Annotated in this window: 50 protein-coding genes and 3 pseudogenes (2 of these 53 only partly in view); 25 read left to right on the top strand and 28 right to left on the bottom strand. The window is 62.3% G+C overall.

The genetic code is table 11. The features are described 5' to 3' along the window. The 3 genes from AC3WLF_RS07060 to tssB all read right to left on the bottom strand — a co-directional run. Positions 1–77: the 5' end (the start) of an Hcp family type VI secretion system effector gene (locus AC3WLF_RS07060; RefSeq protein ID WP_010810734.1), read on the bottom strand. Its footprint begins 448 nt before the window's first position; only the first 77 of its 525 coding nucleotides appear in the window; the start codon lies at positions 75–77; the stop codon falls past the left edge of the window. Positions 78–136: 59 nt separating this feature from the next. Further along, positions 137–1,648, bottom strand: coding sequence for a type VI secretion system contractile sheath large subunit (gene tssC / locus AC3WLF_RS07055; RefSeq protein ID WP_492318274.1), 1,512 nt, complete (start codon positions 1,646–1,648; stop codon positions 137–139). Positions 1,649–1,712: 64 nt separating this feature from the next. Further along, positions 1,713–2,249: a type VI secretion system contractile sheath small subunit gene (tssB, locus tag AC3WLF_RS07050; protein WP_492318273.1), complete on the bottom strand. Its 537-nt coding sequence runs from the start codon at positions 2,247–2,249 to the stop codon at positions 1,713–1,715. A gap of 797 nt (positions 2,250–3,046) precedes the next feature. On the opposite strand from tssB, the gene AC3WLF_RS07045 reads away from it, so the two are divergent. After that, a complete protein-coding gene (locus AC3WLF_RS07045) occupies positions 3,047–3,766 on the top strand; it encodes a LuxR C-terminal-related transcriptional regulator (RefSeq protein WP_492357994.1) in 720 nt (239 codons plus the stop codon). Between the two features lie 84 nt (positions 3,767–3,850). On the opposite strand, the gene AC3WLF_RS07040 is transcribed toward AC3WLF_RS07045, so the two are convergent. Beyond that, entirely contained in the window at positions 3,851–4,060 is a 210-nt protein-coding gene (locus tag AC3WLF_RS07040) for a hypothetical protein (RefSeq protein ID WP_492318271.1), read from the bottom strand. A 142-nt stretch (positions 4,061–4,202) separates the two neighbouring features. Here AC3WLF_RS07040 and AC3WLF_RS07035 point away from each other — a divergent pair, with 142 nt between their 5' ends. The 7 genes from AC3WLF_RS07035 (at position 4,203) to AC3WLF_RS07005 (ending at position 12,344) form a co-directional block, all read left to right on the top strand. Beyond that, positions 4,203–5,282 (top strand): AraC family transcriptional regulator, encoded by a 1,080-nt coding sequence (locus AC3WLF_RS07035; protein ID WP_492355938.1) that lies wholly within the window; start codon positions 4,203–4,205, stop codon positions 5,280–5,282. Between the two features lie 303 nt (positions 5,283–5,585). Then, positions 5,586–6,374 (top strand): SDR family oxidoreductase, encoded by a 789-nt coding sequence (locus AC3WLF_RS07030; protein WP_492318269.1) that lies wholly within the window; start codon positions 5,586–5,588, stop codon positions 6,372–6,374. 80 nt (positions 6,375–6,454) lie between these two features. After that, a complete protein-coding gene (locus AC3WLF_RS07025; RefSeq protein ID WP_492355937.1) occupies positions 6,455–7,744 on the top strand; it encodes a styrene monooxygenase/indole monooxygenase family protein in 1,290 nt (429 codons plus the stop codon). 76 nt (positions 7,745–7,820) lie between these two features. Further along, the gene (locus AC3WLF_RS07020) at positions 7,821–8,345 is read left to right on the top strand and encodes a flavin reductase family protein (protein WP_492318267.1); all 525 of its coding nucleotides are present in this window, start codon (positions 7,821–7,823) and stop codon (positions 8,343–8,345) included. A gap of 99 nt (positions 8,346–8,444) precedes the next feature. Next, complete coding sequence (locus tag AC3WLF_RS07015; RefSeq protein WP_492357993.1) at positions 8,445–10,043, top strand: phytoene desaturase family protein; 1,599 nt, start codon at positions 8,445–8,447, stop codon at positions 10,041–10,043. Between the two features lie 27 nt (positions 10,044–10,070). Then, positions 10,071–10,850, top strand: coding sequence for a cyclase family protein (locus AC3WLF_RS07010; protein WP_492350828.1), 780 nt, complete (start codon positions 10,071–10,073; stop codon positions 10,848–10,850). Positions 10,851–11,108: 258 nt separating this feature from the next. Continuing rightward, entirely contained in the window at positions 11,109–12,344 is a 1,236-nt protein-coding gene (locus AC3WLF_RS07005; protein ID WP_492318264.1) for an adenylate/guanylate cyclase domain-containing protein, read from the top strand. A gap of 52 nt (positions 12,345–12,396) precedes the next feature. Here the strand turns inward: AC3WLF_RS07005 and AC3WLF_RS07000 are convergent. Continuing rightward, positions 12,397–13,423 (bottom strand): annotated as a pseudogene (locus tag AC3WLF_RS07000) (IS30 family transposase). Positions 13,424–13,589: 166 nt separating this feature from the next. Further along, on the bottom strand, positions 13,590–15,653 hold the full coding sequence (prpR, locus tag AC3WLF_RS06995; protein ID WP_492355934.1) for a propionate catabolism operon regulatory protein PrpR: 2,064 nt from the start codon (positions 15,651–15,653) through the stop codon (positions 13,590–13,592). Between the two features lie 227 nt (positions 15,654–15,880). Between prpR and AC3WLF_RS06990 the strand changes: the two genes are divergently transcribed. The 5 genes from AC3WLF_RS06990 to AC3WLF_RS06970 all read left to right on the top strand — a co-directional run bounded on the left by AC3WLF_RS06990 (position 15,881) and on the right by AC3WLF_RS06970 (position 21,071). Continuing rightward, positions 15,881–17,092, top strand: coding sequence for a CaiB/BaiF CoA transferase family protein (locus AC3WLF_RS06990; RefSeq protein ID WP_492357992.1), 1,212 nt, complete (start codon positions 15,881–15,883; stop codon positions 17,090–17,092). Beyond that, on the top strand, positions 17,089–18,045 hold the full coding sequence (locus AC3WLF_RS06985; protein ID WP_492357991.1) for a hydroxymethylglutaryl-CoA lyase: 957 nt from the start codon (positions 17,089–17,091) through the stop codon (positions 18,043–18,045). The genes AC3WLF_RS06990 and AC3WLF_RS06985 overlap by 4 nt, the downstream gene beginning before the upstream one ends. A gap of 144 nt (positions 18,046–18,189) precedes the next feature. Next, complete coding sequence (locus tag AC3WLF_RS06980; protein ID WP_492357990.1) at positions 18,190–19,137, top strand: tripartite tricarboxylate transporter substrate binding protein; 948 nt, start codon at positions 18,190–18,192, stop codon at positions 19,135–19,137. Positions 19,138–19,205: 68 nt separating this feature from the next. After that, on the top strand, positions 19,206–20,000 hold the full coding sequence (locus AC3WLF_RS06975; RefSeq protein ID WP_492350832.1) for an SDR family oxidoreductase: 795 nt from the start codon (positions 19,206–19,208) through the stop codon (positions 19,998–20,000). Between the two features lie 123 nt (positions 20,001–20,123). Beyond that, positions 20,124–21,071: a Bug family tripartite tricarboxylate transporter substrate binding protein gene (locus tag AC3WLF_RS06970; RefSeq protein WP_492357989.1), complete on the top strand. Its 948-nt coding sequence runs from the start codon at positions 20,124–20,126 to the stop codon at positions 21,069–21,071. 427 nt (positions 21,072–21,498) lie between these two features. Here the strand turns inward: AC3WLF_RS06970 and AC3WLF_RS06965 are convergent, their stop codons facing one another. Genes AC3WLF_RS06965 through bufA1 form a run of 5 tightly spaced genes read right to left on the bottom strand, consistent with a single transcriptional unit; the run spans position 21,499 to position 24,246 of the window. Continuing rightward, positions 21,499–21,708, bottom strand: a complete 210-nt coding sequence (locus AC3WLF_RS06965; protein ID WP_492350834.1) for a GDCCVxC domain-containing (seleno)protein — start codon at positions 21,706–21,708, stop codon at positions 21,499–21,501. A 55-nt stretch (positions 21,709–21,763) separates the two neighbouring features. Next, positions 21,764–22,240, bottom strand: coding sequence for a DoxX family protein (locus AC3WLF_RS06960; RefSeq protein WP_492318256.1), 477 nt, complete (start codon positions 22,238–22,240; stop codon positions 21,764–21,766). Continuing rightward, entirely contained in the window at positions 22,237–23,049 is an 813-nt protein-coding gene (locus AC3WLF_RS06955) for an HvfC/BufC N-terminal domain-containing protein (RefSeq protein WP_492357988.1), read from the bottom strand. Before AC3WLF_RS06955 ends, AC3WLF_RS06960 begins: the two co-directional genes overlap by 4 nt. Beyond that, positions 23,021–23,911, bottom strand: a complete 891-nt coding sequence (gene bufB / locus AC3WLF_RS06950; RefSeq protein ID WP_492350835.1) for an MNIO family bufferin maturase — start codon at positions 23,909–23,911, stop codon at positions 23,021–23,023. The genes AC3WLF_RS06955 and bufB overlap by 29 nt, the downstream gene beginning before the upstream one ends. A gap of 14 nt (positions 23,912–23,925) precedes the next feature. Next, positions 23,926–24,246, bottom strand: a complete 321-nt coding sequence (gene bufA1, locus AC3WLF_RS06945; protein WP_492318253.1) for a BufA1 family periplasmic bufferin-type metallophore — start codon at positions 24,244–24,246, stop codon at positions 23,926–23,928. 116 nt (positions 24,247–24,362) lie between these two features. On the opposite strand from bufA1, the gene AC3WLF_RS06940 reads away from it, so the two are divergent. Next, a complete protein-coding gene (locus tag AC3WLF_RS06940; protein ID WP_492318252.1) occupies positions 24,363–25,058 on the top strand; it encodes a sigma-70 family RNA polymerase sigma factor in 696 nt (231 codons plus the stop codon). Next, positions 25,055–25,708, top strand: coding sequence for an NrsF family protein (locus tag AC3WLF_RS06935; RefSeq protein ID WP_492350836.1), 654 nt, complete (start codon positions 25,055–25,057; stop codon positions 25,706–25,708). Before AC3WLF_RS06940 ends, AC3WLF_RS06935 begins: the two co-directional genes overlap by 4 nt. 438 nt (positions 25,709–26,146) lie before the next feature. On the opposite strand, the gene AC3WLF_RS06930 is transcribed toward AC3WLF_RS06935, so the two are convergent. Both AC3WLF_RS06930 and AC3WLF_RS06925 read right to left on the bottom strand, forming a co-directional pair. Beyond that, on the bottom strand, positions 26,147–27,010 hold the full coding sequence (locus AC3WLF_RS06930; protein WP_492318250.1) for a class I SAM-dependent methyltransferase: 864 nt from the start codon (positions 27,008–27,010) through the stop codon (positions 26,147–26,149). A 96-nt stretch (positions 27,011–27,106) separates the two neighbouring features. Continuing rightward, on the bottom strand, positions 27,107–28,000 hold the full coding sequence (locus AC3WLF_RS06925; protein WP_013958644.1) for an NAD(P)/FAD-dependent oxidoreductase: 894 nt from the start codon (positions 27,998–28,000) through the stop codon (positions 27,107–27,109). A 281-nt stretch (positions 28,001–28,281) separates the two neighbouring features. Here AC3WLF_RS06925 and AC3WLF_RS06920 point away from each other — a divergent pair, with 281 nt between their 5' ends. The 3 genes and pseudogenes from AC3WLF_RS06920 to AC3WLF_RS06910 all read left to right on the top strand — a co-directional run bounded on the left by AC3WLF_RS06920 (position 28,282) and on the right by AC3WLF_RS06910 (position 29,845). After that, a complete protein-coding gene (locus AC3WLF_RS06920) occupies positions 28,282–28,914 on the top strand; it encodes a TetR/AcrR family transcriptional regulator (protein WP_013958643.1) in 633 nt (210 codons plus the stop codon). Then, positions 28,902–29,020 (top strand): annotated as a pseudogene (locus AC3WLF_RS06915) (IS5/IS1182 family transposase); the annotation flags it as partial. The gene AC3WLF_RS06920 and the pseudogene AC3WLF_RS06915, both read left to right, overlap by 13 nt. A 396-nt stretch (positions 29,021–29,416) precedes the next feature. Next, positions 29,417–29,845, top strand: coding sequence for a hypothetical protein (locus tag AC3WLF_RS06910; RefSeq protein ID WP_492318247.1), 429 nt, complete (start codon positions 29,417–29,419; stop codon positions 29,843–29,845). A 1,481-nt stretch (positions 29,846–31,326) separates the two neighbouring features. Here AC3WLF_RS06910 and AC3WLF_RS06905 read toward each other — a convergent pair. Both AC3WLF_RS06905 and AC3WLF_RS06900 read right to left on the bottom strand, forming a co-directional pair. Then, positions 31,327–32,403 carry a porin gene (locus AC3WLF_RS06905; protein ID WP_492350837.1) on the bottom strand — a complete coding sequence of 359 codons (1,077 nt, stop codon included), beginning with the start codon at positions 32,401–32,403 and terminating at the stop codon, positions 31,327–31,329. Between the two features lie 556 nt (positions 32,404–32,959). Next, entirely contained in the window at positions 32,960–33,382 is a 423-nt protein-coding gene (locus AC3WLF_RS06900; RefSeq protein WP_492318245.1) for an HU family DNA-binding protein, read from the bottom strand. 184 nt (positions 33,383–33,566) lie between these two features. Between AC3WLF_RS06900 and AC3WLF_RS06895 the strand changes: the two genes are divergently transcribed. The 3 genes from AC3WLF_RS06895 (at position 33,567) to AC3WLF_RS06885 (ending at position 40,989) form a co-directional block, all read left to right on the top strand. Continuing rightward, a complete protein-coding gene (locus AC3WLF_RS06895) occupies positions 33,567–34,628 on the top strand; it encodes a PIN domain-containing protein (RefSeq protein WP_492357987.1) in 1,062 nt (353 codons plus the stop codon). 1,461 nt (positions 34,629–36,089) lie between these two features. Next, positions 36,090–37,442 (top strand): MFS transporter, encoded by a 1,353-nt coding sequence (locus AC3WLF_RS06890; RefSeq protein WP_492357986.1) that lies wholly within the window; start codon positions 36,090–36,092, stop codon positions 37,440–37,442. A gap of 109 nt (positions 37,443–37,551) precedes the next feature. After that, positions 37,552–40,989, top strand: coding sequence for an adenylate/guanylate cyclase domain-containing protein (locus tag AC3WLF_RS06885; protein WP_492357985.1), 3,438 nt, complete (start codon positions 37,552–37,554; stop codon positions 40,987–40,989). A 140-nt stretch (positions 40,990–41,129) separates the two neighbouring features. On the opposite strand, the gene AC3WLF_RS06880 is transcribed toward AC3WLF_RS06885, so the two are convergent. Genes AC3WLF_RS06880 through AC3WLF_RS06850 form a run of 7 tightly spaced genes read right to left on the bottom strand, consistent with a single transcriptional unit; the run spans position 41,130 to position 47,533 of the window. Next, positions 41,130–42,287: an FAD-dependent monooxygenase gene (locus AC3WLF_RS06880; protein ID WP_492355924.1), complete on the bottom strand. Its 1,158-nt coding sequence runs from the start codon at positions 42,285–42,287 to the stop codon at positions 41,130–41,132. Between the two features lie 20 nt (positions 42,288–42,307). Next, the gene (locus AC3WLF_RS06875; RefSeq protein WP_492355923.1) at positions 42,308–43,087 is read right to left on the bottom strand and encodes a maleate cis-trans isomerase family protein; all 780 of its coding nucleotides are present in this window, start codon (positions 43,085–43,087) and stop codon (positions 42,308–42,310) included. Positions 43,088–43,092: 5 nt separating this feature from the next. Beyond that, the gene (locus AC3WLF_RS06870) at positions 43,093–43,578 is read right to left on the bottom strand and encodes an acyl-CoA thioesterase (RefSeq protein WP_492355922.1); all 486 of its coding nucleotides are present in this window, start codon (positions 43,576–43,578) and stop codon (positions 43,093–43,095) included. After that, positions 43,575–45,296 carry an AMP-binding protein gene (locus tag AC3WLF_RS06865; protein WP_492357984.1) on the bottom strand — a complete coding sequence of 574 codons (1,722 nt, stop codon included), beginning with the start codon at positions 45,294–45,296 and terminating at the stop codon, positions 43,575–43,577. Before AC3WLF_RS06865 ends, AC3WLF_RS06870 begins: the two co-directional genes overlap by 4 nt. 15 nt (positions 45,297–45,311) lie before the next feature. Beyond that, the gene (locus AC3WLF_RS06860) at positions 45,312–45,584 is read right to left on the bottom strand and encodes a hypothetical protein (protein ID WP_492355920.1); all 273 of its coding nucleotides are present in this window, start codon (positions 45,582–45,584) and stop codon (positions 45,312–45,314) included. Continuing rightward, on the bottom strand, positions 45,581–46,234 hold the full coding sequence (locus tag AC3WLF_RS06855) for a VOC family protein (protein ID WP_492355919.1): 654 nt from the start codon (positions 46,232–46,234) through the stop codon (positions 45,581–45,583). The genes AC3WLF_RS06860 and AC3WLF_RS06855 overlap by 4 nt, the downstream gene beginning before the upstream one ends. 33 nt (positions 46,235–46,267) lie before the next feature. Further along, positions 46,268–47,533, bottom strand: a complete 1,266-nt coding sequence (locus tag AC3WLF_RS06850) for an alpha/beta fold hydrolase (protein WP_492355918.1) — start codon at positions 47,531–47,533, stop codon at positions 46,268–46,270. Positions 47,534–47,735: 202 nt separating this feature from the next. On the opposite strand from AC3WLF_RS06850, the gene AC3WLF_RS06845 reads away from it, so the two are divergent. Then, entirely contained in the window at positions 47,736–48,434 is a 699-nt protein-coding gene (locus tag AC3WLF_RS06845; protein ID WP_492355917.1) for a TetR/AcrR family transcriptional regulator, read from the top strand. Positions 48,435–48,558: 124 nt separating this feature from the next. Here AC3WLF_RS06845 and AC3WLF_RS06840 read toward each other — a convergent pair whose 3' ends face one another. Both AC3WLF_RS06840 and AC3WLF_RS06835 read right to left on the bottom strand, forming a co-directional pair. Next, positions 48,559–49,506, bottom strand: a complete 948-nt coding sequence (locus AC3WLF_RS06840) for a PDR/VanB family oxidoreductase (RefSeq protein ID WP_492357983.1) — start codon at positions 49,504–49,506, stop codon at positions 48,559–48,561. 270 nt (positions 49,507–49,776) lie between these two features. Then, positions 49,777–50,817 (bottom strand): Rieske 2Fe-2S domain-containing protein, encoded by a 1,041-nt coding sequence (locus AC3WLF_RS06835; protein WP_492355915.1) that lies wholly within the window; start codon positions 50,815–50,817, stop codon positions 49,777–49,779. 537 nt (positions 50,818–51,354) lie between these two features. Between AC3WLF_RS06835 and AC3WLF_RS06830 the strand changes: the two genes are divergently transcribed. Next, on the top strand, positions 51,355–52,515 hold the full coding sequence (locus AC3WLF_RS06830; protein WP_492357982.1) for a porin: 1,161 nt from the start codon (positions 51,355–51,357) through the stop codon (positions 52,513–52,515). A 19-nt stretch (positions 52,516–52,534) separates the two neighbouring features. Here the strand turns inward: AC3WLF_RS06830 and AC3WLF_RS06825 are convergent. After that, a pseudogene (locus AC3WLF_RS06825) lies at positions 52,535–52,719 on the bottom strand (transposase); the annotation flags it as partial. Between the two features lie 16 nt (positions 52,720–52,735). Next, positions 52,736–53,116: an amidohydrolase family protein gene (locus AC3WLF_RS06820; RefSeq protein WP_492357981.1), complete on the bottom strand. Its 381-nt coding sequence runs from the start codon at positions 53,114–53,116 to the stop codon at positions 52,736–52,738. Positions 53,117–53,668: 552 nt separating this feature from the next. Here AC3WLF_RS06820 and AC3WLF_RS06815 point away from each other — a divergent pair. Continuing rightward, the gene (locus AC3WLF_RS06815) at positions 53,669–54,358 is read left to right on the top strand and encodes an ArsR/SmtB family transcription factor (protein ID WP_492318243.1); all 690 of its coding nucleotides are present in this window, start codon (positions 53,669–53,671) and stop codon (positions 54,356–54,358) included. 26 nt (positions 54,359–54,384) lie between these two features. After that, positions 54,385–54,891: a DUF6630 family protein gene (locus AC3WLF_RS06810; RefSeq protein ID WP_010810742.1), complete on the top strand. Its 507-nt coding sequence runs from the start codon at positions 54,385–54,387 to the stop codon at positions 54,889–54,891. A gap of 29 nt (positions 54,892–54,920) precedes the next feature. On the opposite strand, the gene AC3WLF_RS06805 is transcribed toward AC3WLF_RS06810, so the two are convergent. Both AC3WLF_RS06805 and AC3WLF_RS06800 read right to left on the bottom strand, forming a co-directional pair. Further along, positions 54,921–55,853 carry a LysR family transcriptional regulator gene (locus AC3WLF_RS06805; protein ID WP_492355888.1) on the bottom strand — a complete coding sequence of 311 codons (933 nt, stop codon included), beginning with the start codon at positions 55,851–55,853 and terminating at the stop codon, positions 54,921–54,923. A gap of 71 nt (positions 55,854–55,924) precedes the next feature. Next, positions 55,925–56,905 carry the 3' portion of a Zn-dependent alcohol dehydrogenase gene (locus tag AC3WLF_RS06800; protein ID WP_492318241.1) on the bottom strand. 105 nt of this gene lie beyond the right edge of the window, so the window shows 981 of its 1,086 coding nt (coding positions 106–1,086); the start codon falls outside the window, past its right edge; the stop codon is at positions 55,925–55,927.

Raw genomic sequence — 56,905 nt, 5'->3', positions numbered from 1 at the left:
ATGCGCTCGGCGGCACGGCCAGTCTGCTGCTTGTTGCTGCCCTTGATCTCGGGGATGTCGAGAATGATGGTGTCCATGGTGTCTGTGCTCTCTCAGTTCCGTTATGTCCGGGGATGCCGGATGCGAGCCTGCCGGTCTACGCTGCCGCTGCCGGCAGGTCTGCAACCAGGCGGATCGATGCGGTCAGTTCTTCCATCTGGAAGTGCGGCTTCAGGAAACACGTGGCACGGTAGGCGCCGGGCTTGCCCGGCACCTCGGTCACGTCGACGCGCGCGGCGCTCAGCGGAAAGCGCGACTTGGCCTCCGGCGTCGCGGAGGGATTGAGCAGCACGTAGTCGGCGATCCAGTTGTTCAGGTAGCGCTCCACGTCCCCGCGCGTCTGGAAGCTGCCCACCTTGTCGCGCATGATCACCTTCAGGTAGTGCGCAAAGCGCGAAGCCGCCAGCACATACGGCAGACGGGCAGACAACTGCGCGTTGGCGTTGGCCTGGTCCTTGTTGTAGACCTTGGGCTTGTTTGCCGTCTGGCTGCCAAAGAAGGTGGCGCTGTTCGAGCCCTTGGCGTTGACGATGGCGATAAAGCCCAGGTCGTTGAGCTCCTTCTCGCGGCGATCGGTGATGGTGACTTCGGTCGGGCACTTGAGCGCGACGTCGCCTTCATCCGTCTTGTAGGTATGCGCAACCAGGCCGTCAACCTTGCCGCCGCCTTCAACGCCGCGGATGGCGGTCGACCAGCTGTACTTGGCATGCGCGTCGGTGATGCGCAGGCCCAGCTGGTAGGCCGAGTTGGCCCACAGGTACTTGCTGTGGTCGGTGCCGTCGACGTCTTCTTCGAAATTGAAGCTCTCGACCGGATTGGTCCTGGCGCCGTAAGGCAGGCGCGCCGCGTAGGACGGCAGCACCAGCGACACATAGCGCGAATCCTCGGTTTCGCGGAAGCCGCGCCACTGCGCCAGCTCCGCGCTCTCGAAGATCTTGGCCAGGTCGCGCGTCACGCCCAGCTCGGTGAAAGCGCGCAGGTCGAACAGGCTCGGCGCCGCGCTGGTGATGAACGGTGCATGGGCGGCAGCTGCCACCTTCGAGATCCGCTCAAGCAGCGCCACGTCCTGCGGATGGCGGCCGAAGCTGTAGTCGCCGATCAGCAGCGTATAGGGATGGCCGCCGAAGGTGCCGTACTCTTCTTCGTAGATCTTCTTGAACAGCACGCTCATGTCGTGGTCGACTGCGGTTTCAAGATCCTTCAGCAGCTCGGCCTTGGTCACGTTGAGCAGGCGCAGCTTCAGGCTGGTGCCGGTCTCGGTGCCGTAGACCATGTCGTGCAGGCCGGTCCACGCGCCTTCCAGCGCCTGGAACGCGGGGTCGTGCATGATGGCGTTGAGCTGGTCGCTCAGCAGGCGGTCGATCTCGGCCACGCGCTCGTTGATGGTTGCCACCAGGCTCTTGTCCGGGCTGGTGCGCATGCCCTCGTCAAGGATCTGCGAGGCCAGCTGGCCGATCAGCTTCCTGGCATAGCCGCTCTGCGACGGCTCCACCGCCATATTGCCTTCCTGCACGATACGGTCGAGCAGCGTCAGTTCACGCTCGGCTGCGGCGGTGGTGCTCCCCTTTGATTCGGCGCTCGCGTTGTCCGCTGCGGAGTTCTTTGCCATCTGGTTCACCCTTTGTGAATTCGTTGCGTCCTGCGGGCCTCGATGCCCGCGCCCCGCCGCCGCGTCATGCCGGCGTGGCGTCTCCGGTTTCCGGCTGTGCCGCCGCGGCGCCGGCGTCGGCTTCGCTGCGCAGCAGCTTGAGCTCATCGGCGTTGTTGACGATGCGCTCAAGCAGCACGTCGAGTTCGTCGTTGCCATCGAGCTTGCCGAGCAGGTCGCGCAGTTGCTGGCGTGCTTCCAGCAGCTTGGCCAGGCGCGGCACCTGTGCCACCAGGCTTTCCGGGTGGAAGTCGCTGAACTTGCCGAAGCGCAGTTCGACCTTGAGATTGGCGTCGCCCTTCATGGTGTCGGGCACGGACAGCTCCAGGCGCGGTGCGATCTTGCCCATGATCTCGTCGAAGTTGTCGCGGTCGATCTCGATGAAGCGCCGTTCCTTGAGCTTGGGCGGCGGCACCGCCGGTTGCCCGGACAGGTCCGCCAGCAGGCCGACCACCATGGGCAGCTCGCGCTTCTCGACCGCGTCACCGACCTCTACGTCATATGAAATCTGGACCCGAGGCGGGCGATTTCGCCCTACCCACTTCTGCAGACTATTGGACATGGAACTCTCCGGAAGGACTCGAATGTGTCCGGTCAAATCATCGGTTTCGCACGGCAGCCCGTGCTGAAGGCAAAACCAGTCCCCCGGGCCGGCGCAACCGGTCCGAAAAAGGTCGAAGCGCATCGCGCCGCAGGGCCGGCATGGCGGCTGCGGAAGGCGGATACCCTCGCTGGCAAACCCACTTTTTGTTACCCGTTCCTACCTGGCGCAGAGCGCAGGCAGCAGGCTGCACGCGCTCGACCCCGCCGGTGGCTCCGCGCCAGCCGGCTCGCGCATGGCGTGCTGCGGCACGACGAAGGCACCTTGTCTTTGCGCGCCGTTCCATCGTTGACCCTTGCTGTGTTTCTAGTTGCGGCGCGCAAATTCAAGCGGAATTTAAGGTGACGGTGAGGTCGGGCACAATCCCTGAGAATTGGTATTTTGATGAGCAGGGCTGCCGCCCGAGGTTGCGCCGCGCGGTATTGCAAACCTGCCTGGCTGGCCCCCAGCCTCATTCGGGGGAGATGGCTTGCCCCCACGCGCGGCAGCCGCCTCTGCCTGATTTCAGGTATAGGAAAAACCGCCTGATTGGGCTTTACTTCTACCCAAGGCCCAGCTGCATGCCACGTCAATGCCGTGGCATGCGCCGCTACCAAGGGTCAAACCAGAACGAGAAAGGGGTCAGCCATGTCAATCGCATACGACAGTTGCCGTATTGCACCACCGCGGGTCCGATGGTGAAATCAGCGCCGCTGATCATCTGAACTGCACCCGACCGACCGGGCATGCAGCTCGCATCCCTGGTCGCACCAGCCCCCATGCCTTTCTCCATGCCAACGAACGCGACGCTCTCCGATAGCCGCCGAAACGTCATGCGTGGCCAACTGCTGCTGGTCGGGCACGAGAGCCCGATGCTGACGCGCCTTTGCGGGATCCTCACCGTGCTCGACTACGCGGCCGGCGCGCTCTCGTTCGCGGGCACCATCGCGCAGGCCTGCGCGATGGTGGAGCAGGGTCCGTTCGACATGGCGCTGGTCGACACCAGCCTGCCCGATGGCGGTGGCATCGAGCTGATCCGATGCCTGCGCGAGCGTGCCCCGGATCTGCCCATCGTCGTGATTGCATCACCGGGCACGGACACGGAAATCGTCGGCGCGCTGATCGCCGGCGCCACCGGCTACCTGCTCAAGGAGCGCGACGACATCGAGCTGACGGTGTGCCTGCGGGGCGCGCTGCGCGGTGGCACGCCGATCGATCCGTCCATTGCCAAGCGGCTACTCACGGCATTGGTACCCAAGGCCGCACCCGCCGAGACCAGGCTTTCACCGACGGGAAGCGCAAAGCCGCTGCTCAGCGCACGCGAGACCGAGATCCTCGTCTTCATCAACAAGGGGTCGACCAACCGCGAGATCGCCGACGCACTGTCACTGTCGCGGCTGACGATCGAGTCGCACGTCAAGAACATCTATAAGAAGCTGGCGGTCAAGACGCGCACGCAGGCTATCTTTGAGGCGCGTGCGTACGGCGTGCTGAACTGAGGCGCGCCCCCTTGCGCCAGCGGCGCTTGCAGCCCATCCGGCGCACCGTTTTCCGTCAAGCGGCGCCCCACGGCCGGTCTGGCTTCACGAGCTGACCTCATGCGCCGGTGCCCCGATGCTGATTGGCTTGCCGCCGGACAGCGTGGACAGGACGCCCCAGTCTGCGACGGTGAAACCGTTGGCCTGCACGATCACATGGAATTCCCCCGAAGTCAGCTGGCTGGCCTGGGCCAGCAGGGCGGGGTTGTAGTTGTCGACGAAATCGTAGTCGGCGGTATCCATGGATTGGTCCATGCGGTCCGGTGGGCGGGAACAGGGCTGGCCCGGCAGCCTTCTTGGCGTGCGCAGGAAGTTTAGGTATAAAGTAATTGATTGCGCGCCTTCCCTCGCTGCGCAGGCGAGCCAGGACACGCTGCAATCCGCCAGGAGTGAGACGATGCAGACCACCCCCCAGTCACCCGCCGAACAGCCCTCTTCGCCAGCGGGTGATGACAACTGCGCGCCACGAGGCATGCTGGCGAACTACCCCTCCTTTCGCTCCGAGGATGTGAAGGAGGCCCAGGGCAAGATCGCTTCGGTATTTTGCCCGCATGAACTGCGAGTGGTCGGCGCATTGCAGCAATTGCACGTCCAGCACAATCTGGTACGACTGCATGAGACCGCAATCAACTTCCTTGCCTATGGCGCCCATGTAGAGATCGACCCTGGCTGCCTAAAGCACTTCTATCTCGCCCAGATCCCGGTTGCGGGCCATGCCGAAATCAAGTGTGGCTCGCAGGAGATACTTTCCGACGTCCGCACCGCCAGCCTGCTGAGTCCAGACACCCCAACCCGAATGCACTGGCACGAGGATTGTGCGCAAGTCCTGCTCTGGATTCAGAAGGAAGCCATCGAGCAACGTTTCGCATTGCTGACCGGGCGCGATCCCAGCGGGCCCCTTTCATTCGATCCGGCGTTGCCCCAGCACGCTGGGCTCTCGAGTCCATGGAGCCAGTCCGTACTCGACCTTACCAGGAATATCGACCAGCACGGCACCAACTGGCTCCAGTTTCCGGCCGCGGTGGCGTCGATGGAGGACTACCTGCTGCGGATGCTGCTGCTGCTTCAACCGCACACCCACACCTATCTCCTTGCGCGCAACGCCGAACCCGCCAGGCCACGTCATATGCAGCGGGTGATAGATTATGTCCACGCGAATGCCGACACACCGCTGACCGTCGCCGACCTGGCGCAAGTCGCCTGCGTGAGCATCCGGGCGCTGGAAGAAGGCTTTCGCCGCCATCTCGATACGACGCCGTTGGCCTATCTGCGGGATGCCAGACTGGACTGCGTCCGACAAGCGTTGATTGCTGCCGCCGGAGCGGAGCAGGCCTCCATCACGGATATTGCATATCGCTTTGGCTTTACACATCTCGGCCGGTTTGCGGCCTACTACAAGAAGCGCTTCGGCGTTTCTCCGTCGGCGACCCTGCGCAGGGGCGCAGCGGAGCGCCACGTCCGCGATGCCGGGCGTTGAAACTCAGCAGGCTCTCTAGCCTCTCAATACCCCTGCGGCCTCGCCCCGTTTCACTGCCTTGCAGTTGTTGATACAACAACGCCAGCCCGCGCTCGCGGGTGAACGGTTACCTGCACGCCCGGCCATCCGGCAAGGCCATCGCGCCACCCTTTCCTGACTCCCCGCCTCCTTTTCCCGGTCCGCCAGCAACGGCTCGTTATCTGGATATTTGCCGGCGGATTGTGGATAGCAGCGTCATCACCGCTACACCAAACTAGGTTGCACATGGCTACATGCGAGGCAATACAACAAGTGGAGACGGACATGCAAGGAATCGAAGGCAAGACGGCGATTGTCACCGGTGGCGCAACGATGATTGGCGAGGCAGTGGTATCGGCCCTGGTCTCGGCTGGCGCCAACGTCGTGGTCGTCGACATCGACCAGCAAGGGGGCCGCAATGTTGCCGAGCGGCATCCGGAGCGCTGCCGCTATGTGGCCGTGGACGTGACCAGCGATGCCGACATCGCTGCCTGCATCGCCGACACCATGGAGACCTTCCGCGGCATCGACCTGCTCGTCAACTGTGCCTGCACCTACGTGGATAACGGTGCCGATTCCACACGCGAGCAGTGGCTGGAATCCTACAACGTCAATGTCGTCGGCGCGGCGATGATGCTGAAGGCGTGCGTGCCGGAGATGAAAAAGCGCGGCGGCGGTGCGGTCGTCAACTTTGCCTCGATCTCCGCGGGCGTGGCGCAGACGGGGCGCTGGCTGTACCCGATTACCAAGGCAGCGATGCAGCAATTCACACGTAGCGCCGCATTGGATCTAGCCCCGGACAACATTCGAGTCAACTCGGTCTCGCCGGGCTGGACGTGGTCCTCCGTCATCAGCGCGCTGAGCGGCGGCGACAAGGCGAAAGCCGACGGTATCGCCGCAGATTTCCACCCGCTCGGCCGGCTCGGCAAGCCAGAAGAAGTCGCGCAAGTGGTTCTCTTCCTCCTGTCAGATGCTTCCGCCTTTGTTACCGGCGCCGACTATGCATGTGACGGCGGATACGGCGCCCTCGGCCCCGAGGGTCGGCAAGCAGCCATCAACCGGCTGACGGCATAAGCCGGCCGGTGATTCCGGGCGACCCCGGTTCGGCCGGAACGAAGTGAATTGCACACAAGACAATGCCACAGGAGAGACACATGATCCCCCATTCCATCGACAAGATCACGCCGCGCAAGATTGCGATTGTTGGCGCGGGTCAGGCAGGACTATTGCTCGGCTGCGGCCTGCTGGATCAAGGCTATGAGGTCACGCTGGTGACAAACCGCACCGCTGACGAGGTATGGAGCGGCAAAGTGATGTCGTCCCAGTGCATCTTCGACCAAGCACTCCAGATCGAGCGCGATTTCCGCATGAATCAATGGGAAAGGCAGTGCCCCACGGTGGACGGCATCGGCCTGACCATCCCTACCGACGACGGCAAGGGCGAAGTTGCCATCCACTGGCGCGCCCGCCTGAATGCCTACGCCCAGTCTGTCGATCAACGTGTAAAGATGCCAGGCTGGATGGCGGAGTTCGAAAGCCGTGGCGGCATTCTGCGTATCGAAAATGTCGAGATTCCCCAGCTTGAAGCCTTGGCCGAATCTCATGATCTTGTTCTCCTGGCCGGTGGCAAGGGGGAGATCGTCAATCTGTTGACACGCAATGATGCACGCTCGCCTGTTCGTCATCCCCAACGTCAGTTGGCACTGGCTTACGTGACGGGCATGCAGCGCAGTGGTCCGTTTGAGTGCGTCAACTTTAATCTGATTCCCGGCATCGGCGAGTACTTTGTCTTCCCGGCGCTCACCACCCAGGGCAGTAGCGAAACCCAAGCCTGCGACATCATGGTCTTCGAAGCCATTCCCGGCGGCCCGATGGACCGCTGGGCAGACGTCAAGTCCGCCGACCAGCATCTGGATACCTGCCTGGGCATCCTGCGCGACTACCTGCCGTGGGAAAGCGAGCGCTGTGCCAATGTACGACTCACCGATGCCAATGGGATCCTGAGCGGACGCGTCACCCCGACCGTGCGCAACCCTACCCTTCCCCTGCCTTCCGGCCGGCTTGTAATGGGGCTCGGCGACGCGGTCATGGTCAACGACCCGATCACCGGCCAGGGCTCGAACAACGCCACCAAGGGCGCCCTGCACTATTTCGAGGCCATCCTGCGCCATGGGGACAAGCCCTTCGATAAGGCATGGATGCAGCAGACCTTCGACGGCCTTTACGAAGGCTATGCCGAACCGGTCATCCGTTGGACCAATTCCCTGCTTTTCCCGCCGCCATACCACATCGTCAAACTGCTGGCCACAGCGCAGCACGCGCCGCGCATCGCCCAGCGCATCGCCAACGGATTCAACGATCCGCGCGACTATGGCAGCTACTGGTTCAACGAGGAAGCCACCGAGGCCTGGATCGCTGAAGCGTCGCAGTCCAAGGCCGCCTGAGGCAAAAAAAGCCACCCATACGAAAGCAAGCAGCCTGCTCACCGTGAGACGGTTGAGCAGGCGACAGGAGACAGCCATGACCGACGCTCGCGAATTTCGGAATGCCCTCGGCCGCTTTGCCACCGGCGTAACCATCGTCACAACGCGCACCCCCGACGGAGAACCCTGGGGCGTGACCGTGAATAGTTTCAGCTCGGTATCGCTGGAGCCTCGCCTGGTGCTGTGGAGCCTCGCCAAGAGGTCCTACAGCCTCGAGGCATTCCAGAAGACCGGGAGTTTCGTGATCCACGTCCTGGCAGCCGACCAGGAACATGTCTCCAACCGCTTCGCACGCGGCGCGGAAGGCAAGTTTTCGGGAGTCCCCTGCACGGATGGCATCGATGGCTCGCCTGTCCTGTCAGGTTGCGCGGCGGTATTCCAATGCCGCAACACGCATCAGTATGACGGCGGCGATCACATCATCTTCCTGGGCGAGGTCCGGCACTTTGACACATCGGATCGGGAATCCCTGCTCTTCTACAAGGGCAACTACGCGCGTACCGCCAACGCTCTTACGGAGCTTTCAGAGCTGATCCGCACCGAATACGTCGCCGCGACCTGATTCCGGTACCGCACACGGCAATCCGTCTAAAGGAAGCTGGCCAACACCGCGACCGAACGCATTTGCCCGTCTCTCTATCCTTGCCCCCGGGATCATCCAATGAGTACGTATGACGCCGTCATTGTCGGCAGTGGTATCAATTCGCTCGTCTGCGCTGCCGTCCTGGCCAGACGCGGCAAGCGTGTCTGCGTGCTGGAACGCAATCGCACGCTGGGCGGATGCATTCGCACAGAGGCCCTGAATGCACCGGGCTATCTCCACGACACGTTGTCCACGGCACATCCGCTCTTTGTCACGTCGCCAGGCTACGCGGAGCTGAAGGATGAACTTCATCAGGCAGGGCTCAGCTACCGCAATAACGGTACGCCCACTGGCGTACTGTTGCCTGATAACCGTTCGCTGATTCTGAGCACGTCCCGTGAGCGCAATGTCAGCACATTCAATACGCTGGCAAGCGGCGACGGTGATGCCTTTCAGTCCGCCATGCAAGAGGTCGAGCAAAACGCCGGCCTGGTGTTCTCGCTGCTTGGCAACGAACTGTGGAGTGCCGGTGTTGCAAAGACCGTGGCCGGCCGCCTGTGGAAACAAGGCGTGCATGACACCGTCGCCTTCTTTTCCCCTGCCCTGATGAGTTGCCGCAGTTGGCTGGAGACCCGGGTCAAATCCGACCTGGTCCAGGCGCTGCTCGCGCCTTGGGTACTACATACAGGCCTTGGCCCGGAAAGCGCCATGTCTGCATTGATGGGAAAAGTCGTCGCCTTCACGCTAGAGGCGGTTGGCCTGCCTATCGTCCAAGGCGGCAATGCCCGTACTGTCGACGCCTTCCGCAGAGTCATCGAGAGCCGGGGTGGTGCTTTCCACGTCAATGCCGACGTCGAGGACATCCTGGTCGAGGGCGGCTCGGCGCGCGGCGTAAGGACGCGGGACAACCGCGTTTTCATGGGCAAGGAGATCATCTGCAACGTCACGCCCGGCCAGCTTTACGGAAAGCTGCTGGGCGCTGAGCACGTTCCCCCTGGCCTACGTCGGCAGGCAGCCGAGTACCGCTACGGCAAGGGGAACATGCAGATCCATTTGGCGCTGTCCGCCCCTCCGGACTGGCCCCAAGAACATCTGCGCGATGTCATCTACCTGCACCTTACCTCGGGTCTGGACGGTGTCTCCAGGGCAGTCAGCGAAGCAGAGCGAGGCCTGCTTCCAGCCGAAGGCACGATTTGCGTTGCCCAGCCTTGCGCTGTTGACCCTTCCAGAAGCCCGGCCGGAGGCTGGGTGCTCTGGATTCAGGTTCCGGAGTGTCCGCGTCAAGTCAAAGGCGATGCGCTTGGAGAGATCGCCGTTCCCGCGGATGGTCGCTGGACCGCCGAGCTCCGTGAGCGCTACGCCGACCGGATTATCGACCGCATTGCTCGCCAGGTTCCGAATCTCAAGGCGAGCGTCGTCGGGCGTACGGTCCTGTCCCCGGCGGATCTTGAGTCGATGAACGTCAACCTCGTCGGCGGCGATCCCTATTCCGGCGAATGCAGCATCGACCAGTTCATGTTCTGGCGTCCGGTCCCTGGCGTCAAGGATCACGCTACCCCGGTTAAACATCTGCACCACATCGGCGCCTCGACCCATCCAGGACCCGGTCTTGGCGGTACCTCCGGTTACCACGTCGCCAATGCGCTCGCAAAGAAACGGGCGAAATCCAACTCATAAGTGAAGCAACCACAGGGGACAACAACCATGAGCAACAGCCTCGCCCACTTTGCAGCGGATCTGCTGTCCGGCCGCATCCGCGTGGTGGACCTGACGCAGACCTTGAGTTCTGAATTTCCGACCATCTCGCTGCCTCCGGAGCTGGGCCAGACCTGGCCCTTCCGGCAAGAGACTATCTCGCGCTACGACGATCGCGGACCGAACTGGTACTGGAATAACTTCTCCTGCGGCGAACATACCGGGACCCACTTCGACGCACCAGTCCATTGGATCTCTGGCAAGGACTTGCCGGACAATACGACCGACACCATCCCTGCCGAAAAATTCTTCGCCACCGCCTGCGTCATCGACTGCTCGAGCGAGGCCGAGGAAGACCCGGACTACTTGCTCACTGTCGACGCCGTCAAAGCCTGGGAAGCACGGCATGGCCGCATCCCTCCGCGCTCCTGGGTCCTGATGCGCACCGACTGGTCCAAGCGCAATAGTCCCGAGGCGTACCTGAATGCGCGTGACGACGGCATGCACACACCTGGCCCTGACCTGGGCGTGGTCCAGTGGATGATTGCAGAGCGAGATGTCCATGGATTTGGCGTCGAAGCGATTGGCACCGACGCGGGCCAGTCCTATGGCTGGGAGTTGCCGTTCCCGTGCCATTACCTCATGCATGGCAACAACCGCTACGGTCTGCAATGCCTGACCAATCTCGACCAACTCCCGCCGCAGGGTGCATTGATTGTCGCCGCCCCGCTGAAGATCAAGGACGGTTCCGGCAGCCCGCTTCGCGTCCTGGCTCTTATTCCCGGTTGATATTCGCGGCGACAAATTCCGGGTTAAGTGGTCACCGCTTTCTGACGGAATAGGCCCGCGAGGCCCTGTGCTGTGCTTCTGTAGCCCTGCGAGGAGGCGGCGCTGATATTCGCCTCGGTGCGAACGGCAACGTGGCCTGCCGGTCAGGGCGTGCCGCGCCGTTGCAGATATGCTCCAATAGCAAAAGCCCTGCCGTCGAATGCCAGCCCGTCAGGCTGACTCCTGTATGAATTTGCGGCGGAGCGGAAGAGGTGAAGCATGGCCCTTATTAGCCGCCAGCTGTTCTTGGCCAGCCCGCAGATTCGGGTGCGAGATGTAACGCTTTCCGCACAAGACGACTTCCAAACCCAGCGAGCCAAGCTTGCCGGCATCATGCTGGACGCAATGTACCAGTTCGTCGGCCTGCTGGACGTCGATGGCAAGATGCTCGAGATCAATCGCGCAGCGCTCGAGGGAATCGGCATTCAAATGGATGACATTCGCGGAATGCCATTCTGGGAGGCCAGATGGTGGGTCATCTCTCCGGAGACCCAGCGCGCCTTGCAACAGCTGATCCGGCGCGCAAGCCAAGGCGAGTTTGTCCGCGGTGACTTCGAAGTATACGGCCAAAAGATGGGCGAGGAGACGATCATTGTCGACTTCTCGCTATTACCGATTAGAGATTCGGATGGCAAGGTGGTGTTCCTGCTGCCTGAAGGGCGCAACATCACGGAAAAGAAGCGCGCCGAAGCAGCGCTTGCGCGAAAAAACGAGGAGCTTCAAGCCAGTTGGGATCTCATCTGCCGTCAGCGCGATGAACTTCAGAGTCTTTACGATCGACTCATGGTCGAGCAGACGCTTTCGGAGCGGCTGCTTTTGAACCTGCTGCCCTCTCCGATCGCTGAACGACTAAAAGCACGTCCGGAAATCGTAGCCAACAGCATTCCTGAAGTCATAGCCGACAGCTTCCCGGAAGTGACGGTCTTGTTTGCGGACATCGTGTCATTCACCCGTTTCTCGGTGGGCATGAGCGCCGAGCGCCTGGTCGCAGTGCTCAATGAGATCTTCACCGAATTCGACACCATCGCGGATCGCCGCGGACTTGAGAAGATCAAGACAATCGGGGACGCTTACATGGCAGCCGCCGGGCTACCGGAACCGGTTTCTGACCATGCTGTCCGAGCTGCCGACATGGCACTGGACATGATAGACGCGCTCAGACTGTTCAATCGACGCACCGGCTATAACCTCCGAATGCGAATTGGCATCAATAGTGGATCGGTCGTGGCCGGCGTTATCGGCAAGCGCAAATTCATTTACGACTTATGGGGCGATGCCGTCAACACTGCAAGTCGGATGGAGTCCCATAGTCTGGCTGGACGGATTCAGGTTACCGACGCAACTCGCAATCGACTGGGAGAATCCTTTCAGTTCGAAGAACGCGGCATCATCGTGGCAAAGGGGGTCGGTGCAGTGCATACCTGGTTCCTGACTGGCCGCCGCGAGGCGCTATAGCGAGGCATGTCGCCAAGCCTGACTCAGCGAATGTCCGAGGTCGACTGCGGATTCAACCGGTCGATGCAACGTTTTGATGGAATCGTTCGGCCGGGGTATCAAAGTTGAGTGTCTTGCGCGGACGTTCATTGAGCCGCCTCGCGACGGCTTTGAGTTTGGCTTGCGAGTAGACGGAGAGATCCGTGCCTTTCGGGAAGTATTGTCTCAATAGGCCGTTCGTGTTCTCGTATGAGCCCCCCGTTGCCAGGGATTCTGAGGGTCGCAGAAGTAGACCTGGATGTCGGTCGCCACGGTAAAGCGCTTGTGATCGGCCATCTCTTTTCCACGATCCCACGTCAGCGATTTGTACAGCTCCTGGGGTAATTTGCCTGCATGTTTGATCAAGGCGTTGACCACAGTCTCTGTGTCCTTGCTGGCAACCTTCACCAGCATCACAAACCTCGTCCGACGCTCGACCAAGGTGACGATCTGGCTGTTGCCGCTGCCGAAGAGCAGGTCGCCTTCCCAGTGGTCGGGAATCGCGCGATCTTCGACGGTTGCAGGCCGCTCACTGATCGAAACGGTGTCACAGATTCTTCCGCGCTCGTCAGTCTTCGCGGAATAGAGACGAGAGTGACGCATGACCCGGCAGCGCCTCAGGTGCTCAAGCAACTCCTTCTTCAGCGCACCGCGGGCCTGTACATAAGGGCTACGATAGATCGTCTCGTGCGGCGGCGCGCTCGCGCCCAGGCAAGCTCGTCCGCCTGGTTTGCACGATAGCCTTGGCTTCCCCCGTTTCGCCTGAGCTCACGACTAATGGTAGACGGGGCGCGTCCTAGCCTGGATGCAATCGACCGGACAGAGAGCCCGGCCGCCACGGACCGAGAGATCTCCTCTCGTTCGGCAAGCGTCAACGCCAATCGGGAGCGGTTTCGCTGTACTGGCTGGATACCACCGGTCTCTGCCAAGACCCTCTGAATCGAAGAGTGACCCCGATCGAACAATCGTGCGATCTGATGAAGCGTGTCACCTTTGCGCCACCGTTCCCACATCAGTGCCTTTTGGGTCTCGGTGTAGTAGATCCGCCGTCTTTGCTTCATTTGCAGCACCCCTCAGGCTCGCAAAGCCTTTAGTGTGTTGCATCGACCGGTTGAATCCGCACCTGACTTCGGCCACTAGAGCTAAGCTAGGCTGTGGCAGTAATGGGCGGGAGCTGCCGTCGGACACCGTCCCGTTCAGCAACCGCTATGACGGTATGCAGCCAAGCTAGCACTCCTGGCCTGGAGTACCAGATGCGTGTGGCGAGGACTCGGTGCGTACCGGCTGCGCGCCGATTGCTAAAGCATGCACCGACGAAATCGCGGAAGCCGCCGTGGCCGCCTTCTCCCATCGCCACAACGTCGCGCGACTGACGCCCAGCCGTTGCGCTGCTTGCTGGCGATTGCCACCACATTCCGCCAGCACCTCCAGTACACGTTCGCGCGGTGCGATCAACGGTGGCGAAGCATCCGCAGCAGCCTGTTGCCGCGCCCCGAGGCTGCCGGCCCTGACGCCTTCAGCCATCCCCCCAAACAACTCCGGGCAATCGTGACGCAGTTCGTCGAATGCGATGTGATGCAGGACCTCCCATTGCGAGAAGAACACCGCCATTCGCTCGCAGATGTTCTCCAGCTCGCGAATGTTGCCGGGCCATGCATAGGCCTGGAGCCGCGGCAGCAAACGCGCGACAAGGGCCTGTGCGTCCAGGCGCGAGTCCAGTCGATCGAGCGAACGTCGCAACAGGAACGTGGCAAGCAGTTCGATGTCCTCGGAGCGCTCGCGCAGCGTCGGCAACGCCAGTTGCAGCGTGTTGATGCGGTAATAGAGATCCTGACGGAACTGCCGCGCGGCAATCAGTTGCGGCAGCGGCTGGTGCGTCGCCGCGATGATCCGTACGTCGACCGGAATCGGAATTGCGCCGCCCAGACGCAGGATCTCGCGCTCCTGCAACACGCGCAGCAGGCGGGTCTGCAGCGAGACCGGCATGTCACCAATCTCGTCGAGAAACAGCGTGCCGGTATGGGCCGATTCGAATAGCCCGCGCTTGCCGCCCCGGCGCGAGCCGGTGAAGGCCCCTTCGTCATAGCCGAACAGCTCGCTCTCCAGCAGCGCCTCCGGAAATGCGGCGCAGTTGATCGCCACGAAGGGCTTGGCGGCGCGCTTGCTTTCATTGTGGATGGCCTGCGCGAACTGCTCCTTGCCCACCCCGCTCTCGCCGGCCAGCAGCACCGTGAGGTCCGTCCTGGCAAAGCGCCGCGCCGTTGCGCAGGCGCGGGTAAAGGCTGGGCTGGCGCCGATCAGGTTGTCGAAGCGGTTGCGTGCGTTGCGCGGATGCCGGCGCTGCTGGCTGCGCAGGCTGGCGTCCGCATCCTGGATGTTTCGCGAGTCGTACAGCGTGATGGCCGCGCCGACCGTATCGCCATGCTCGCGGATCGGGGTGCGATTGACGATCCAGTCGCGCTGCGCGAAGCGGAACACGCTGCCCCGCTCCTGCACGCCGCTGGCCAGCGTGGATTGCAGGGACAGCGCCGGCTCGATGTCTTCCAGATGCTGGCCGATCATCCGATTCTTGGCGCGGCCAAGCAGCACTTCCATGGGTGGATTGACGGCAATCACGCGATTGTCCCGATCCACTGCCAGCACGGCTTCCTGCAGGTTATGCAGCACGCCATTGAGCTGGTCATAGCGGCCGGCTTCCAGCCGGGCCACGCGCGCCAGCTCGATGGCGTCTTCAATCCCCTGCCGGACCGCATTGATCGAATAGGCCAGGCGCCCATGGATGCCGTACTGCTCGGCCAGTTCCACGACGATGCTGGAACCCACCACTACTTCATAGCCGTCGCGCGCCAGCAGCTCGAAGCACTGACGCGCCTCGTCCGGCGTGCGGTATGCGTACTGGGCAATCTCGATATTGAGCAGTTCGCGGATGGCGTCCAGTTCTGGGATGCATTCGCCATACATGACCACACCAACCCGGCTGGAGATGCGCCGCGCGTTGTAGAGCGCCAGCAGGATGTCGAAGCCGCTGAGCTTGATGGTGGCAACCGGCGCGTCGAGCGCGTTGCGCAGGATCGTGGCGTTCGCGCCGGCGCTGACGAAGACGTCGGTCGCCCCATCGCGCAGGCGGTCATGGGCGGCGTCCAGCGCGGCCTCGAACGAGCCATTGACCACCTCGATCGTCGCGCGATCGGCAAACTCGTCCAGTACCGCCATGGCAAAGCGGCTCAGGTGCCTGTAGCTGATGAAGCAGATGCGCGGCCGGCTGCCGCGTTCGGGAAGGGTGCTGCGCATGGGGCTCCTCGCCGGCCCGGGCGGCTGCAGTGCAGTGCCGGGCGCCTTCATTCGTCTCGTGTGCGTTGCACGAGCGTCTCACCGTTGTTTCACGGACGTTGCATGAGTGTTTCATGAAACCGGGGATTTGTCATCCGAAAGCCCTCTGCCCCATGGAAATCAAGCACTTGCAAGCGCCTGCACGGGCTGGCACACCCATTGCGCTGACACCATCAGACGAACGAACCATGGAGGAATCAATGCAGGCGCTCGGACACATCACCGTGCTGGACCTGACCCATATGCTCTCGGGCCCGTACGGCACCATGCTGCTCGCCGACCTGGGCGCGCGCACGATCAAGGTCGAACCTCCCGGCACCGGGGAAGGCACGCGCAAGCTGCTCGCCGAGAGCGAGGACTACGCCCGCGACGGCATGGGCGCGTACTTCCTGACGCTGAACCGCAACAAGCAAAGCGTGTGCGTGGACCTGAAGTCCGAGGCGGGCCGGGCGGTCTTCCTGGATCTCGTGCGCAATGCCGACGTGGTCTTCGACAATTTCAGCGCGGGCGTGACGGAGCGGCTCGGCATCGACCACGCATCGCTGAGCAAGGTCAACCCGCGCATCATCACGTGCTCCGTCACAGGCTTCGGCCAGACCGGGCCGGACCGCCAGCAGCCGGCGTTCGACCAGGTGGTGCAGGCCATGGGCGGCGGCATGTCGATCACCGGCATGGCCGACGGCCCGCCGGTACGCAGCGGCATTCCGGTCGGTGACCTGGGCGGCGGCATGTTCGGTGCCATCGGCGTGCTGGCGGCGCTGGCCGCGCGCGAGCAGACCGGCGTTGGCAAGCACGTGGACATCTCGATGCTGGACGCCCAGATCTCGCTGCTGAACTACATGGCGACGATGCACCTGATGTCCGGCCTGGTGCCGGAGCGCATCGGCAACAGCCACTTCGTGCACGTGCCGTACAACACCTACCCCACCAGCGACGGCCACATCATCATCGCCTGCATTGGCGACGCGTTCTTCGAGCGCTTCCTGAGCGTGATCGATCATCCCGACCTGCGGGCGCCGGAGTATCTGAAGCAACCCGGCCGCTATGCGGACAAGGCACGCATCGACGCCATCATCGCCAACGAATTGCGCGGCGAATCGTCCGCCTATTGGCTGGCGCGCCTGCGGCAGGCCCGCATCCCCTGCGGTCCCGTCAACGACTTCGCGCACGCACTGCGCGAGCCGCAGGTGGAGGCCCGCGACATGATCGTCGAGGTGCCGCTGAAGACCGGCGAAACCGTGCGCATGCCGGGCAACCCGGTGAAGCTTTCCGGCGTGACCGAACCCGCGTACACCTGCCCGCCCGCGCTGGGCGAGCACACGGCCTCCGTGCTGCGCGACGTGCTGGGCTATGACGACGAACAGGTCGCGCGGTTGCGCGAAGCCGGAGCGGTGGCATGAGCACCGGCCATAGCAACGCCCCCGGGACGGACGACACCCCGGCCATCACCATCACCGACGTCGCGCCGCGCGACGGGCTGCAGAACCAGGCCGTCGCCATCTCCACCGACGCCAAGGTCGAACTGATCCGCCTGCTTGCGCGTGCGGGAATACGCAGCGTGGAAGCCACCAGCTTCGTATCGCCAAAGGCCGTGCCGCAGATGGCCGACGCGGCCGACGTGATCCGGCGTGCATCGGCACAGTGCCCGGACCTGCGACTATCCACGCTGGTGCCGAACCTGAAAGGGCTGGAACGCGCCCATGCCGCGGGCGCCACCGAGATTGCCGTCGTGCTGTCCGCCACCGAGACGATGAACCAGCGCAACATCAACATGGGGCTGGATGCGGCGACCGAGGTCAGCGAGCAGACGCTGATCCGGGCGCGCGGACTGGGCCTGCGCACGCGCGCCTATGTGGCCGTTGCGTTCGACTGTCCGTTCGAAGGGACGGTCGATCTGGACACGGTGCTGCGGCTGGCCTGCCGCATGCGCGATGCGGGCGCCGGGGAAATCGTCATCGCGGACACCATCGGTGCAGCCGCGCCTGCCGCGGTCAAGACCCGCATGTCGGCCCTGGCGCAAGCGCTCGGCCCCGACTCGCTGGCGATCCATCTGCATGACACGCGGGGCCTGGGTGCGGCCAATGCATGGGCCGCGCTGGAAGCCGGCGTGCGGCGCTTCGACGCCAGCGTGGGCGGCATTGGCGGTTGTCCGTTCGCGCCCGGCGCGGCGGGCAACCTGGCTACCGAGGATCTGGTGCTGATGGCCGGCCAATGTGGCTTCAGCACCGGGATTTCGCTCGACGGGCTGCTCGACGCGGTGGCCTACGCCGAATCGCTGCTGGGCCGCGCGCTCGGCGGTCGCTCCAGTGTGTGGCTGCGCAGACAGCGCGAGCGCCAGCGCGTGGCGGCCTGACCGGGCAACGTTGCAACCAGACAGTCCGCCCAGGACGGCACGCGATGCCGACACGGATGCCGGCGCGCATCCGGACAGACAAGACATAAATGGAGGAGACACACGATGTGGAATGTTCGCTCGATTCGTGGCGCACTGCGCGCCATGCGCGTAATGGGCGCCATGGCCTGTACCGCGGCAGCACTGGCTTCCGGGCACGCCCTGGCCAAGTGGCCGGAAAAACCCGTCACGCTGGTGGTGCCTTATGCGCCCGGTGGCGGCACCGACATCGTCAGCCGGCTCGTTGCGCAGAAGCTTTCCGAGCGCTGGGGGCAGTCTGTCATTGTGGAAAACCGGCCCGGTGCCAATGGCGTGATCGGCTCCGGCCACGTGTACAAGTCTGCTCCGGATGGCTATACGCTCCTGATGGTGGTGGGTTCGCACGCGATCAATCCCGTGCTGATGAAGAAGCTGCCCTACGACACCGTACGCGGCTTTTCCCCCATCACGCGGCTCGCCATCTCGCCGATGGTGCTGGTCGTGTCGAAGTCCAACCCCGCGAAGTCGCTGACCGATCTGGTCAGGACCGCCCGCAGCCAACCGCTCGGCATCGGCTATTCCGAAGGGCAAACGCGGCTGACCGGCGAGCTGCTGCGCCAGGCCGGCAATCTCAAGACCATTCCGGTGTCGTACAAGGGTGGCGCGCAGATCATGGTCGATGTCATCGGTGGCCACGTCGGTGCCGGTTTTACCAGCGTACTCACAGCGCTGCCTCACGTGCAGAGTGGCAATCTGCGTGTGATCGGCGTGGCGGCAGACCAGCGTATGGCCCTCTTCCCGGATGCCATGACGTTCAAGGAGGCGGGACTCGACGGCGTGGAATCGCTGAACTGGTACGGCCTGTTCGGGCCGGCGGGCATGCAGGCAGCCATCGTGGAGCAGATCCATCACGACCTGCAGCAGGTGACGCAGGATCCGGCGCTCGCCAAGCAGATGAAGGACCAGGGGGCTACCATCGTGCTGACGCCGCCAGCGGAGTTTCGCGCGTTCCTCGGCAAGGAAACCCAGAAGTGGGCGGACGTGGCCAGGCGCGGCGGCATCCAGCCTGAATAGCGGCGTCGCCGGGCCGCCCCGCGTATCTTGCAGCGGCACACATCGAACTGACATGGACACCACCCGATATGGATCTTGAACTGAGTGGAAAGCGCGTGCTGATTACCGGCGGCAGCCGCGGCATCGGACTGGCATGCGCGCGCGCATTCCTGCGCGAGGGCGCCAGGGTTGCCATCGTCGGCCGCAGCGAGGCGAATCTCGCCACCGCGCTGACGACGCTGGCGGCCGACGCACCGGACCGCCCGCCCTTCACCGTCGCGGCCGACCTGACCGATGCCATGCAGGCCGCCCACGCCGCTGACGCGGCCGCGGCCGCGCTGGGTGGCATCGACATCCTCGTCACGTCCGCCGGCGGCGCGCGTCGTACGCCTCCGGCGGAGCTCACGCCTTCGGCGTGGCGCGATGCCATGGACGCCAAGTACTTTGCCTACATCCATGTCATCGACCCCGTCATCAAGCGGATGGCCCAGGCGGGCAGCGGCGTGATCGTCAACGTCATCGGCATGGGTGGCAAGGTTGCGAGCCCGACCCATCTGCCCGGCGGCGCCGCCAACGCCGCGCTGATGCTGGCCACTGCGGGGCTGGCGAGCGCCTACGGACGCTCCGGGGTGCGGGTGAACGCGGTGAATCCGTCGGCCACGCGTACCGAACGGCTTCAGCAAGGCCTGGAGGCCGAGGCCAAGCTGGCCGGCGCGACCGTGGACGAGGCACTGCGCCGCGCCAGCGAGCGCACCGGGCTCGGGCGGCTGGCCGCGCCCGAAGAAATTGCAGATGCCGTGCTGTTCCTCGCATCGGCGCGGGCGGCCTACATCTCTGGCGCGATCCTGTCGATCGATGGTGCCACCACGCCCATTGTCGTCTGATCGTGCCGAGGCCGTACCCGTCGTTTTGCAGTGCCAATAACAGGCGATAACGCCAAAAAACTCACTGTTTGAGCAGGAGGAGACAATATGCAACGTCGTACCCTCGTCAAGGCGCTATGCGCCATGGTCGCCGTCCCGCCAGCAGTATTCGGCACGGGCGCCGTCGCGCAGGACTACCCTTCGCGCCCCATCCGCCTGATCGTGCCGTTCGCGCCCGGTGGCGTCTCGGACACCAGCGCACGTGTGATTGCAGACAAGCTGAGCCAGCGCCTGGGTCAGCAGATCGTAGTCGACAACAAGCCCGGCGCATCGGGCAATATTGGTACCGCGATGGCCGCCCAGTCGGCACCGGACGGCTACACGTTACTGCTTGGCTTCGATGGCACCATCGTCATCAATCCACATGTCTTCCCAAAGATCCCGTTCGATCCGCTCAAGGACTTCGTGCCTGTCGGCAAGATTGGCGATGCGGCACTGATCCTGATCGCGCATCCGTCCGTGCCGGCGAAGAACCTGAAGGAACTCGTCGCATATTCACAGACCCGGCCGGATGGCCTGTCCTATGGCAGCGCCGGCACCGGCAGCACGCCGCACCTGGCCGGCGAACTGCTCAAGGCTCGCACCGGCCTGAAAATGGTTCACGTCCCTTACAAGGGTGGCGGCCAGGCCATGGGCGATCTGGTGGGGGGCACGCTGCCCGTGCTGTACACCGCAGTGGCCGGTGCCCAGCAATACGTGAAGTCCGGCAAGGCCACGGCGATCGCTGTCTCCGGTGCGAGCCGCGTGCCCGCCCTGCCGGATGTGCCGACGCTGGAAGAATCAGGTGTCGCGGGCCTGGTCAGCGACTCGTGGGTTGGGTTGCTGGCCCCTGCCAAGACCCCGAGGGAGATCGTCGATCGCCTGTCCAAGGAACTGAATACCGTTGTCAACCTGCCTGACACGCGCGAGCGGCTCGCGACGCTAGGCATCGTGCCGGTCGGCAATTCGCCGGAGGCGTTTAGCAAGCAGATTCAGACCGACCTGAAGAAGTACGGCGACGTCGTCAAGGCAGCAAATATCAGGGTCGAATAAGGTAATGGGGCATCTGGTAGCGCCCCGGATGCCCTCATCGACGTCTCGACTGTCAAGGTGGCTCGTACCCGCCGACCATAGTCGTTCTACATATCGGATGACCCAAACGTAGAAGACATCAACCGTGCCAATCGCGGTTGACGGCAAACCGATGTCCGCGTTCGGCCAACTTCTGCCACTCGCCGAATCGCCAAGACGGACACCCAGCCGTCGGCTTCGCTCAACCGACCGGACATTCGACATTCTCCGACACCAAAGGAATCGGCGACCTTCAAACGGCTGGCTTCCGCCCAGTACACGAATCGCACGGCAGAAAGGCCAACATATGCCTCCTCGCGGAAGCGGTTGACGGCCGCCCGCCGCTGGAAATATTCGTCTGCCCTCGCAGGCAACGGCGGATCATTCGCCACGGCGTATAGAACTTCACTCAATTCGCGACCCGTCCTTGCTGCACCTGCGGACCTCTGACCGAACCAAACGAGCAGAATGCGCAGCAGTCTCCCGATTTGGGTTTCAGCGCCACTCTGCAATGCCGACACTCATAGAAGAACACGCAAGCATCCGTAGGCATGGTCTCCCGCTGCGCCCACCCGCAATGTGGGCAGGTCACGACTGATTCCAGGATGACGTCGCGCATCGCACTATCGTCGCTGAAGATCAGAAGGATCGCCCGGGCTTCCCGTCCACACGGCTCAGTGCTCCGAAGCGTCCGTGAGACGCCGGTGAATCAGCCAGTCAACCGAGAGCGCCCCGCCCCCCCGCGCCAGCAGTACCAGCAGCATTGCCGCCCACTGGATATGCGTAGGCCATGCCTGCGGATAAACGAACAGCTGGATCACCGTGATCATGCCAAGCAGTATCAGCGCCACGGGGCGGGTTGCCAGGCCGAGCACCAGCAGCACTGGCGCCGTCAGCTCAACGGATACCGCCAGGTAGGCGGCCAGTTCGGGCGGCAGCAGCGGCAGTTGGTATTCCTCCCGGAACAGCTCCACCGCCGTCACCCAGTTCGCCAGCTTGGCCACGGCCGAATTCCAGAAGACGGTGGCGACCGCGAGCCGCAACGGAATGGCCAGGACTGTGTACGGCATGCGATCGAGCCAATCCACCGCGCGCTGCGCGCGCGCGGCAAGCGTTAGAGAGGCGCGGGGGGAAGGCGCAGCGTGTGTCATGGCGAGAGATCCGGGATGGGTAAGTCAGAGGCCTGGGCCCGGCCGAAGCCGGTAAAGCAGCCGGCCGACAACAGCGTGGCCAGCCACGCGGGTGCGTCCGCCGGCGGCGTCGGGCCCAACGCGGCGTGCAGTGGATGCCCGGCCAGCAAGGCCGCGGTGAATTGCCATCGCCACGCGCTGAGCCGGTCGACGTCGATGCCGTCCGATGTGCGGCGCACCAGCAGCCAGACCGGGTCCGCAGCGGGGTCGATGCGCGACAGGGCATGGTCGTCGCGGTTCAGCACCGCGCGCCAGATGGCATCGACGGGGAACGCGGCATGCACCAGGCGCACCGCGGGATGCGGCAAGAAATGCATATCGCCGGCTGCGGATAAGTCTGATTCCGCCAGGCGGCGCAGATCGAGCGGCGTGACGTCCGGCGCGTGCAAGACCGTACTCACGGCCCACTCCAGCCGGGCGACGTCAAGCAGGTAGCCAATTGCGGCTGCCCCAGGCAGGCGCGCCAGAAATTCCGCGAACGCCTCGCCATACGCATCCAGCCACGCGCTCTGCGGGGCAGACTGCCCGATGAACAGCCGGGCCGCGCCTTCGAAGAACTCGGGGCCTACCAGCGCCTGGATGGCAGGATAAGACAGGCGCAGCGCGCCTACGAGCGTGGCGGTGGCGGTGTTTCGGTAGATGCCCAGCCGCGCCTGGGGCGCCAGCCCGTCCGCGATCACGTGCGCCGAGGCCTCGCCGGTGGCAGCATTCCCCAGTTCCTGGGCGAACGCGCGCTGCAGCTCAAGCAATGAGGGCGGATCGGATTGCATGCTGCTGTTTCTCCAGTGCCGCCTGAGCGATACGCGCTTCCCCCATCAGCACATCGAGAGGCGGCACGTCCGTATCCCATTCGATCAGCGTCGGCACCGCACCGAACCGCTCAAGCGCCGCCTCGTAGAGCGACCACACCGCCGGTGCCACGCGCGAGCCGTGATCATCGATGCGCAGGACCTGCCCCTGCCCGAGTTGCCGCACACTGTGGCCGGCCACATGGATTTCCCCGATAGCGGCCGGCGCAAGCGCATGCAGGTAGGTCATGGCGTCCCATCCGTGATTGCAGGCGCTGACATAGATATTGTTGACGTCACACAGGAAGCCGCACCCGGTGCGCCGCGCCACTTCGGCCAGGAATTCCCACTCGGGAACGGTTGAGTGGCGATACTGCAGGTAGGTAGACGGGTTCTCGACCAGGATGCGGCGCCGCAGTGCGCCCTGGATCTGGTCGACATGCCGGCATACCACGGCAAGCGCCTCCTCGGTCATCGGCAAGGGCAGCAGGTCGGCGAGATACGTGCCGCGGGTGGTGCTCCAGGAAAGATGCTCCGACACAAGCCCGGGTTCGACCCGTTCAACCACCTCGCGCACCCGCGCCAGATGCGCCAGGTCCAACCCGTCTGCGCTGCCCAGCGACAGGCCAACGCCGTGCAGCGATAGGGCGTAGTCACGGCGAATGGCGTCCAGGCAGCCCGGCGCGCGGCCGCCGCCCATGTAGTTTTCCGTATGCACCTCGAACCACGCAACGGCCGGGCGTTCCTCCACCACTGCCTGATGGTGCCGAAAGCGCAGTCCGATCCCGGCGCGCGGCGGGATCGGGCCCAGGGCGCGTGGAGAGGCGACAGCCGCGGCAGGCATGTTTCGCCCCTGCCTCAGGAGGCCTTCAGCTTGCCGCCCTGGATCTTGCTGCAATCGCCGGCGGGCAGCAGCACGTAGGATTTGGCATCGCGTGCCTGCGTGGCTTGTCCCGCGCAGGAATGCGCACCTTCCGCGCAGTCGTTCTTTGCCACGGCATTGATGCCATAGCACTTCTCCAGCTTGCTCTTTTCCATCCTCGCCATGTTGTCCTTCACGACCTGCGGCATCGCGCTCATGTCCTTCGTGGTTTGCGCTTGCGCGGGCGCGGCGACCATGGCAAGCGCCAGCCCTAGGGCGGACGACAAGGTGGATGCGGCCAATACATGCTTGTTCATCTTGCTTTCTCCTGACGGTTGCGGCCCGGATCCGGAGCCGTGTCAGGAGATTCGGCCCCACGCGACCAAAGGTTACGCATCCCCGGAAAAACTAACTGCGCGACAGGCGGCTCTCCATGAAGCAGAATTCAGGCATGTCTTCCCAAGCTGACCGCTCACAACGTCCAGGCCACCATGCCGGCGGCAAGCTGGGTCTCGTTGACGCCACGCACGATGCGGCTGGTCCTGACCCCTTGTCCAAACCCGCGTGCCGCCCGGACGGCACGCCGGACTGGTCGGCCATGATGGCCCGCGCACAGGCCGGCGACCGCGCGGCGTACCGGCGCCTGCTCGAAGGCATCACCCCGTACATCCGGGCGCTGGCCGTACGCCAGGTCCGCAACCCCGGCGATATCGAGGACACCGTGCAGGATGTGCTGCTCACGATTCACGCCGTGCGCCACACCTACGACCCGGCGCGTCCGTTCGGCCCGTGGCTGGTGGCCATCGCCCGCCGGCGGATTGTCGACGGCCTGCGCCGGCGGGCACGCACCAGTGCGCGAGAAACACCGCTCGACACGGAACCGGAAACCATTTCCGACCCCGGCGCGAACCTCCAGGAAATGGCACTGGACGCACGGGCGGTGCGCGACGCGGTGGACTGTCTGCCTGCCGGACAGCGCGAGGCGCTGCGCATGCTGAAACTGGAGGAGATGTCATTGAAAGAGGCCGCCATCGCCAGCGGCATGTCTGTCGGCGCGCTGAAAGTGGCCACCCATCGCGCCTTGAAGACACTGCGCAAACTGTTCGAATCCCAAGGTAGCAAGCCGTGAGAGACACCCCTGACCTGATCGACTCGCTGGTGGCTGACGCCACGCCGGTTCGCCGCTTGCACCGGCCCTTGGTGCGGGTGGTGTGCTGGCTGTTGCTGGCTGCCCTGTTGCTAGCGCTGGTAGTGCTCGTGAATGGCGTGCGGCCAGATCTTGCGCTGAAGCTGCAACAGCCCGTCTTCGTCACCAGCGTTACAGCCGCCATCGTGACCGGCGTCTTGGCCGCGGCGGCCGCGTTCATCGCCAGCGTGCCGGGTCGCTCGCGCCGGTGGCTGTTGTTGCCGCTGCCATCCCTGGCCGTCTGGGTGGGCACAATCGGTTACGGCTGCCTGACGAACTGGGTGGTGATCGGGCCGGAAGGCATGTCGCCCGGCGAGACCGCGCGCTGCTTCGCAACGCTGGTGATGGTCAGCGCGCCGCTATCCATTGCCTTGACGGCCATGTTGCGCTATGTGGCACGCCTCTCGCCAACGCCGGTGGCGATGTGTGCGGGCCTTGCCGTTGCCGCGATGGCGGCAACGAGCCTGCTACTCATTCATCCACTGGATGCCAGCGCGATGGTCTTGTTGTGGAATCTGGGTGTCGCGCTGCTGTTTGTCGGTGCCGGCAGTCTATTTGGACTTCGACCGTTCGCTCGAATGGCGCGACACTGAGGCTACCCGACGGCAGCTCTCCCAGCCTGTGTGACAAGCACTTGGCCACGACGCCCGCCAGGAGGGCATGCAGGTAGAGCCGATGGAAGCGGAAGGCTCGTCACAGTATTCATCTCCCTCTGTCTACGATTCTCAGTTGCCCCGGATAGGCCGAGAACTTACCGACCAACGCGGCAGCACGAATGACGGTTGCACGTTGGAAGCCGCCCTTGACTTGGCATCGGGGCCGACGGCCGAAGTGGGTCGGAAGTCGCTTCTGGCGCTGCAGAGTCCGGCCCCAAATGGCCAGCGGGTCGAGACCGGCCAAAAGCGGCCTGTACCTCGCCATCAAGGCTTCTAGCTCACTAATGGCGGCTTCCAAGCTTGGAGGGACATCAATTTGACCGGCCAAAAACGCCCCACTCCACGGAGCGGGGGCGTCTCCCTGTTTAATCCCTGTCAGCCTACCGGATTGCGTGCCATGACGATCCACGCCGCGCCGTTGATCATCACCGACCGCTCGCCGGGGAGCCCCGCGAAGGCGGCACGAACTGCGGCCGAGGCGCGGGCGCGGATGTCGTCGGGCTGATCAGCGAGCGCACGCGACAACGGGCCGACCTCGAGTGTCATCTTCACCGCGTCGTCGATCGCAGCGTCCCGCGTCCCGCCCTCGCCGAACGGGACGGAAGCGTCGAAGGGGGCGATAGCAATATCGGTGAAGCCGGCCGCCGTCAGGATGCGTGCCACGCGCCCCCGGTCGCCGAACGAAAACGGGCCGGGCGCTTCGGGATCGGGCAGCGCGCTCGGCGGGACGATGCCCTTGAGCGCGCCCATCGGCAGGCGCACCCAATCGTTCTCGGCCGCGCCGCGCCAGCAGACGAAAGCGACCCGCCCGCCGGGCCGGAGCGCGCGTCGCATGTGGGCGAACGCCGCTATCGGATCGTCGAAGAACATCACCCCGAAACGCGAGAACAGGATGTCGAACGCGCCCTCGGGCAGCTCTGCGCTGCTGGCGTCGGCCACCTGAAACAGGGCCGGCGTATCCCGTTGCGCAAGCGCGCGCGCTCGGCCGATCAGCGGTTCGGATATATCCACGCCCAGCACTTGGCCCCCTGCGCCGACGCGGGCTGCGAGAGCCAGACTCGACGCGCCCGCGCCGCAGCCGATGTCCAGCACGCGCTCACCCGTCGCAGGCGCGGCGGCTTCTATCGCGGCCTGGCCGAACACCGCCACCATAGCGTCGAGCCGGGCCTGGTTGGCAACCCAGCGCTCCCCGCTTTGACCGTTCCAGTCACCGACCTGATCGGCACTTTGCTCTGCCATGTCATCTCCTTGACTCGACGATCCGTCCTTCACCGCGCCGATCTACGCCAACCTTTTCGAAGGCGACGACGCAACGGGAGAAAGGAATCCGTGCTCTCAAACAACCATCGACTGCTGGGCGAAGATACCCGCCATCGCGCCCTGCGATGATGCCTGGGTGACCGAGGGCAAGAAGGGCGTGGCGAGGTCGCCAGCGGCGTAGATGCCGGGGATGCTGGTTTGGCGGCGCTCGTCGACTTTGAGGACGATGCCAGTGGGCGTATCGACCGTGGCAAGGCCCAGTGATTCATGCAGGCTTGCGGAAGGTTTGTTGCGCGGATGGGCGAACAGGACGTCGACCGCGACATTGCGGCGGGTATCGAGATTGACCGTGGTGATATGGCCCTTGTGATGGGCGATCTCGACGATCCGGCCATCGACGACAGGTATGTTGCGGCGCGCCAGATCGGCCTGGATATCGGCCGCAATGTCATGACCATCGGCGAAGACAGTCAACTTGTCAGTCCAATCGCGGAACAGCCTGGCAGACTGGTGCGACTGTGGGCCGGACCAGACGAGGCCCCAATGCTGGCCGGCGACTTCAAAGCCGTCGCAATAGGGGCAGGGCACGATGGACGTGCCCCAGCTTTCGGCAAAGCCCGGAACATCAGGCATCTGGTCGGCTACGCCATAGCTCAGGATGAGGCGGCGCGCCCTTAGGCTTTCGTGATCGTCAGTGACGACGCAGAAATCGTCGATGGCGCCAGACACGCTCTCGGCCCGAGCATTGACCAGCCTGATCGTTGGATAGCGCGCGAGCTGCTGCCGCGCCTCGACTAGGATGTCCAGCGGCGGCTTGTGATCGTGGCCGAGCAGGCCATGCGAGTGGCCGGCAAAGCGGTTGCGCGGCCGGCCGGTATCGAGAACGGTGACCTTGCGGCGCGCACGGCCGAGCTGCAGGGCGGCGGCGAGGCCGGCAAAGCTGCCGCCGATGATGATGACGTCATTCATGGTGATGGGCTCCGTGTTGTGGATAGAGGGGTGGCTAGGCCTGGTGCGCAATAACGTCCGGAGATAAGCGCTTGAGACGGTCAACGAGCAGGGCTTCGGCATTGGCAGAAAGTTGCCCATGGCTATTGACCGGCCGGACAATGCCGCATTCGTTATCGCCGGGCGGCCCGGGGAAAGCTGATTTGGACAACCGGTTGGAACCTACCCTTGGCTTGCACATTTTCGATACTCCGTGGTATCGTAGTGCAAGAATTTGAATACTGTCAAGTACTGGAATTTTCGTGACCGAAAACAGCCAGGGCCGGCGCGGTCGGCCCGCCAACGAGGCGCTTCGCCAAACGATAGTCGACACCGCCTGCGAACTCTTCGTGGAACTGGGTTTTCAAGCGACGACCATGGACAAGGTCGCCCAGCGGGCGAAGATATCCAAGCTAAGCATCTATCGGCACTTCGAGAACAAGGAGGCGCTGTTCAGCGCGGCCATGGTGGCCCGCTGCGAGCAGTTTGCACCGCAGGCTCTTTTTGAAGGCGTCGACGGTTCGGCCGAAGATCAACTCATGGCGGTGGGGTCATCCCTGCTTCGCACGCTGTTGAGCCCGGACGTCCGCAGTGTCGAAGCCATGGTTTTGGCCGACAAGACGAATCAAAAGTCGTTAAGCAAGCTCCATTACGAAGCCGGCCCCGCCCATGTCATCGCCCAAATCGAGGCCGTGTTGCGTCAGTTGCACGCGAAAGCGATTCTGAACGTACCCGATGCTCTCCAGTCCGCCCGCTTGTTCGCCGCGCTTTTCAAAGGATCCGATCTCCTGCTTATCGCCCGCTTCGACGAGGCGAGAGCAGAGGACGACAACGAAATCGAATCCTATTGCCGGTCGGCAGTCGCCATGTTCATCGCCGCGCACGGTGGCATCTAAAGATGCAATCGCGGCCGATGAAGAACACGCAGCAGTTGCATACGCTTTCGCCCTGAGCAACCTATGGATGATGCGTGGACGACTGATGGGCGAGGCCATTGCATGAGCGCAAAAGCCGTCCGCGCGGGCAGGCAGAGGCCGCTTTACACACGATAGCGGCCGCTACTGCGGCCTAAGTGGAACGACAGGGAAGGGTCGTAAGGCGCCGGTCGGCTCCTCTCAACTTGGTCGTCATGACGTTCGGACTTGAGCAGCCGGTTGCTTCCCTACGGCTGACATTGCACAACGGCCTGAATCCAGCGCCTACAAGCTACCCAGCCTCAGCCAGTGCCAGGAGAGGTAGATCTTCCGCGGTCAGGGACTTTCACCCTCTACTCCCTTGCCGGTTAGCCGGCGAACACTGTATATTTATACAGTTGTCGTCGCATCCCAGAAAAGCTGGCTCCTGAAGTCAAGCCCGTGCGGCGCCTGCGCTTTCTCTCCTTCACCTTGAAAGGCAATTATGTTCGTGGACCGCACCGAAATCATCAACGCCGCCAAGGCACTGCGAGCCAGCCAGGAAGAGTCCAGGTACAGCAAGCTCGTCGCGCTCGCGAACAAGCAACTCAAGGCAATGCAAACGGCAATCCAGAAGGGCAAGGAAGAATTCGAGACCAGACTGGTACTCGACATCAACGAAGACAATCCGCAAGCAGCGCTGGAACCGCGCGCGCAACGGCTAGCCGACGACCTCAGAACGCAGGGCTACACCGCAACGGTGACAACGTTTGCCGAGGTCAGCACCGACCGCAAGAACTGGACGCCGAATATCACGGTCGTCATCGGTCTGGGCGACATGGTTTCAGAAGACGACAACGCGATAGCGGAAAGCACGGTGTCCGACGAGACGGAAGTCGCGCTGGCCGGCGAAGCTGCCAGTGAAATGGCCTGACAGCAGGCGGGCAATCCGAGGCAAGGACCGGCATCACGGGGATGCTTCGCGCACGGTCGCGTGCATGATGGCTTTTCCAACAAGGGAAATCTGCACGCGGTCTACAGTGGCACCCGATGAAGGAAACCGTGGCGTATAAGGGCGCAATAGCCTGCGTCTATGCAGGCTGTCAATAAAGTCCGGAAAGCCACGCCAGACACAGGTCGCTGGGTGTTTGAGGACGATTTTTTCTGACTTTATTGACGCGATGTTTCTGACTTTATTGTCCGTGCACCGCTTCACCGACCGCTTCACCGCTTCACCGCTTCACCGCTTCACCGCTTCACCGCTTCACCGCTTCACCGCTTCACCGAAGATACTCGAACAGATGCCATCAGTACCGACAGCACGGCCGCGCGCTCCGGTCTGCCAGCAAGGCTGTGGCTCGCTACGAGGGCGCAGACGCGCAGACGCACAGACGCGCAGATGCCAAACGCCAAACGCATGCAGATTCACCCCCGGAATCTGCCTGAACGATTGCAGCGCACCTTCCGTGCCCCCTCGCGGGACAGTACTCCGTGACGATCAGAGCGTAGTTGAGGTCCGTAGATCAGCGTTCGGGATAGGTTTCAATTGCTGGTCGAACCAGACGTGCCCGCTCATAGGTGCTCCGCTGCGTCGATGAAACTGACCCGCGCTACATCCGCGGCGCTGTAACGCCGGATGCTGTCTAAAGCGCGACCCGCCTGGGTGAAAAGCTCAGTCACATAAGCGCTCCAGGTATGTCGCAGGTGGATGGCCCGCTCATGCAAGGCGGTGGCGATCCACCCCGTAGGCATCTGGACTATGCACCATCAGTGAACGGGTCGCGTTTGTCGCCGATCTTGGCACGTCCGTATAGATATCGTATTTCCCCGCTTCCCACTGTCCGTATAGGGATCGCGTGGACCGGAAATACTGGCACCATCCGTATAAACATCCCATGTCGTGCTGCCATACGCGACGCCCGCGCCAAGGGCGATCACCGCGCCGACGAGAAGCAAGAGTAGCGCACCTCCAGCGATCAAGAGCAACCTCTTCGCCGGGGGCGGCGAGCCCTCGAACGAAGCCGTCGTCATCAAAAGATTCGCCGCCGAGCCCGGAAAGGTTACGCGCGGCCAAGGGCAAGTGCTTGGAATACGACTGAGCTGCACGATCCGCACACAGGCGTCCGTTCAGTCGAGGACGGAAACTTTGAGTCCCGCGAGCGAATCTTTTTGCACGGACAGGGTAAGTGCCGATTAAGGCATTTTCCAGGCCAAGCCTCTTCTTCTGCCCGCGCGATTCGCAAGGCATCGAGCGCTGGTGGTTGGAAATAACCGGCAAGGGCAACAAGACTAGGCTTGGCCCGCCACCGGCGAAGTGATCGCCGATCTGGCGCGCTACCGCCGCGCCAACGTGCCGCTGCCACTTTTGCTGGTCAACCGTATGGGAACTACGCCCCGTCGCCGGGGCAAGTCGCATCAGAACCGGTGACGAACGCCCATCACCGCACCCACCTGATCCTTGCCAGGCTGTACGTTGAAGACGGCCGACGTGCCGCTACCGCTGTTGAAGCCATTAACACCTAGCGCCGAGTTATCCTTGTTGAGCGCGTAGGAGACTGACGCGTAGAGGTCGGTGCGTTTACTGAGCGAATAATCGCCGGTCAGCACGAATTGCCAGGGGTCGGATCCGGTCTGCCGGAAGTCTTGGTAGTAAGCCGTGCCAGTCAGGGAGAAAGCCGACGTCAGCTTGTAAGCCAGGCCTAGCCAGTAGAGGTTCGAGCCGGCATCAGCCGCCTGGGCGCCCGGCAGCATGGCGCCATCATAGGCTTTCGCCAGGCGGTAGCCCGCATAGACCTTAGCATCACCCACCGCATAAGTGCCAGCCACGGAAACGCGCCTCAGGACCGGCGCCTGGTTTGACGGCGTGCCGACGTGCACATCGTCATAGGCCACGCCCAGCGCGAAGGGGCCGGAGGCATAGTTGAAAAACGCGCCGAAATTACGTCCGAATACGTTGCTGCCAGCCACTTCGCTGCCATTAGCCTGGAATGAGTAGAAAGCCTGTCCAGTTAGCTTTCCGAACTTGCCGACATACTTGATGGCATTGTCTGCGCGCGCGCCAAACTCCGGCGCAATCGAGAGGATGCTGTAGCGGTCGGCAATAGCATTTGGATCATAGATATTGCCGAATTCGCGCATGCTGGTCTGCTGACGCCCCAACAGCAGTGAACCGTATTGGCTATCGAGCCCTACATAGGCATTGCGGCCGAACAGACGCCCGCTCTGGCCCGAATTGCCGGTATCGATATCGAAGCCGCTTTCCAGCAGAAAGACTGCCTTCAGCCCGCTGCCCAGATCCTCCGCGCCCCGCAGGCCCCAACGCGAGCCAGACTGATTCCCGGAAACCAGCCGCACGAGACTGTCGCCGTTGCGCCCTGCATTATTGTTGAATTCGATACCGGCGTCGGCGATACCGAACAGCGTCACGCCGGACTGGGCGTACGCCGCATTGACTGCGACCGATGCGGCAGCTATCGCAAGTATTTTTTTCATCTGACCTCTCATTGTCCTCGTGAGCAGTCGCGCATGGAACATGATTTCCGTGCAGTACCCAGGTTTCCAGCCTCGGAACGAGCGTACACATCGACACAGCAATTTCGCGGCTGTGCAATTTGAAGTTGAATTGTATTTGCTGCGTATCTGAAGCGATGAACTATTAAATGATACTTTGTCCGCAAGCCAACCAAGTAGACATGATTTGCGGCCCCATAAGGGTAGCAAATGCCACACGAAGACATCAAAAATTCCTGTTCGCGCTGTTGCGATTTCCAGACGCACGCTTGTGAGAGGCCTACAGGGGAATGCCAAGATACGCCAATTAGCTATCATGAGCCCTTTGGTTATATCGAGGTCCAAGATGATGTTGATATCGATATAAGGGCGCAATGTCGTTGGGGTCGATCGATATCGAAGATTCTCATCTACTCAAGGCAGGCGTGGATATCGTCGTGATCAGCCAATGGCTCGGTACGGTGAGACCGCCGACCGTATGCGCAAAGATGGGAAGCAACCCCCCTTCCCATCTTTACTTGCAGCGCCGCCTCAAGAATTACAGGGCTGCGTCCTTCAGCTTCTTCAGCGGACGGACCTTCACCTTTACCGATGCTGGCTTGGCAGCAAACCATTGCTCTTGTCCCGTGAAGGGATTCTTGCCAAAGCGCTTCTTCGTGGCCGGGACCTGGATAGCAGCCACCTTAAACAGGCCCGGCAGCGTGAACTCGCCAGCGCCCTTCTTGTGGATAGCGCTCACGATGGTGTTCTCTAGGTGAGACAGGACAGTCTGAACCGTCTTCTTGTCCAGTTCGGTCTGGGTAACCAAGTGAGCCAGCAGGCTCGACTTGTTGAACGTCTCCTTCAGCGGCTTCGCTACAGGCGCTGCTGCGGCCTTCTTAGCTGCAGGTGCAGCCTTCTTTGCCGGCGCTGCCGACTTCTTGGCCGCAGTCTTCGTGGCGGCCGTCTTCTTCGTTGCCATGTGGCTCCTTTTGCAGGAATACCGGCACTATTGCCGGAATCCGCGCAGCATCGCGGAGATTCATGCAGATGTGCAGTAGGGGCCGGCCGCATGTTGTGGCTTGTTACGCAGGAATCTTCACGGTCCAGCGCTCAGGCATGTGGTAGTCGCAGCCAGAAGGAATTCACCCGGATACCCTCACCCAATGTCAGACCTGCCTAGCGACTTGCTCGAACTCGTTCAAGACTGTCGCCTTGAACTGGTCGAACACCACCCATTTGTTGAACTGACTACTCCAGAATCCCCTGCCTCGGAATATTGGCTCAGCCAGCTCCTCGATAACGCTTCCACTCTGGATGCGTTGGGTAGAATGAACGTTGATACAAGAACTACAACGGAAGGCATTAGCCATGAGGGTCTTGCGGAAGAGGATTGGCTGGCGCGCCAACTTGGCGGGGCCCGTGCCGACGTGGGCGACCAGAATGCCCCGGGATGCTCAACGATGAGCCACAGCGCGGTCGTGTTGGTCGACTTTGAGAGCGTCCAGGACATCCAATTTTTCCGGCTCGCGGGTTCGCGTCTAGTAGTGTTCGCCGGAGAGGTCCAGAGGAAGGTCCCCATTGAGGTGGCCATGGGCCTGCAAGAGCTTGGCGAGCGAGCCCGGTGGGTCCGCTCGAGCGGGGTAGGCCCCAACGCCCTCGACTTTCACATCGCCTTCGAGATCGGCCGCATGGTGGAGAAAGGCGAGAAAGGGCCCGTGTTCGTGCTCTCCCGCGACAAGGGATTCGATCCCTTGCTAGCTTGGCTTGGCGCGGAGCTGGGGATTCCCGCGCGGCGTGTCGCCTCGCTCGCCGAGGCGTTTGGCGCCGGCCCGGTCGACGCCGCTGCCGGCCAGGCCTCAGGTCTGGCTCAGCCGAGCCCGGCGGCCGCGCAAAAGCCGAGCGCGAGTGCCAAGCCGACGGCGTCAAAGCCCCCGAAGGCGGCCAAGGCCGCCCCGGCGAAAACACCCGCCAAGAAGATCGCACAGCCCAAGTCGGGCAATGGCAAGAAGGCAGGCACCAAGCCGAACGCCGAGCTCACGCGTCAGATCCTCGCCCGCTCGCTGAAGGAGGCCCGGCCGCGGCGGCGGGCGACGCTGGCCAAGCACATCCACGCCATGTTCAAAGCGCACGCGATCGCAGAGCGCGAGGTGGAGTCCATCATCGCCAAGCTCATCGCCAACCGCTCCATCAGCGACGCCGAGGGAGCAATTACCTACCACTTCTGAGGCGGCGGGAGGACGCAGGCAGGCCTAGCTACGCATGAGGACATTGGGTCGCGCGGGCTTTGGCGGACGCAATTCAGGACATCAAGATGTTCACGATTCGCACGAGTAGTAAGGCGCCGATTCGGCGGCCACGACGAATTCGGCCGGGCTCTTGGCCGCCATGATCTTCTCTTGTTGACCGGGCGGCAGCATTGCGACGACCGCGGTAACGAGGACTTGGGCGTCGGCTGGCGAGAAACCGCGCCCAAGCGCCTGGGCCCGAAAGGACACCCAACGCCCGTGGTGGCCCCGCCTATCCGCTGAACGCCGAGCGATGGAGCGTCAAACTGGCTTTTTCAATTTGAGGCGGCGATAACCTCAGACGCGAACGTATCCAGTCACGAATGCTCATCAGGGATTCCAGCCTAGATCCTGGCGGACTACGGTCAATTTGCCTAGTCAGTTGCACGTCCGCCGTGTACACGTCGAGAAGGTTGTTCGTCCGGAAGCGATCAGGTGTCTTTTCGCCGCGGTCAATTGCGATGATGCGGGCCACGCTGTCTGCGTCAAGCAGTCGAGTCTGCCGATACTGCCGGTAGATCTCCTCGAGCGGCTTGTATCGTACGCCGCCGTCAATACCCCGGATGCTCGCAACTTTTTCCATGCGTAGAAGCAGATAGCGTTTCGCGATCGCCAGGTCGCACACTGCAGCATCAACGCTGCAATCGCCGCCATGACCGGCTCCGCCACCCCATGTCCTGCACCGGACGCCCCGTCACCGCAGAGCCCTTACTGTACCGGCACGCAATTGCGCGCTTCCTGTCCAGGCCACCGGTATCCAGCTCAAGCAGCGTCAGTGACGCCTAAGCGGCCATTGCGGTCATGGCAACGGTGTAGCCGAAAGCGCCGCACAGCGGGATTGCCAGCAGCACGCTGCCAATCCCGCACCTTATGGAACGGGCTGCCGCCACTCATCTTCGCTTACATATCGCCAATCGCGCAGTCGTACTCGGCAAGCCGGTCTTCGATGCGGGCTGCGCCGAATTCCCACGCGGCCGGTACAGGCAAAGCGTCGCCTGCACATGCCATGTCGATTCCTGAAAGACATCTGACGCAGGCGTCAACGCCGCCTCCCCCTGCTAGGGGAAAACCTTACTAGTATTGACGCATATGTCGAATATCCTTACTAACATGTCAAATCCAGGCGAACCAGAAGCACACTCTTGGCGGGCATGAGGGCTCTGGAGGTCGGCCATTTGTGATCTCTGAGCAGCAAAAGATCTGCCCCAGAATTCTTGAGGGCATCTCAAAAACTGCCCCCTTCCCAGCACAGCCTGCTGCGGCAGTCCGCCCCTGGTGGTGCAGTCGTAGCGGCCCAGGTTTCACATATAAGTCTTCGAGGGGGCGAATTCGGAAAACGTCGAACGTACGCATTAATGCAACTTGCTTGGTGAAATATAAATTAATTAATTGGAGATAGTCGTGGAAGTATCAGAAAAAGATAATGCTCTATCTGTCTTTGATAGATATCCAATGGGCATGCCGCAATGGTTCGCCGTGATCATGTGTGCGATGTGCATGGTCATCGATGGATTCGATGTCCAGGCCATGTCGTATGCGGCACCGGCGCTCATGTCTGAATGGGGTGTCAGTAAAACTCTTCTGGGACCCGTATTCAGTGCAGCACTGCTTGGCATGCTCGTGGGCTCAATCTTTCTTGCGGGCATCGCGGATTCGATCGGCCGGCGACCGACATTGACTGCGGCGCTTTTTGGGGTGGCGATATGCATGGCGCTAACCCCATTTTCTCAGTCGATTGAGCAGCTGGTCATCGCACGTTTTGTTGCCGGCATTGGAATGGGAATCGTCATACCAAACGCCCTCGCTCTTGGCAGTGAATATAGCCCAAGTCGCATCAGGACCACCCTTGTCATGGCGGTATCGTCGGGGTACGTCGTCGGCGGGATTGTGGGTGGTGCGACGGCTGCATTCGTCATTCAGCCGTTTGGCTGGACCGGCGTGTTCTACGCGGGCGCAGTGCTGACCGGATGTCTCGCGATCTTCATGCTGTTCCAACTTCCCGAGTCTCTGCAGTTCTGCCTGTTGCGTCGGCCTGGCGACCCACGTACGACCCGCCTAATTCGACGACTTGGCATCAAAGAAAGCGATTTGAACCTTATTTCCAGGAATGAAGATTCCAGCAAAGGAAATGCGTTGAAAGTTCTGCTTGCCGACGGCCGAGCGTCACCCACTCTCACTCTTTGGGTCGCAGGATTTTGCAACATGCTGTGCGCGTACTTTTTGGCTGCATGGATTCCATTATTGATGAGCGGAAAAGGTTATTCTGGCAGCAATTCTGTGCTCGCAGGAACGATGCTCTGGACCGGCGGCCTGGTCGGCAACTACCTCCTCGGATTCCTCATCGACAAGCGTGGATATGGGACAGTTCTTTTTGCGAATTTCCTAATGGGCGGCTTGGCAATCGTCGGGCTGAGCTACTTCACGCTATCCCCACAGATTGCGATGTGCTGTATTGCACTCGCCGGGTTCAGTGTCATTGGAGGACAATCCGGGCTGTATGCGGTCGCCGTATCGCTTTACCCGACCAAAGGCCGCGCAACGGGGGCCGGCTTCGCTTCTGGCGTGGGACGGCTCGGTGCAGTGCTGGGCCCGATTATTGGCGGCCAATTGATGGCGCTGTCGTGGACAACCGATAGCATCATTCTCGCGTCCGCCATCCCTACACTGATCACTGCTGTGGCGGCCTGTGCACTGGGAAAAGTTCACGGCAGAAGCCCGACCATGCCAGCCATTCGTAGCCTCAAGGCCGATTGAGAGCGGGACAGGGCTTGCGCTTTTGATTGGGGCGAAATGCAGCGCGAGCATTGCTACAAAAGCCATCGGAGCGTCTAATTATCCGGGATGAACATCGCGGGAAGGCGCCATGACACAGTGCACAAATTGCGGCTTCGAGAATACCCCCGAAGCCCGTTTTTGTGAGCAGTGCGGCGCTGCGCTGGCCCGTATCTGCCGCAGCTGTGGCCACTCTCTGGGCACTGCCGCACGCTTCTGCAATGCCTGCGGCGCGCCCGCCCCCGAATTGCCGAAGCCGCCCGCCGCACCCATTCACTACACCCCGGCCCACTTGGCCGAGCGCATCCGCGCCGAGCAAACCGCTCTGGAAGCGCGCGGCGAGGCTGCCGGCGAACGCAAGACCATTACGGTCTTGTTCGCCGACATGGCGGGCTCGACCGCGCTAATCCACGACCGGGATCCGGAAGAGGCCCATCGCCTGATTACACCCGTCATCGAGTTGATGATGGAGGCGGTGCATTACTACGAGGGCTACGTGGCCAAGACGCTCGGGGACGGGATTCTCGCGCTCTTTGGCGCACCCATTGCCCATGAGGACCACACACAGCGCGCACTGTATGCGGCGCTTCGCATGCAAGCGGCGATGCGCCGGCACAGTGACCAGATAAGACTGGAGCAAGGCATCTCGTTACAAATCCGGGTGGGCCTGCATACTGGCGAGGTAGTCGTGCGCTCCATCCGCAAGGATGACCTGCACACCGACTACGATCCGGTGGGCCACACCATCCATATCGCCTCCAGGATGGAGGCAATGGCCGCACTGTCATCGATTCTCGTCAGCGACTCCACGCGCAGGCTCGCCGAGGGGTATTTCGAATTCAAGGCGCTTGGCGCCGCCCAGGTCAAAGGTATTCCCGAGCCGATCGAGGTTTATGAGGTACAAGGTCTCGGCGCACTGCGTACGCGCTTGCAAGTGGCCGCGCACCGCGGACTGGCCCGCTTCGTGGGGCGGGAAGCTGAACTTGAGGCGCTACAGGGCGCTCTGGAGGCGGCCGCTGCCGGATGCGGCCAAGTGGTTGCGGTGATGGGAGAGGCCGGGGTCGGGAAGTCACGGCTGTTCCACGAGTTCAAGGTTCGCTCAGGACAGAACTGCATCGTGCTGGAGACCTTCTCCGTCTCGCATGGAAAGGCCTTCGCTTATCTGCCACTGATCGAGCTGCTGAGGAATTATTTCCAGATCACTGCACAGGATGACGAGCGGCAATGCCAGGAGAAGGTTGCGGGCAAAGTGCTCACGTTGGCGCGCAACATGGAAGACGCCTTGCCCTATCTCCTCTACCTGCTGGGAATCGGCCAGCCCGGTCCGGGGTTATTGGACATGGGCGCCAATATTCGGCGGGAGCGGACATTCGATGCAATCACACGCTTGCTCTTGCACGAGAGCCGCATCCAGCCAGTCGAGGTTCTGTTCGAGGACTTGCAATGGCTGGACAAGGAGACGGAAGCATTTCTTTTCTTCCTCATCGAGCGCGTAGCGGATGCACGGATCATCCTCCTCCTGAACTATCGGCCCGAGTACCAGGCTGCCTGGGGACATCTGGACAATTGCACGGAACTGCGGCTGAAGCCATTAGGGCCGGCCGAGGCACAGGGCTTGCTCCGCGTTTTGTTGGGCGATGACCCGGGCCTCGAATCCTTCAAGCGCCTAATCCTTGCGAAAACCGAGGGCAACCCGTTTTTTATGGAGGAGGTCGTCCAGACCCTGGTCGAAGAAAAGGTGCTGCTAGGCGAACCGGGGCGGTACCACATCGACGAGACACCAAGCGAACTGCATATTCCCACCACGGTACAAGGCGTGCTTGCCGCGCGGATGGACCGGCTGCCGCTTGAGGAGAAGGAACTGCTGCAGATCCTGGCCATCATTGGCAAGGAGTTTGCATTGAGCCTGGTTTGCGAGGTCACTGGGGAGCCCGAAGACCGCCTATATCCTCTGCTGACAGGCTTGCAGAACGCTGAGTTCATTTACGCGCGTCCCGCATTTCCTGAAATCGAGTATGCGTTCAAGCACGCCTTGACTCAAGAAGTCGCCGGCCACACGCTACTTTCCGCTCAGCGCGGGGCTATCCATGGGCGCACGGGGAGCGCCATCGAAACGCTGTTCCGTCATCAGCTAAAAGACCACTACAGCGAGCTGGCATACCATTACAGTCTCAGCGGAAATATCCCTAAGGCGGTGGAATACCTGCATTGCGCCGGGACGCAGGCCATTGAGCGTTCGGCGCATTCCGATGCCATCCGTCATCTGTCCATGGCGCTGGAACTACTCAAGCGATTACCAGAGATACCAGAACGCGCACGACAGGAACTTGCATTGCGCGTTACCCTGGGTCCGGCGCTGGTTGTCGCCAGAGGCTATGCGTCGTCGGAGGTCGGAACGAACTATACCCGTGCGCTAAACCTGTGTGAGTTGGGTGGTAATGCCGCACAGCGCTTCCAAGTCAAACTCGGATTGCGCGCGTACTATTCACTGCGTGCCGAGCATGAGACGGCGTATGGCCTCGGACAGGAACTGCTTGCGCTGGCGGACAGTGCACAAGACCCGGCGATGCTCGCACAGGCGCACGTCGCGCTTGGGGGAACGTTGCTCTTCCTTGGCAATCTGCATTCGGCGCGATGCCACCTGGAGCAAGGGCTTGCCAACCATGCGCCGGAGCAGCTTCCCCTCCATGACGGACTATATGGGCAGGATCATGGGGTCCGCGGACTCAGCCTCTTGTCGTCCGTTCTGTGGCATCTGGGCTTTGCGGCACAAGCCAGCAAGGCAACTGATGAGGCGCTCGCACTGGCCAGGCGGATGTCTCAGCCCTTCAATCTCGCACTGGGGCTGATCTTTGCTGCAACATCGCATCAGTGCCGTCAGGAAGGGCGGCTGACGAATGAGTACGCCGAAGCCGCGGTAACGCTATCAGCAGAACAGGGGTATCCGTTCTGGCTCGCATGGGGAACCATCCTGCACGGGTGGGCATTGGCGGCGCAGGGAGACAGTGAGGCCGGCATTGCCCGGATTCGAACGGGCCTGGTCGCCTACGAGATGACGGGCGCTGGATGGGGACGGCCCTACTTCCTGGCCTTGCTGGCTCACGCTTATGGCACAGCCGGACACGCCGCAGCGGGACTGGACGTGCTGGACGAGGCATTGACTATCGTTGGCAACACGCACGAACGCCATTTTGAAGCGGAACTTCACCGGCTCAAGGGGGAATTGTTGTTCCTGCGATCGAACACGCCACTCGGCATGTCGATGGACCCTGAGGCAGCCGAAGCGAGCTTTCATCAGGCAATCGCCATCGCTCGCCAGCACGCGGCGAAGTCGCTCGAACTGCGCGCCACGCTGAGTCTGGCGCGCCTTTGGCATCAGCAAGGCAGGACGCAGATTGCACACCAGACGCTGGCCAGGATTCACACGGCCTTCACTGAAGGGTTCGACACGGTTGACTGGCAGCAGGCCAAGGCACTGCTGATTTCCATGGGTTCCGCGGCGGGGTCAGAGAGTGGCGACTACGATTGACTTGGCGTCCTTGGGCGCCAGGCTTAGCACGCGACTTACTGCAACGCGCCCCGATGCGGCTGCTACCCCGCCCTTGATGGACCAGCACACGGCCGCCATGCTGCGGCTCGTGCGCGTACTACGATTTGCTCGCCCTGTCGCTAGGCATTAGCCGGATCCACAGTTGGCCTGGAGAAGCCCCCTGCTTCCACGCGCGCAATGAACTCGGGGTCGCGTGACAGAAGGTCTTCGTGCGTCACCCGCCCAGTGCGCAGCATGTAGTCATAGGCGAAGGCCACCGGATCGAGACCCATCTTCTGGTCGACCGACTCGTACCAATCGAGGCTACGACGTGCTGCGTCCTGGAACTTGGCCGATGCATCGCGGCGGCTTTCCTCAAAGGCCCGAAGCGCTGTCGGCACATTGTCACGATGCGCGCACACAGCGTCACACAGCGCGATGGCGTCCTGCATGGCCATGCGGGTGCCGGAGCCCAGCGAGAAATGCACGCTGCGCAGCGCGTCGCCCAGCAGCACCACCTTGCCATGGGACCAATGCTCGTTGCGCACCACGCTTGCCTGGAACCAGTTCGACCTGTTGCCCAGCAATGGCTGGCCGCCCAGATCCTCGGCAAAGACCTGTTCGCAGAACGCGCGGCTCTCCTCCTCGGTGGCGGTATCCAGGCCGGCGCGATGCCATGTGTCGGGATCCACTTCCACCAGGAACGTCGACAGCGAATCGCTGTACTGGTATGCATGGGCAATAAATACCCCATACTGCGTCTCGCGGAAAATCAGCGAGACCGGATGGAACAGCTGGTGGGTACCGTACCACGCGAACTTGTTTCGGCGCACGTCGAAGCTGGGCTGGAAATGCTCGGCAAGCCCGGTTCTCACTTCGCTGTTGATGCCGTCTGCGGCGACGATGATGTCCGCGTCGGGCAATTCGGCCGGATCATTTACCTGGCTTCCATAGCGAATTTCTACCCCCGCCTCGGCACAAGCCTCCTGCAGAACGCGAAGCAGGTCGATGCGCGAGGTCCGCGAGAAATGGTTATTGCGCAGTTGCACCGCCACTCCCCGGTGGACCACCTCCATGTGGTCGCAACGTTGATGATGGGCCGTGAACTTGCTGAAGAACGCTGGATCCGCGTCCTTCAGGAACGACAACGCGATGTCCGAGAAGACAACTCCCCACCCATAGGTGGCGCCTGCCTCGTTGCGCTCGTGCACGACGACATGGTCTTCAGGATGCCGTTGCTTGAGCAACAGCGAGAAATACAGGCCGGCCGGCCCGCCTCCGATGACGACGACATTCATGGTATCTCTCTCTTCCGGCATCAGGCGCAACGGGCCTGGTTTGGTTCGCTTGCGGGCGCCAGCAGCGCACCGGCATTGGGGACGACTGGTGCCAGGCCCAGGTGTTCCAGCATCTGCCTGACCGTGCAGACGGCCGTCGAGATGACCGGCAGCCCGATCCTGTCCTGCGCGGCCTGGATCGCCGGCAACGAAGGCATCTGCACGCAGGCCGACAACACCACGGCGTCGGCCTTGGCAGTGTTCAGGCGTTTGACATCCTCGAGCAATTGCATCGGGTCGCGGCGTCCGACCTCCAGGTTGTCCGGGATTTCGAAGGACAACGCGTCGAGGACTTCAATGCCCTCGTGCTCGATATACTGAACAACGGCGTCGGTGAGCGGCTTCATGTACGGCGCCATCAGCGCGATGCGGCGTGCGCCCATGGCCTTCAGGCCTGTCACCAGTGCGCCGGCAGATGTCATCACCGGTGCGTCGCAGTGGTTCTCCCGCGCCACGCGCAGCAGGTCCTGCTCCACCTGGCGGTGGTAGCCGGGGCCCATCGCCATGATGGCAACCAGGCAGGCGGTGCTCATCACATCGACGCGTGCGTCGGCGAGTTCCGCCGCACAGCGCAACCCTTCGCGGTTCATGGCTTCCAGCTCTTCGCGCACTACGCGATGCATGCGCATGCGGCTGGAATGGAACGTAAAGCGCTCCGGCAGAATTTGTTCCCGTGCACGCAGCATTGCCGGGATCTCGGTCTCCATCGTGGTGTTGGAGCTGGGCACGATCTGCCCGATTCGGTAGGTACGACTGTTCATGCTGGTTAGCCTTGATGAATTGGGGTGGCGGACTGGCTCGTCTCGCAGACGCGCTGATACTGTTCCAGTGCGCCGCGCAGCGCGGCTGGGACGCTGATGGCATCGCGGGTACCGCGCCGCACGCAGATTGGCGTGAGGCGAGCGACGAAAGCGGTGTCACCGTCATGGCTCATGCGCGCTGTCATGGCCAGCGTGTAGGTACGCGTGCCGATGGCCTCCACCGTGACTTCAATATCGAACGATTCATCGGGCCAAAGCGAACGGCGGAAATCGAACGCCAGTGCACGTGTAGGCGTACCGAAACCGAGTTCGTCCTTGGTCTGCTGCGGACGACCGTCGAACAGGTACTCATAGAAGAGCTCGGCCGCTGAGATCACGTATTCGGAGAAGGACGGCGTGTAGACCACGCCCGCAGGATCGCATTCGCCCCACTTGACACGCCGGCGCACCTTGAACGGCGTGCCTGGCAATACGGCTTCGGTGCAGGTCATGCTGATTTCCTCCCCTGCTCTCCCGCTCCGGCCACCGCACCGGCTGTGGCCTCGCATTCGAGCTGTCGCGCCACCATCGCCCGCAGCGCGGCCTTGTCGACCTTGCCAACCCGCGTCACCGGAAACTCATCGACGAATTCGACGCGTTCCGGGCATTTGAATTTCGCCAGCCCCTGATCGACCAGGAACGCCGCCAGCTCCGCCACATCGGGCGCGGCATGGCCGGCGCGCAGGATCACGTAGATGCAGCCTTTTTCGCCATACACGGGATCCGGCATGGCGACGAGCTTGGCGTCCGCCACGGCCGGATGCCGGCTGACGTAGGCTTCGACCTCCTCCGAGCCGATCTTCTCGCCGCCCCGATTCACGTTGTCGCGCAGGCGGCCTTCGAATGCGAAGCAGCGGTAGCCATCGATGACATGTTCGGTCATCAGGTCGCCGGAGCGCACGAATCCGTCCGGCGTCAGCGTTTGCGCAGTGGCCTCAGGGGCTTTGTAATAACCGCGCAGGCTCGACGGGCCACGGAAGCACAGTTCACCCGGCGTTCCGGGCGCCGCGAGCTCGTCCGTGCCGGGCACCAGCAAGCGGATCTCGTCGTCAGGACAGCCGGAGAAGCCCTGCGTATGGTGCCGAATCCCGGCGGGCAGCTTTGCGCCAGCGCCCAGCAGCAACCCTTCGGTCGTGCCGAACAGGTTGAAGCAAGGCGCCCCCAGGTGGGCTTCAAGGGCGTCGGCACGCGTCATCGTGCCGAACAGTTCCAGCGACGAAAGATCGTGCCGCGCGATATCCTGATAGGCAATCATCTGTGGCGCAACCGGCCCAATGGACATGCCGTGCGTGACACGGTGCATCTCGATCAGCGCGAGCATTCTTGCGATATCCACGCGCGGCATCAGGACTGATGTCATGCCCGCAGCCACGGTGGGCACCAGCACATAGAGCTGGCCTGCATTGTGCAGCAGCGGCAGCGACCAGATCAGGCGGCTATGCTCGGTCTGGCCAAGCTGGCGCATGCACGCCAGCGCGTGGCCGATGTACTCAGCGTGGAAGCGCGGAATGATCTTGGGTACACCGGTGGTGCCGCCCGACAACTGGAAGCTGAGCACATCCTGGCTCCCGATCGAAACTTCGGCCAGCACTCTCACCGCCTCGGCATACGGGATGGCATCGATCAGCGCCCCCATGCCGTGCTCGGCAAGCGTGCCCTGCCCTGCCCCTTGCTCGCCACGTGCCACGATCAGGTGCCGCACCGACGGATGACGCTGCGCCATGCCGCGTGCAAAGCCGGTCAGGTCGAACGCACTGAAATCCGCCTGCACAAAATAGGCGCGCGGCTCGGACTGCGAGGCAAGCTGTCCGATCTCGACTTCGCGGTATTGCGGCACCGCGCACACGGGCACCACACCCGCCTTGTAGCACCCCATCAGCGCAATAACCGTGTCGATCGTGGTGCCCATCTGGAAGATGGCGCGGTCACCCGGGTTGAGACCAAGCTGGTGCAGCGCGGCGCCGAGACGCTCGCTGAGCTGGTCGAGCTCGGCGAAAGTGATGGAGCGTTCGTCGCTGATAAAGGCCAGCCTGTCCGGAGCGTGCTGCGCCGTCTTGCGCAGCGCGCCGCCTAGCGTGTCGTCCACCCACGCACCGGTCTCGAAGTACCTTGCGGCGTCGGTTTGCGGGCAGTACGCCACACCTTCAACGGGAAAATGGATAGCTGTCATGATGATTTCCGGCCGTCAGGCTGCCTGATGGCCACGGGGTACGATACGCACGGTATCGCGGTCGAACACTTCGATCCTGCCGTCCAGTCCGCCCGTAAAGAGGCCATACCAGACAGCGGGCTTGAGCCCCAGCGCGCGACGTCCGAACTCCAGCGGCTGGTTCGAAGCGATCACCGTGTAGTCGCCAAGGTCGGTGACGTCGCAGGCCGGCAAGCCGCGTGCGGCTTGCGTGAGCGATGCAAACTCCGGAACGTTCAGCACAAAAATGCGCAGGGTCGACTGGTTCATGCTTGACACTCCTGCTGCAGGGCCAGCCGGCGGCTCAGGATCTCGGCCTTGCGCACCCAGATATCGTCGATCGAGGTCACCCGCGCCCGCGTGGCCCGGGCCACGTCCTCCAGTTCGATCGCAGCGCTCAGCGTGGCATCGGCGTCACGCGCGTCCAGCGCTCCAAGGGGCCGAAGCTTGCGGGTGATCTCGATGAAGTAGCCATTCGGGTCCCGGAAATAGATAGACTCGATGACCTCGTGCGCGGTCTCAGCGGAGACCACCACGCCGCGCGCTTCCAGCCGCGTCTTCCACGCCAGCAGTTCTTCCTGCGTATCCACCTGCCACGCCGTGTGGGTGGCGTCGAAGATGTGATCGTCAGGGAACGGCGGCCGGGTATCGCGGCCCGCGAGCTCATTGGGCGCCGTACTGCCAAGGTAGTAGAAGAACGCGATGGTGCTGCCCTTGCCGCTATCGAAGAAGAAATGCAGGAAGTCAGGGTGCGTTGCCGGGCCCCAGCCGCGTGCCGAGATGGTGTGGATCAGCGGTAGACCCAGAATGTCACGATAGAACGTGACGGTTTCTTTCAGTCGCCAGGTGGGGCGGGCGGTATGGTCGACACCGTGGAGGCGCAGCCGCGCGGTATCAGGCGCGGAAGTTCTTGCATGCATCGTTTTGTCTCCGGTTGAAACTTGATTGGGACGTTATTGCGGAAAGCTTTCGCTCAGCCAGGCCTGCAGCAGGCGACCGGCCACATAGCGGCCTGCCTCTTCGCCGTTGGCCAACGCGCGACCGTGGTGGTCGCCGCGCACCCGGTGGTGGTGCTTGTCAGTGCTGCCAATGCTGTGAAAGATGTCCGCGATGACACTCGGAAAGCACGCCTGGTCGGCCGTGTATTCGATCAGCAGGGTGGGCTGGTGAATGGCCGGCGCGGTCCGGGACAGCGCCGCGTTCGACGACAGCCCTGACCACGTCGACAACCAGCTCTCCGGCGAGCAGACACGTGCGAAGCCGACCGAGCCGTAGTTGGACGCGAACGGGTCTGCACCCCAGAGCGACCCGTACTTGCGGTCAGACGGGTCGAGCGACAGGTCGAAGCAACGCAGGTCGGCATCGGTGCGCCAGACGGGGAAGAGCTGCGTGTGGGCTGCGCGGCGGCGCACGGCGTCGCTGACCGTACCGGGATTACGCTTGACTTCCGCGCGCGCATCCATGCGCTCGGCAACCATGGCCTTGGCCAGGTCGTCGATGCGCTGCACCCGTGCGGTCTGGGCGGTGCGGTATCGCGCTACAAACTCAGCGCTGTATGAAGACGACTGGGGCGCTGGCGCGAAACCATTGGATACGGAAAATGCATCCAGCGCCGTGTCGACGGAAAGCGGGTCGCGCTCGTCGGTCACGGACGGATCGATACAGCCCTGCAGCAGCACACCCTGACCCGGGTGCGGTGCCACGAATACAACGCCGTCCACTGCCGGCAGCGACGCCGACACAAGGTTCGTCGCGCGCCCTCCGGGCGTGCGAGCGATCCTGGCCTCGGGGGCAAAGTTCGACTGTTGGACGTAGAGCGCATACAAGCCGCTGCCCCCCGAATTGCCAAGCAGCACGATGCGGCGGAAACCCGCTTCTCGCAGGAAGCGTACGCCGGCCGCCACATCGTAGAGCGCAAATTCATGCTCGAGGCGCTGGTCGTTGCCGACCGAGCGCGGCGACTGCGACCACGCCGCGTAACCCGCTTCGACAATATCGGGAATCAGGTAATGGCAGGCCATGAACTCGCGCGGATGCATGATGCAGACCACCGTATCCGGCCTGCCGTTCGCATACAGCGAACCACCCGTAGCGGCGCCGTCTTCCGTGCGTAGCACAACGTTGCGCGTTACGGTGCCGGCGGGAACGTCACGCGGATTCCAATCTGTATTCAAGAAGCCTGCAGTTGGTCCTGGTTTCAAAGCACTTTTAAGATTCATCGCCTCACTCCTTTTTTTCAGTATAGTCAAAAAACAAACGTATACGTAAATTTTTCGTCGAAACTGTAAACGAGCCCAAAAAGGCACAATCCAGCGCCAAAAAGCGAGTCATACACGACTTCAATGCCAGCCCGCACTAGCTTGGGGTCGGCGTTTTGTTTATCGTGTTAAGTTTATTGACATCCCCGTTGGAAATTCCGCCATGGCAAGAACCCAAACCAAGAGCGAAGCCGCGCGAGACTCCATTCTCGAAGTTGCGACGCGCCTTTTTATCGATCGCGGCTTCGATGGCACCGGCTTCAACGACATAGCCGATGCGGTCGGATTGAGTCGCCCCGCCCTGTACTACTACTTCAAGAGTAAAGAAGCGATCCTTGAAGTGCTGACAGCCTCGGTAACGCGAAGCGCTGCAGAACTTGCCACTGAACCGGTTCCAGAGGAGAAGCGGACTCCATCCGGCATACTTCGTCACCTTGTGCATCGCCACGCGACGTTGATCCTCTCGCATCCGCTCCAGTTTCGTGTTGTGGAGCGTAATGAAGGCAACCTGCCACCCAAGCAGCGCAAAATGGCAGAGCAATCCAGACGTGCGGTACTGGATCAATTCCGACAAGCCATCGAGAACGGTATCGCCCGGGGGAGATTCCGGTTAGTCGACTCCCAGGTCGCCGCCTTTGCCATTATCGGTATGTGCAACTGGACCGCATGGTGGTTCAAACCTACGGGACCCATGCAACTCGAAGATGTTGCGGAGTTCATTGCCAACATGGCACTGCACTCCGTAGAACTTCCAGAAAACCGGCAACTGGCAGATGCCAACCCTGGCGCAATCCTGCAGCGCGTTCGCGATGACTTGATCTTGCTCGAGCGGGCGGTGGTTGCGCCGGACACACCGCAGTAGGCCGATACACAGTCGATTTGCCTTGGTCGGAAGCTGATTTGGCGGCAGCCACCCCGCAGCCGGGGTGTGCCAAATCAGACTTGTCGGCAACTCGCGTCAGCCTGGGAAGTGCTAACTCGGCCCGTTAAATGTCGAGTACAAGCAGGGGGCTTTTGGCACGGGAGCAGCAGGGGGTGAACTGGTCGTTTAATGCGTGCTCTGGGTCCGTCATAAACACATCCCGATGATCGGGTTCCCCGCTCAGAATTCGTGTGATGCAGGTACCACACACACCCTGTTCACAGGAAACGGGCACTACCACACCGTGGCGCTCTAATGCTTGCACCGCCGATTCATCACGCCCGACGGTAATAATCTCTCCGGAACTTGCAATCTTTATCTGGAAGCTCCCATCAGACGACCTATTAATAGCGCCCCCCGCAAAATATTCACGATGGATAGCCGTTTCCGCCCAGCCCACCTGTTCCGCAGTCTGCACGACCCAATCCATGAAACCTTTGGGCCCGCAAACATATAGGTGAGTCCCTGATGCCGGTTGACTGAGAACAGCCTCAGCATCAAACTTCTGCTCAAGATCGCCATCGTCGATGTGAAAAATCACCTTGGAGGCGTAAGGTTGCCGCGCTATATGCTCACGAAATGCCATTCTCTCGCTCGACTTCGCACAGTAATGCATCTCGAAGTCTGCCCCCACATTTGAGAGCCGCTCTGCCATGCAGAGGATAGGAGTTACCCCAATTCCTCCGGCGATCAGAATGCTGCGTTTGGCATTCGGGTCTAGGGGGAAATGATTTCGCGGCTCCGAAATAGTCAGTATATCGCCCTCATTTACCGCCTGATGCATCTCCACGGAGCCACCGCGTGAATTCGGATCGCGCAGCACCCCAATAACGTAGCGATCTTCGCTCGGATTATTACAAAGCGAATACTGACGCACCAATCCAGAATTCATGTGGACATCGATGTGAGACCCTGCGGAAAATGCAGGCAACGGATGCCCATCGAGGCTGGCCAGCTCGTATCGGAATATGTCCAGTGCTTCCAGGCACTTACTTACAACTCGTACTTTCATGGTAAATACCTCGCATGGGAATATAGCGTCACGAAAAGCTGGTAGCCACCGAGTTTCTACACTCCCTCGCGACTATGGGATCAATTCGGATTCAATGCAACGCGGCATCTGAGCGAGGACAGCGGTACCCCGGCCGCCTGCCGCACTGAAGTCTTGGGCATATATGGCCGCTGTCCCTCCGGACATTTCTACAATGACGGCCACCATGGAAACTCCGCGAAATCTGCCCCCGGATCCGGAAAGACCATGCGCCGCCATATCACTTAGCTACTAAACACACGCCGTCCCGGTGGCGACTTCAGCCTCGAGCATTGCCTTCAGCGTCCGACGAACGCGCACCGCGCCCGCATCAGTACCGAGCAGCACTGGACGCAAATTCATGATGTCCTCACTACCGATTGAGCGCTGCTGCGCTTCAAGCATCGGCTTGTCTTCCTGAACAAAGCCGATACGCTGCCACTCCCTGACCTTTTCATCTGCGGCTTTATCTCCAACCGCATAATCTCGGCTATTACAGAAAAAATAATGGCAAGTCAAATCCGTTTCGGCCGTCACAATATGCGCACTCTGAATTTCGAACAGTGCCTTGTTTCGATCGCCGACCGGGTAGCCCCTGACCGTCAGTTTCGCATTGGATGGCGCATCCCAGCGTACCTCGTAAACCAGATCAATTGGCTCGTCCGGATCGGCCAGAGCATTGGTATAGAACATCGGCGCTTTTCCGCCCGGGAAGGTCAAATACGTGTAGACGGTATTACCGACCTGTTTGACCTCGTTCTTTACTCTGGGAAAGGCCTCGGAGCTCTGATATTGGCTGTGGACAAATTGAATATGGGTCAAATCAGTCAAGTTGTCGATGGCAAGCTCATAGTTCGCCTTGGTCAGCATATAACCATGTACCGCAGAACGCTTCGGGTCAACCAGAAAATCGTAATCCGGCAGAGCGCTTTCATCGGCGGACGCAGAATCACCAAGCCATATCCAAAAACCCCCAAATCGCTCAACCACAGCGTAGGACTTCACCTTGGCCGCCTTTGGGATAGGTGCACCATCCACAGGATTCTTGACACATGTTCCAGTCTTGTCGAAGCAGAGGCCATGGTAGCCGCACTGGATAATGTCCCCAACTTGCTTGCCCAAGTGCAGTGGCACGAAACGGTGTGGACAACGATCGCTAATCGCTGCCGGCTCTCCGCTCCGGAGACGATAGATAAGAATTGGTTGATTCGCGATGGTACGGTGCAAGAAGGACCCGTCTGTAAGCTCATTAACCCAGCCAGCCATGTACCAGGCATTTTGCAAATATGGCATTTCGAAATCCTTGGAGAGTCAAAAACTTTCTGGAAATCAGAATCACGTGACGCCCGAAGAGCACCTAGGTTTGCCCGGCAATGGGTGTCCGTACCCCCACATCATAGTCATTTCAACGTATGTGTCAATAAAATCTACCATATCGTCAATACGCAATGGTTTACCCGTAGCCGTCGCCGTCTCGCGATCACAAATTAGGCATTGTGAAGTCAAGCAGACAGTGACGCATCTCATATCTCTCGACCTGGTGGCGCGCCATCAAGCGAATGTAGTGGCGCAGCGGCAACCCGGCCGCCGTGCAGATTGCGGCGACAGAGGGCGCATCTGAGCTGACCGGTCAGAATCACGAGGGTTTACGCTTAAGTAAAATTTTTGACGCTTATGACTCTCGGATCTATCATCGAGCGGAACACGAGGGAATTTGCCGGCCGCCCCTGTTGAAGCGAACACAGAAAGCCCGAAGCGAATGTTAGTCCGCTTAGGAATGTGAATGCGCCGAACGACCGGCGCAAAAAACGAGAAGGAGAGAGACAAGGAATGACCCTAAAGACAACTGCCCTCGCAATCCTAGGCTGCCCCCTCGTGGCCTTCGCACAAACGTCCGTGACGTTGTATGGTGTGGCCGACATCAACGTCGAGTATGTCAATCATGTTGCTGCAGTACCCACTGCAAGCAACGGATTCAATCCGGGCCCGGGCAAGAAGGTCTTCCGCATGGATTCCGGGGGCCTGTCCGGATCGCGCTGGGGCCTGCGAGGCACCGAGGATCTTGGACAGGGCCTCAAGGCGTTGTTCGCGCTCGAGAGCGGCTTTAGTCTCGACACCGGCATGTCGCAGCAAGGCGCCCGACTCTTCGGCAGGCAGGCATTTGTCGGTCTGCAAAGTCAAACCTACGGTCAGATCACCTTCGGTCGCCAATACACCTCGATGTTCGAGGCCCTTGGCAACTTCGCACCAGCGCTTTACGCCACGCAGTACGAACCGACCGCACTCCTGGCCGGCGCCAACTACCGCGAAGACAATACCGTGAAGTACACAGGAACGTTCGGTCCGGTGACGGCACTCGCCCACTGGTCCTTCGGGGCTGGACTGGCGCTGCCAGCAGCCGTAGGCGCGGCACAGCCGATCGGTGGCAATGGCGAAGTTCCAGGTCAGTTCCGGCGTGATTCCGCGTACGGTGCTGCGCTTGCTTACAGCGCTGGGCCGTTCGGCGCGACCATCGGTTATGACCAGTGGAATCCGACCATTGGCGCTGGAAGCGGTACCGCCAAGAAGGCCCTGATCGCAGCAAGCTACAAGTACGGTACCGCCAAGGTAATGGGCGGCTATCGCTGGGGACTAACCAAGAACAATGCGGACACCGTCATTCAGCGTGACGACTTCTACTGGATCGGTGCAACCTACCAAGCGACGCCTTCCATTGGCCTGACGCTCGAGTTTGACTATGACAACCTACGGAGCCTGTTTGGCAACACTCACGTAGCGAACCCTTGGCAGATCGCCGTCATCTCGACGTACTCGTTCTCCAAGCGTACTGATGTCTATCTGACCACCGCCTACGCAAAGAACGCCGGCCTGATGATGGATTCGTTGGCGACGACTTTTGCCAATAGCCTCTCGCTTGGCAACAGCTATGTGCCGGGAAATGGCCAAAGCTCCATGATCGGCGTTGCCTTGGGCATTCGCCACAAGTTCTAATAGGTCCCCTTTTTAAGATTCATCGCCGAATTCCGGGGAAAGCAGCGCGGATCTTGAGGAAGAAGTAGTGGTCATCGCGGACGCCGTAGGCCATGTGCTTGATCACCTTGATCCGGTGGTTGACGCCTTCGACCAGATTGGTGCCCAAGTGTCAGCGGCTTGGGCCAGGATGCCTGGCAGGTAGGGCTTGAGCCGCCAGGCGAACTGGCCCGGCTTTGACTCAGAAGGCCGGAACCGAAGTCGCCGCGTCGCGGTACACCTGGCGACCTCCGACATGGGTGGCAATGGCGTGGAGATTCTGGATGTCGACTTCAGGCACCGCCCGATAGTCTCCCGACAACACCACGAAGTCGGCCAGCTTGCCCTTTTCGATCGAGCCCTTGGTATCGGCCTCGCCGTTCAGGTCGACATAGTTGATGGTGAACATGCACAGCACGTCGGCGCGTCGCACGCGCTCGTCCGGACCATAGACGCCGTCGGTGATCGTGTCGCGGGTAATGAAGTGATACATCCCCCAAAACGGATTGACCGACATGTTCACGGAGTCGGTGCCGCCGACGAGCTGGAAGCCGGCATCCATGAAGGTCTTCACGGGGGTCACGTGTTCCGCTCGGTCGTGCCCCCAGTACTTCGATAGCACCGGTGCCGCAACGTACAGGTGGGCCTACACGGACAGCCTAGCGCCCAGAGCGCGCACACGCTCAAGCTGCTCCTTGCGGAACCACGAATGCATGCTCGATGGTCCAGCCTCTGACAGCACCCGGGCTCGCCTTGTCAAGGCTTTCCCACGCTGCCAGGACCTGGTCCAGCGCCGCATCGCCAACCACGTGAACGGCTAGCCGCGCGCTAGGCCTGGCTTCTCCGTGCCTACGGCTATGCAAACCCAGACCGGTCAAACGCAAGACAAGGGGGGATTTTGCATAGCAGTTGTTTCGAGGCGCGGGCGCGCGACCGTGTATGCCTTGGAGGTAAGCGGCAAAGCAGGAAGCGAAGAGCCCCAGGACAAGACATTTCAAAAGGACATTAATGTCCAGGAAGGCGCTTTAATGTCTAGAACGGGACTTTAATGTCTTGGAAGGACTTTAATGTCCGAGGTCAAATGGCCCGCCCATCTCCTATACTCCGCATGCCACCTTTCATCCGGAGCCAAACCATGGATTACACCCCCGGCATCAGCCAGCTCGCCGGCCTGCTCGCCGATCCCGGCCGCGCGGCCATGCTGTGGGCGCTGATGGACGGCAGCGCCCGGCCCGCCGGCGAGCTGGCGCTGATCGCCGGGCTGTCGGCCTCCTCCACCAGCGGCCACCTGGCGCGCTTGACCGAAGGCGGGCTGCTGGTGGCCGAGACGCGCGGGCGCAACCGCTACTACCGCCTGGCCGCGCCGGAGATCGGCGTGGCGATCGAGGCGCTGGCGTCGGCGTCGCTGGCCAGCCAGCCGCCGCGGCTGCGCGACGTGCCGGTATCGCGCACCGCGCCACCGGCGCTGCGCCAGGCGCGCACCTGCTACGACCACCTGGCGGGCGAGCTGGCGGTGGGCCTGTTCGAGCGGATGACGCATTCAGGCTGGCTGATGCTGGACGGACAGCGCGTAGACCTGAGCGGCGACGGCGCGCAGGCGCTGGCGGGGCTGGGTGTCGACGTGGAGGCGGCGCGGCGCAAGCGGCGCCAGTTTGCCTGCACCTGCCCGGACTGGAGCGAGCGCAAGCCGCACCTGGGCGGCGCGCTGGGCGCGGCGCTGTTGGGCAGCCTGCTGGCGCGCGGCTGGGTCGAGCCCACGCGCACCTCGCGCGCGTTGCGCGTGACACCGGCCGGCCAACGCGAGATCATGCGCATCGCGGCCTAGGAGACCGCAGCAAACGGAGAAAAAAGATGGCCACACCACTGGACGACGACACGCAGGACGCGATTGCGCGTTTCTTCGCCCTGATCAACCTTGGCGACAGCGCGCAGACCTCGGCGCAGCTGTCGATGTTTGAAGATGCCCTGCTCGATGCCGAGGACGATGACACCGATGGCCAGGAACTGCTGTGGGTGATCCGCGAGGTCATCGACTGGCAGTCCGGGTTCTTTGTCGACTGGAAGGATGCCCAGTCCTTTATCGGCTGCCTGAACCAGCTATGCGAACGGATCGACCTGGAGATCGACTGGGGCAGCGATGACCCCGAGGAAGAAGCCTTCCTGGAGACCACCAGCGTGCCGGAACTGATGGAGCTGGCGCACAACCAGTTGCGCGTGGCCGGCTATACGCTGTGGAACTGGGATACCGGCGGCGACGCCTACGGCGGCTGGATCACGCGCAGCGAGGACGACGAGGAAATGCTGGATCTTGCCGAAGTGCTGCACTTTGACGTGCGGCCGGCCGAGCAGCCTTATTGACCGATGCCTGCGAGCGGAGGCCGCGGCAGCTAAGCGTTCTCCCTCCGCTTGCCGGACGGGCGCCGCGCCTCCGGCACCCCCAGCGTCTGCTCCAGCACGTCCAGCAGCACCCGCACGCTGGCCGGCATCAGCTTGCGCGCCGGCATCAGCACGTAGACCTTCAGCGGCGATGAGGCATAGCCCGGCAGCACGCGCACCAGTTGCCCCTGCCCGACCGCATCCTGCACGAAGCGCGGCGACAGCCGCGTCACGCCCAGCCCGTCGAGCGCCGCCTTGAGCCGCAGCTCGGCGTTATGGGTGCAGATGCGCGGCTCGACATCCAGGCGTGCAATCTCCACGCCGTCGCGCAGGAACTCCCAGTGCCGGTCGTCGGCGTTGCCCAGCGTGGGCCACCCCTGCAGGTCCTGCGGCGTGCGCGGCAGCCCGCGCGCCTTGATCAGTGCCGGCGCGGCATAGAAAGCGCGTTCAACCAGGACCACGCGCTTGCTGGCGAACGAGGTGTCGTGCAGCGCGGTGTCGGTCATCACGAACGCCAGGTCGTAGCCGTGGCGGATCAGGTCGGGCTGGTCCCAGCTGACATCGACCTGCACGCGCAGGCCGGGGTGGGCGCGCAGCACGCGCGTCAGGCTTTCGGACAGATGCTGGGAGCCGACTTCATAGGGGGTGGAGATGCGCAGCAGGCCGCTGACTTCGGCGCTGTCCGAGGTGGCCTCGGCACTGATTTCATGGAGTTCGGCGAACAGCGGCGCCACGCGCTCATACAGGCGCTGGCCGCGTTCGGTCACGCGCACGCGGCGCGTGGTGCGTTCGAACAGGCGGATGCCAAGCTGGCTTTCCAGCCGCGCCACCGCGGCGCTGGCGGAAGATTTGGGTACCTCTGCCAGCTCGGCCCCCTGGGTGAAGCCGCCGCCTTCCACCACGCGGCAAAAAATCTCCCAGTCCTTCCATTCGATTGTCTTCATGCGGCGCCTCGTCATTGCGGTGCGCCGCGATTGTCCCACAGCGCGAACCATGGCGCTGTGGGCAGCGTCCCTTAATCGAACAGGATCACCGAGCGCGCCAGCTCGCCGCGGCGCAGTTCGTCGAAGGCATCGTTGATGCGCTCCAGCGGCAGGCGCTGCGCAATCAGTTCGTCCAGGTGCAGGCGGCCGGCCATATAGAAGTCCACCATGCGCGGCATGTCCACCGGAAAGCGGTTGGATCCCATCAGCGAACCCTGGATGCGCTTCTCGGCAAGGAAGTCACTGCCCTTCAGTTCGATCTTGACGCCGGGCGCGATCATGCCGATGACCGTGGCGGTGCCGCCCCGGCGCAGCATGGCAAAGGCCTGCTCGGTAGTCTGCTTCAGGCCGATCGCCTCGAAGGCATGGTGCACGCCGCCGCCGGTGAGGGTGCGCACGGCATCCAGTACGTCTGCATTGCCGGCGTCGATCACGTCGGTCGCGCCGAACTTGCGCGCCAGCTCCAGCTTGGCCGGCACGCGGTCGATGGCGATGATGCGCCCGGCACCGGCAATGGCGGCGCTGTTGACCGTGGCCAGCCCGATGCCGCCGCAGCCGATCACGGCAACGGTCTCGCCCGGCTGCACCTTCGCGGTATGGATCACCGCGCCCATGCCGGTGGTGACCGCGCAGCCGATCAGCGCGGCGCGGTCCAGCGGCATGTCGCGCCGTATTGCCACCAGCGCGTGCTCATGGATCAGCATCTGCTCGGCAAAGGCCGACAGGTTCAGGAACTGGTTCAGCGGCCCGCCCTGGCGGGCCATCAGGCGTGGCTCCTCACCTTCGCGGCGGCGGGTATCGGGCTCAATGCACAGCGAAAGGTGGCCGGTCAGGCAGTGCTCGCAATGGCCGCAGTATGCCGACAGGCAGGTGATCACGTGGTCGCCGGGCTTGACCGTGCGCACTTCGGCGCCGACCTGCTCGACCACACCCGCGGCCTCGTGGCCCAGGATCGCCGGCATCGGGTACGGGTAGGCACCGTCCAGGAAATGCAGGTCCGAGTGGCACACGCC

The organism is Cupriavidus sp. FW306-01-F10A (assembly GCF_058782785.1).
Note: the sequence above shows the minus strand (reverse complement) of the source record. Positions and strands in the feature narration are given on the sequence as shown.

Excerpts from the sequence above, each read along its gene's own strand:
- tssC (WP_492318274.1), bottom strand. The coding sequence starts at position 1,648 with ATGGCAAAGAACTCCGCAGCGGACAACGCGAGCGCCGAATCAAAGGGG.
- tssB (WP_492318273.1), bottom strand. The coding sequence starts at position 2,249 with ATGTCCAATAGTCTGCAGAAGTGGGTAGGGCGAAATCGCCCGCCTCGG.
- AC3WLF_RS07045 (WP_492357994.1), top strand. The coding sequence starts at position 3,047 with ATGCCTTTCTCCATGCCAACGAACGCGACGCTCTCCGATAGCCGCCGA.
- AC3WLF_RS07040 (WP_492318271.1), bottom strand. The coding sequence starts at position 4,060 with ATGGACCAATCCATGGATACCGCCGACTACGATTTCGTCGACAACTAC.
- AC3WLF_RS07035 (WP_492355938.1), top strand. The coding sequence starts at position 4,203 with ATGCAGACCACCCCCCAGTCACCCGCCGAACAGCCCTCTTCGCCAGCG.
- AC3WLF_RS07030 (WP_492318269.1), top strand. The coding sequence starts at position 5,586 with ATGCAAGGAATCGAAGGCAAGACGGCGATTGTCACCGGTGGCGCAACG.
- AC3WLF_RS07025 (WP_492355937.1), top strand. The coding sequence starts at position 6,455 with ATGATCCCCCATTCCATCGACAAGATCACGCCGCGCAAGATTGCGATT.
- AC3WLF_RS07020 (WP_492318267.1), top strand. The coding sequence starts at position 7,821 with ATGACCGACGCTCGCGAATTTCGGAATGCCCTCGGCCGCTTTGCCACC.
- AC3WLF_RS07015 (WP_492357993.1), top strand. The coding sequence starts at position 8,445 with ATGAGTACGTATGACGCCGTCATTGTCGGCAGTGGTATCAATTCGCTC.
- AC3WLF_RS07010 (WP_492350828.1), top strand. The coding sequence starts at position 10,071 with ATGAGCAACAGCCTCGCCCACTTTGCAGCGGATCTGCTGTCCGGCCGC.
- AC3WLF_RS07005 (WP_492318264.1), top strand. The coding sequence starts at position 11,109 with ATGGCCCTTATTAGCCGCCAGCTGTTCTTGGCCAGCCCGCAGATTCGG.
- prpR (WP_492355934.1), bottom strand. The coding sequence starts at position 15,653 with ATGCGCAGCACCCTTCCCGAACGCGGCAGCCGGCCGCGCATCTGCTTC.
- AC3WLF_RS06990 (WP_492357992.1), top strand. The coding sequence starts at position 15,881 with ATGGAGGAATCAATGCAGGCGCTCGGACACATCACCGTGCTGGACCTG.
- AC3WLF_RS06985 (WP_492357991.1), top strand. The coding sequence starts at position 17,089 with ATGAGCACCGGCCATAGCAACGCCCCCGGGACGGACGACACCCCGGCC.
- AC3WLF_RS06980 (WP_492357990.1), top strand. The coding sequence starts at position 18,190 with ATGCGCGTAATGGGCGCCATGGCCTGTACCGCGGCAGCACTGGCTTCC.
- AC3WLF_RS06975 (WP_492350832.1), top strand. The coding sequence starts at position 19,206 with ATGGATCTTGAACTGAGTGGAAAGCGCGTGCTGATTACCGGCGGCAGC.
- AC3WLF_RS06970 (WP_492357989.1), top strand. The coding sequence starts at position 20,124 with ATGGTCGCCGTCCCGCCAGCAGTATTCGGCACGGGCGCCGTCGCGCAG.
- AC3WLF_RS06965 (WP_492350834.1), bottom strand. The coding sequence starts at position 21,708 with ATGCGCGACGTCATCCTGGAATCAGTCGTGACCTGCCCACATTGCGGG.
- AC3WLF_RS06960 (WP_492318256.1), bottom strand. The coding sequence starts at position 22,240 with ATGACACACGCTGCGCCTTCCCCCCGCGCCTCTCTAACGCTTGCCGCG.
- AC3WLF_RS06955 (WP_492357988.1), bottom strand. The coding sequence starts at position 23,049 with ATGCAATCCGATCCGCCCTCATTGCTTGAGCTGCAGCGCGCGTTCGCC.
- bufB (WP_492350835.1), bottom strand. The coding sequence starts at position 23,911 with ATGCCTGCCGCGGCTGTCGCCTCTCCACGCGCCCTGGGCCCGATCCCG.
- bufA1 (WP_492318253.1), bottom strand. The coding sequence starts at position 24,246 with ATGAACAAGCATGTATTGGCCGCATCCACCTTGTCGTCCGCCCTAGGG.
- AC3WLF_RS06940 (WP_492318252.1), top strand. The coding sequence starts at position 24,363 with ATGAAGCAGAATTCAGGCATGTCTTCCCAAGCTGACCGCTCACAACGT.
- AC3WLF_RS06930 (WP_492318250.1), bottom strand. The coding sequence starts at position 27,010 with ATGGCAGAGCAAAGTGCCGATCAGGTCGGTGACTGGAACGGTCAAAGC.
- AC3WLF_RS06925 (WP_013958644.1), bottom strand. The coding sequence starts at position 28,000 with ATGAATGACGTCATCATCATCGGCGGCAGCTTTGCCGGCCTCGCCGCC.
- AC3WLF_RS06910 (WP_492318247.1), top strand. The coding sequence starts at position 29,417 with ATGTTCGTGGACCGCACCGAAATCATCAACGCCGCCAAGGCACTGCGA.
- AC3WLF_RS06905 (WP_492350837.1), bottom strand. The coding sequence starts at position 32,403 with ATGAAAAAAATACTTGCGATAGCTGCCGCATCGGTCGCAGTCAATGCG.
- AC3WLF_RS06900 (WP_492318245.1), bottom strand. The coding sequence starts at position 33,382 with ATGGCAACGAAGAAGACGGCCGCCACGAAGACTGCGGCCAAGAAGTCG.
- AC3WLF_RS06895 (WP_492357987.1), top strand. The coding sequence starts at position 33,567 with ATGTCAGACCTGCCTAGCGACTTGCTCGAACTCGTTCAAGACTGTCGC.
- AC3WLF_RS06885 (WP_492357985.1), top strand. The coding sequence starts at position 37,552 with ATGACACAGTGCACAAATTGCGGCTTCGAGAATACCCCCGAAGCCCGT.
- AC3WLF_RS06880 (WP_492355924.1), bottom strand. The coding sequence starts at position 42,287 with ATGAATGTCGTCGTCATCGGAGGCGGGCCGGCCGGCCTGTATTTCTCG.
- AC3WLF_RS06875 (WP_492355923.1), bottom strand. The coding sequence starts at position 43,087 with ATGAACAGTCGTACCTACCGAATCGGGCAGATCGTGCCCAGCTCCAAC.
- AC3WLF_RS06870 (WP_492355922.1), bottom strand. The coding sequence starts at position 43,578 with ATGACCTGCACCGAAGCCGTATTGCCAGGCACGCCGTTCAAGGTGCGC.
- AC3WLF_RS06865 (WP_492357984.1), bottom strand. The coding sequence starts at position 45,296 with ATGACAGCTATCCATTTTCCCGTTGAAGGTGTGGCGTACTGCCCGCAA.
- AC3WLF_RS06860 (WP_492355920.1), bottom strand. The coding sequence starts at position 45,584 with ATGAACCAGTCGACCCTGCGCATTTTTGTGCTGAACGTTCCGGAGTTT.
- AC3WLF_RS06855 (WP_492355919.1), bottom strand. The coding sequence starts at position 46,234 with ATGCATGCAAGAACTTCCGCGCCTGATACCGCGCGGCTGCGCCTCCAC.
- AC3WLF_RS06850 (WP_492355918.1), bottom strand. The coding sequence starts at position 47,533 with ATGAATCTTAAAAGTGCTTTGAAACCAGGACCAACTGCAGGCTTCTTG.
- AC3WLF_RS06845 (WP_492355917.1), top strand. The coding sequence starts at position 47,736 with ATGGCAAGAACCCAAACCAAGAGCGAAGCCGCGCGAGACTCCATTCTC.
- AC3WLF_RS06840 (WP_492357983.1), bottom strand. The coding sequence starts at position 49,506 with ATGAAAGTACGAGTTGTAAGTAAGTGCCTGGAAGCACTGGACATATTC.
- AC3WLF_RS06835 (WP_492355915.1), bottom strand. The coding sequence starts at position 50,817 with ATGCCATATTTGCAAAATGCCTGGTACATGGCTGGCTGGGTTAATGAG.
- AC3WLF_RS06830 (WP_492357982.1), top strand. The coding sequence starts at position 51,355 with ATGACCCTAAAGACAACTGCCCTCGCAATCCTAGGCTGCCCCCTCGTG.
- AC3WLF_RS06815 (WP_492318243.1), top strand. The coding sequence starts at position 53,669 with ATGGATTACACCCCCGGCATCAGCCAGCTCGCCGGCCTGCTCGCCGAT.
- AC3WLF_RS06810 (WP_010810742.1), top strand. The coding sequence starts at position 54,385 with ATGGCCACACCACTGGACGACGACACGCAGGACGCGATTGCGCGTTTC.
- AC3WLF_RS06805 (WP_492355888.1), bottom strand. The coding sequence starts at position 55,853 with ATGAAGACAATCGAATGGAAGGACTGGGAGATTTTTTGCCGCGTGGTG.